This window comes from Croceivirga sp. ABH4_376, assembly GCF_056160685.1.
Genome location: NZ_JBSWXQ010000007.1, coordinates 57,672 through 115,342, shown reverse-complemented (window position 1 = coordinate 115,342; position 57,671 = coordinate 57,672). Strand labels below are relative to the sequence as shown.

Annotated in this window: 54 protein-coding genes and 1 tRNA gene (2 of these 55 cut by a window edge); 31 read left to right on the top strand and 24 right to left on the bottom strand. The window is 36.5% G+C overall.

Annotated elements, in window-relative coordinates; genetic code table 11:
* On the bottom strand, positions 1-724 hold the 5' portion of the coding sequence (locus tag ACXAGS_RS13930; protein ID WP_474907606.1) for an SPFH domain-containing protein. 146 nt of this gene lie to the left of the window's left edge; the window shows 724 of its 870 coding nt (coding positions 1-724); the start codon lies at positions 722-724; the stop codon falls past the left edge of the window.
* 43 nt (positions 725-767) lie between these two features.
* On the bottom strand, positions 768-3,011 hold the full coding sequence (locus tag ACXAGS_RS13925) for a penicillin-binding protein 1A (protein WP_474907605.1): 2,244 nt from the start codon (positions 3,009-3,011) through the stop codon (positions 768-770).
* 92 nt (positions 3,012-3,103) lie between these two features.
* Here ACXAGS_RS13925 and ACXAGS_RS13920 point away from each other — a divergent pair, with 92 nt between their 5' ends.
* A complete protein-coding gene (locus ACXAGS_RS13920) occupies positions 3,104-3,880 on the top strand; it encodes a S1/P1 nuclease (protein ID WP_474907604.1) in 777 nt (258 codons plus the stop codon).
* A 2-nt stretch (positions 3,881-3,882) separates the two neighbouring features.
* Here ACXAGS_RS13920 and ACXAGS_RS13915 read toward each other — a convergent pair whose 3' ends face one another.
* The 3 genes from ACXAGS_RS13915 to ACXAGS_RS13905 are packed head-to-tail and all read right to left on the bottom strand — an operon-like array spanning position 3,883 to position 5,689.
* Positions 3,883-4,161 (bottom strand): TIGR03643 family protein, encoded by a 279-nt coding sequence (locus ACXAGS_RS13915; protein WP_474907602.1) that lies wholly within the window; start codon positions 4,159-4,161, stop codon positions 3,883-3,885.
* Positions 4,162-4,211: 50 nt separating this feature from the next.
* On the bottom strand, positions 4,212-4,805 hold the full coding sequence (locus tag ACXAGS_RS13910) for an alpha-ketoglutarate-dependent dioxygenase AlkB family protein (RefSeq protein ID WP_474907600.1): 594 nt from the start codon (positions 4,803-4,805) through the stop codon (positions 4,212-4,214).
* Positions 4,806-4,807: 2 nt separating this feature from the next.
* The gene (locus ACXAGS_RS13905) at positions 4,808-5,689 is read right to left on the bottom strand and encodes an AraC family transcriptional regulator (RefSeq protein ID WP_474907628.1); all 882 of its coding nucleotides are present in this window, start codon (positions 5,687-5,689) and stop codon (positions 4,808-4,810) included.
* Positions 5,690-5,896: 207 nt separating this feature from the next.
* Here ACXAGS_RS13905 and ACXAGS_RS13900 point away from each other — a divergent pair, with 207 nt between their 5' ends.
* Positions 5,897-6,268, top strand: coding sequence for a hypothetical protein (locus ACXAGS_RS13900; protein WP_474907599.1), 372 nt, complete (start codon positions 5,897-5,899; stop codon positions 6,266-6,268).
* A 79-nt stretch (positions 6,269-6,347) separates the two neighbouring features.
* Here ACXAGS_RS13900 and ACXAGS_RS13895 read toward each other — a convergent pair whose 3' ends face one another.
* From ACXAGS_RS13895 to htpG, 3 genes are all read right to left on the bottom strand, one after another.
* Positions 6,348-6,986 carry an MOSC domain-containing protein gene (locus ACXAGS_RS13895; protein ID WP_474907597.1) on the bottom strand — a complete coding sequence of 213 codons (639 nt, stop codon included), beginning with the start codon at positions 6,984-6,986 and terminating at the stop codon, positions 6,348-6,350.
* Between the two features lie 3 nt (positions 6,987-6,989).
* Entirely contained in the window at positions 6,990-7,346 is a 357-nt protein-coding gene (locus ACXAGS_RS13890; protein WP_474907596.1) for a DoxX family protein, read from the bottom strand.
* Between the two features lie 106 nt (positions 7,347-7,452).
* Positions 7,453-9,342 carry a molecular chaperone HtpG gene (htpG, locus tag ACXAGS_RS13885; protein ID WP_474907594.1) on the bottom strand — a complete coding sequence of 630 codons (1,890 nt, stop codon included), beginning with the start codon at positions 9,340-9,342 and terminating at the stop codon, positions 7,453-7,455.
* A 347-nt stretch (positions 9,343-9,689) separates the two neighbouring features.
* Here htpG and ACXAGS_RS13880 point away from each other — a divergent pair, with 347 nt between their 5' ends.
* Together ACXAGS_RS13880 and ACXAGS_RS13875 are read left to right on the top strand one after the other, a co-directional pair.
* Positions 9,690-10,349: a TetR family transcriptional regulator C-terminal domain-containing protein gene (locus ACXAGS_RS13880; protein ID WP_474907593.1), complete on the top strand. Its 660-nt coding sequence runs from the start codon at positions 9,690-9,692 to the stop codon at positions 10,347-10,349.
* Positions 10,350-10,355: 6 nt separating this feature from the next.
* Complete coding sequence (locus ACXAGS_RS13875) at positions 10,356-11,666, top strand: ABC1 kinase family protein (RefSeq protein WP_474907591.1); 1,311 nt, start codon at positions 10,356-10,358, stop codon at positions 11,664-11,666.
* A gap of 10 nt (positions 11,667-11,676) precedes the next feature.
* Here ACXAGS_RS13875 and ACXAGS_RS13870 read toward each other — a convergent pair whose 3' ends face one another.
* On the bottom strand, positions 11,677-14,091 hold the full coding sequence (locus ACXAGS_RS13870; protein WP_474907589.1) for a S9 family peptidase: 2,415 nt from the start codon (positions 14,089-14,091) through the stop codon (positions 11,677-11,679).
* A gap of 246 nt (positions 14,092-14,337) precedes the next feature.
* Here ACXAGS_RS13870 and ACXAGS_RS13865 point away from each other — a divergent pair, with 246 nt between their 5' ends.
* Entirely contained in the window at positions 14,338-15,345 is a 1,008-nt protein-coding gene (locus tag ACXAGS_RS13865; protein WP_474907587.1) for a 3-oxoacyl-ACP synthase III family protein, read from the top strand.
* A gap of 340 nt (positions 15,346-15,685) precedes the next feature.
* On the top strand, positions 15,686-16,045 hold the full coding sequence (locus ACXAGS_RS13860) for a CoA-binding protein (protein ID WP_474907585.1): 360 nt from the start codon (positions 15,686-15,688) through the stop codon (positions 16,043-16,045).
* Here ACXAGS_RS13860 and ACXAGS_RS13855 read toward each other — a convergent pair.
* Complete coding sequence (locus tag ACXAGS_RS13855) at positions 16,042-17,502, bottom strand: sodium:solute symporter (RefSeq protein WP_474907584.1); 1,461 nt, start codon at positions 17,500-17,502, stop codon at positions 16,042-16,044. The genes ACXAGS_RS13860 and ACXAGS_RS13855 overlap by 4 nt on opposite strands.
* Positions 17,503-17,569: 67 nt before the next feature.
* Here ACXAGS_RS13855 and recR point away from each other — a divergent pair, with 67 nt between their 5' ends.
* The 13 genes from recR (at position 17,570) to ACXAGS_RS13790 (ending at position 27,904) form a co-directional block, all read left to right on the top strand.
* On the top strand, positions 17,570-18,190 hold the full coding sequence (recR, locus tag ACXAGS_RS13850) for a recombination mediator RecR (protein WP_474907583.1): 621 nt from the start codon (positions 17,570-17,572) through the stop codon (positions 18,188-18,190).
* A gap of 79 nt (positions 18,191-18,269) precedes the next feature.
* Entirely contained in the window at positions 18,270-19,619 is a 1,350-nt protein-coding gene (locus ACXAGS_RS13845) for a dihydrolipoamide acetyltransferase family protein (RefSeq protein WP_474907582.1), read from the top strand.
* Positions 19,620-19,665: 46 nt separating this feature from the next.
* Positions 19,666-20,442, top strand: coding sequence for an exonuclease domain-containing protein (locus ACXAGS_RS13840; RefSeq protein ID WP_474907580.1), 777 nt, complete (start codon positions 19,666-19,668; stop codon positions 20,440-20,442).
* Between the two features lie 3 nt (positions 20,443-20,445).
* Positions 20,446-21,360, top strand: coding sequence for a carboxypeptidase-like regulatory domain-containing protein (locus ACXAGS_RS13835; protein WP_474907579.1), 915 nt, complete (start codon positions 20,446-20,448; stop codon positions 21,358-21,360).
* A gap of 2 nt (positions 21,361-21,362) precedes the next feature.
* Positions 21,363-21,974, top strand: a complete 612-nt coding sequence (locus ACXAGS_RS13830; protein WP_474907578.1) for a fumarylacetoacetate hydrolase family protein — start codon at positions 21,363-21,365, stop codon at positions 21,972-21,974.
* Positions 21,975-22,313 (top strand): Hpt domain-containing protein, encoded by a 339-nt coding sequence (locus ACXAGS_RS13825; RefSeq protein ID WP_474907577.1) that lies wholly within the window; start codon positions 21,975-21,977, stop codon positions 22,311-22,313. It abuts the gene before it with no gap.
* A 23-nt stretch (positions 22,314-22,336) separates the two neighbouring features.
* Complete coding sequence (locus ACXAGS_RS13820) at positions 22,337-23,584, top strand: competence/damage-inducible protein A (RefSeq protein WP_474907575.1); 1,248 nt, start codon at positions 22,337-22,339, stop codon at positions 23,582-23,584.
* Between the two features lie 72 nt (positions 23,585-23,656).
* Entirely contained in the window at positions 23,657-23,893 is a 237-nt protein-coding gene (gene rpmB, locus ACXAGS_RS13815) for a 50S ribosomal protein L28 (RefSeq protein ID WP_010519933.1), read from the top strand.
* Between the two features lie 14 nt (positions 23,894-23,907).
* Positions 23,908-24,090, top strand: coding sequence for a 50S ribosomal protein L33 (gene rpmG, locus ACXAGS_RS13810; RefSeq protein ID WP_010519934.1), 183 nt, complete (start codon positions 23,908-23,910; stop codon positions 24,088-24,090).
* 8 nt (positions 24,091-24,098) lie between these two features.
* The gene (locus ACXAGS_RS13805; protein WP_010519935.1) at positions 24,099-24,251 is read left to right on the top strand and encodes a DUF4295 domain-containing protein; all 153 of its coding nucleotides are present in this window, start codon (positions 24,099-24,101) and stop codon (positions 24,249-24,251) included.
* A gap of 157 nt (positions 24,252-24,408) precedes the next feature.
* A complete protein-coding gene (gene ftsY, locus ACXAGS_RS13800; RefSeq protein ID WP_474907573.1) occupies positions 24,409-25,365 on the top strand; it encodes a signal recognition particle-docking protein FtsY in 957 nt (318 codons plus the stop codon).
* A 10-nt stretch (positions 25,366-25,375) separates the two neighbouring features.
* A complete protein-coding gene (locus tag ACXAGS_RS13795; RefSeq protein ID WP_474907571.1) occupies positions 25,376-26,149 on the top strand; it encodes an SOS response-associated peptidase in 774 nt (257 codons plus the stop codon).
* Positions 26,150-26,218: 69 nt separating this feature from the next.
* On the top strand, positions 26,219-27,904 hold the full coding sequence (locus ACXAGS_RS13790) for an amidase family protein (RefSeq protein WP_474907569.1): 1,686 nt from the start codon (positions 26,219-26,221) through the stop codon (positions 27,902-27,904).
* Here the strand turns inward: ACXAGS_RS13790 and ACXAGS_RS13785 are convergent.
* On the bottom strand, positions 27,901-29,004 hold the full coding sequence (locus ACXAGS_RS13785; protein ID WP_474907567.1) for a serine hydrolase domain-containing protein: 1,104 nt from the start codon (positions 29,002-29,004) through the stop codon (positions 27,901-27,903). The two genes, ACXAGS_RS13790 and ACXAGS_RS13785, sit on opposite strands and share 4 nt — an antisense overlap.
* 123 nt (positions 29,005-29,127) lie before the next feature.
* Between ACXAGS_RS13785 and rimO the strand changes: the two genes are divergently transcribed.
* Positions 29,128-30,435, top strand: coding sequence for a 30S ribosomal protein S12 methylthiotransferase RimO (gene rimO / locus ACXAGS_RS13780; protein WP_474907566.1), 1,308 nt, complete (start codon positions 29,128-29,130; stop codon positions 30,433-30,435).
* Here the strand turns inward: rimO and aqpZ are convergent.
* The 4 genes from aqpZ to ACXAGS_RS13760 are packed head-to-tail and all read right to left on the bottom strand — an operon-like array spanning position 30,386 to position 33,040.
* A complete protein-coding gene (aqpZ, locus tag ACXAGS_RS13775) occupies positions 30,386-31,123 on the bottom strand; it encodes an aquaporin Z (protein ID WP_474907564.1) in 738 nt (245 codons plus the stop codon). The two genes, rimO and aqpZ, sit on opposite strands and share 50 nt — an antisense overlap.
* 58 nt (positions 31,124-31,181) lie before the next feature.
* Positions 31,182-32,318, bottom strand: coding sequence for a serine hydrolase (locus tag ACXAGS_RS13770; RefSeq protein ID WP_474907563.1), 1,137 nt, complete (start codon positions 32,316-32,318; stop codon positions 31,182-31,184).
* 8 nt (positions 32,319-32,326) lie between these two features.
* Positions 32,327-32,581: a hypothetical protein gene (locus ACXAGS_RS13765; protein ID WP_474907561.1), complete on the bottom strand. Its 255-nt coding sequence runs from the start codon at positions 32,579-32,581 to the stop codon at positions 32,327-32,329.
* 3 nt (positions 32,582-32,584) lie between these two features.
* A complete protein-coding gene (locus tag ACXAGS_RS13760) occupies positions 32,585-33,040 on the bottom strand; it encodes an SRPBCC family protein (protein ID WP_474907559.1) in 456 nt (151 codons plus the stop codon).
* A gap of 112 nt (positions 33,041-33,152) precedes the next feature.
* Between ACXAGS_RS13760 and ACXAGS_RS13755 the strand changes: the two genes are divergently transcribed.
* The 6 genes from ACXAGS_RS13755 to ACXAGS_RS13730 all read left to right on the top strand — a co-directional run bounded on the left by ACXAGS_RS13755 (position 33,153) and on the right by ACXAGS_RS13730 (position 42,470).
* Positions 33,153-34,034: a peptidyl-prolyl cis-trans isomerase gene (locus tag ACXAGS_RS13755; RefSeq protein ID WP_474907558.1), complete on the top strand. Its 882-nt coding sequence runs from the start codon at positions 33,153-33,155 to the stop codon at positions 34,032-34,034.
* Positions 34,018-35,409, top strand: coding sequence for a peptidylprolyl isomerase (locus ACXAGS_RS13750; protein WP_474907556.1), 1,392 nt, complete (start codon positions 34,018-34,020; stop codon positions 35,407-35,409). The genes ACXAGS_RS13755 and ACXAGS_RS13750 overlap by 17 nt, the downstream gene beginning before the upstream one ends.
* A 4-nt stretch (positions 35,410-35,413) precedes the next feature.
* Positions 35,414-36,370 (top strand): AAA family ATPase, encoded by a 957-nt coding sequence (locus ACXAGS_RS13745; protein WP_474907554.1) that lies wholly within the window; start codon positions 35,414-35,416, stop codon positions 36,368-36,370.
* 170 nt (positions 36,371-36,540) lie between these two features.
* The gene (locus tag ACXAGS_RS13740) at positions 36,541-39,318 is read left to right on the top strand and encodes a bifunctional aconitate hydratase 2/2-methylisocitrate dehydratase (RefSeq protein WP_474907552.1); all 2,778 of its coding nucleotides are present in this window, start codon (positions 36,541-36,543) and stop codon (positions 39,316-39,318) included.
* Positions 39,319-39,553: 235 nt separating this feature from the next.
* Positions 39,554-41,827, top strand: coding sequence for an aconitate hydratase (locus ACXAGS_RS13735; protein WP_474907550.1), 2,274 nt, complete (start codon positions 39,554-39,556; stop codon positions 41,825-41,827).
* An 82-nt stretch (positions 41,828-41,909) separates the two neighbouring features.
* On the top strand, positions 41,910-42,470 hold the full coding sequence (locus ACXAGS_RS13730; RefSeq protein ID WP_474907548.1) for a TlpA family protein disulfide reductase: 561 nt from the start codon (positions 41,910-41,912) through the stop codon (positions 42,468-42,470).
* A gap of 3 nt (positions 42,471-42,473) precedes the next feature.
* Here ACXAGS_RS13730 and ACXAGS_RS13725 read toward each other — a convergent pair whose 3' ends face one another.
* The 9 genes from ACXAGS_RS13725 to ACXAGS_RS13685 form a co-directional block, all read right to left on the bottom strand.
* Positions 42,474-42,923: a sterol desaturase family protein gene (locus tag ACXAGS_RS13725; protein WP_474907546.1), complete on the bottom strand. Its 450-nt coding sequence runs from the start codon at positions 42,921-42,923 to the stop codon at positions 42,474-42,476.
* 1 nt (position 42,924) lies between these two features.
* Positions 42,925-43,764, bottom strand: coding sequence for a phytoene/squalene synthase family protein (locus ACXAGS_RS13720; RefSeq protein WP_474907544.1), 840 nt, complete (start codon positions 43,762-43,764; stop codon positions 42,925-42,927).
* On the bottom strand, positions 43,761-45,224 hold the full coding sequence (locus tag ACXAGS_RS13715) for a phytoene desaturase family protein (protein ID WP_474907541.1): 1,464 nt from the start codon (positions 45,222-45,224) through the stop codon (positions 43,761-43,763). Before ACXAGS_RS13715 ends, ACXAGS_RS13720 begins: the two co-directional genes overlap by 4 nt.
* Positions 45,225-45,236: 12 nt before the next feature.
* Positions 45,237-46,139 (bottom strand): MerR family transcriptional regulator, encoded by a 903-nt coding sequence (locus ACXAGS_RS13710; protein ID WP_474907539.1) that lies wholly within the window; start codon positions 46,137-46,139, stop codon positions 45,237-45,239.
* Positions 46,140-46,262: 123 nt separating this feature from the next.
* Positions 46,263-46,346: transfer RNA gene (locus ACXAGS_RS13705), tRNA-Leu, on the bottom strand.
* A 109-nt stretch (positions 46,347-46,455) separates the two neighbouring features.
* The gene (locus ACXAGS_RS13700; RefSeq protein ID WP_474907537.1) at positions 46,456-47,055 is read right to left on the bottom strand and encodes an SIMPL domain-containing protein; all 600 of its coding nucleotides are present in this window, start codon (positions 47,053-47,055) and stop codon (positions 46,456-46,458) included.
* A gap of 25 nt (positions 47,056-47,080) precedes the next feature.
* A complete protein-coding gene (locus tag ACXAGS_RS13695) occupies positions 47,081-47,506 on the bottom strand; it encodes a hypothetical protein (protein ID WP_474907535.1) in 426 nt (141 codons plus the stop codon).
* Positions 47,507-47,622: 116 nt separating this feature from the next.
* Positions 47,623-48,276, bottom strand: a complete 654-nt coding sequence (locus ACXAGS_RS13690) for a response regulator (RefSeq protein WP_474907534.1) — start codon at positions 48,274-48,276, stop codon at positions 47,623-47,625.
* A gap of 1 nt (position 48,277) precedes the next feature.
* A complete protein-coding gene (locus ACXAGS_RS13685) occupies positions 48,278-50,191 on the bottom strand; it encodes an ATP-binding protein (RefSeq protein WP_474907532.1) in 1,914 nt (637 codons plus the stop codon).
* A gap of 170 nt (positions 50,192-50,361) precedes the next feature.
* Between ACXAGS_RS13685 and ACXAGS_RS13680 the strand changes: the two genes are divergently transcribed.
* From ACXAGS_RS13680 to ACXAGS_RS13660, 5 genes are all read left to right on the top strand, one after another.
* A complete protein-coding gene (locus ACXAGS_RS13680; protein ID WP_474907530.1) occupies positions 50,362-52,053 on the top strand; it encodes a GMC oxidoreductase in 1,692 nt (563 codons plus the stop codon).
* Between the two features lie 223 nt (positions 52,054-52,276).
* Positions 52,277-53,758 (top strand): xylulokinase, encoded by a 1,482-nt coding sequence (locus tag ACXAGS_RS13675; protein ID WP_474907529.1) that lies wholly within the window; start codon positions 52,277-52,279, stop codon positions 53,756-53,758.
* A gap of 7 nt (positions 53,759-53,765) precedes the next feature.
* On the top strand, positions 53,766-55,091 hold the full coding sequence (gene xylA / locus ACXAGS_RS13670) for a xylose isomerase (RefSeq protein ID WP_474907527.1): 1,326 nt from the start codon (positions 53,766-53,768) through the stop codon (positions 55,089-55,091).
* Positions 55,092-55,213: 122 nt separating this feature from the next.
* A complete protein-coding gene (locus tag ACXAGS_RS13665; RefSeq protein ID WP_474907526.1) occupies positions 55,214-56,239 on the top strand; it encodes a LacI family DNA-binding transcriptional regulator in 1,026 nt (341 codons plus the stop codon).
* Positions 56,240-56,317: 78 nt separating this feature from the next.
* Positions 56,318-57,671: the 5' portion of a BNR repeat-containing protein gene (locus tag ACXAGS_RS13660; RefSeq protein ID WP_474907524.1), read on the top strand. The gene runs 53 nt beyond the window's last position; only the first 1,354 of its 1,407 coding nucleotides appear in the window; its start codon is at positions 56,318-56,320; the stop codon falls past the right edge of the window.

The window sequence follows — 57,671 nt, the reverse complement described above, 5'->3', positions numbered from 1 at the left end:
CTACCATACTTACCGCACCTTCTACAATTTTGTGCCTTGCCGCAACTATGGCCGTGGCCTGTTGTCTTTTAAGCATGGCATTGGCAATTTCTTGTGCATAGGCCAAATACCCTATTCTTGCCTCTAAGACTTTTATACCAGCCATTTCTAAACGGTCTTGAATTTCTTTTTCTAATGCCTCACTTACTTCATTAACGCTAGACCTTAAGGTAATGTCTTCTTCAATTCCCTCGTCCGCAAAATTATCATAAGGGTACATACTTGCTAATTTTCTAACGGCGGCATCTGTTTGTACGCGCACAAAATTTTTGTAATCATCAACATCAAAAGCAGCTTTATAAGTGTCCGTAACCTTCCAAACAAGAATAGTGCTAATCATGATTGGGTTACCTAACTTGTCATTTACTTTGAGACGCTCACTATCAAAATTACTGGCACGCAAGGATATTTTTTTCTTGGAATAAAAGGGTAGTACCCAGAAAAGGCCGTTAGACTTTATTGTACCTACATATTTGCCAAAAAGGAGAAGCACCCTTGAGCTGTTTGGGTTTACCAAGACCAAGCCAAAAGCTAGGAATAATCCTATAAAGACAGCTAATGCTAATAGTAGTGAACCGCCATTAAAAAGTAAAAAAGTACCCCCTGCAATAAGTATAACAGCTAAGAACAACATTAAGTACCCGTTTATTGGGGTAGTGGTTTTTTCATTGGTTAATTGATTCATGTTTTATGATATTAAAATGATGTCATAAATATATTAAAATATTTTAATTGTGGAATTTTTTCTTTTTCTTCTTGTTCGGATTGGTAAACAGCCGTTTTAAAAAGCCGTCTCTTTTAACAGGATCACAATTTAGTATATTGATTAAGTCAGTAGATAGTAGTTTAAATTTTGCTTTGGTAATACTATCAAATTCTGGTTTGCCGTTCATGTCTTTATATAGTTTGGCAAAAACAGGTAGGGCCGCATTGGCTCCTTGCCCTATAGTGGTAGAACTAAAACCAATTTGGTGGTGGTCTAGGCCTACCCAAGTAATATGTACCATTTTAGGGGTAACGGCAGCAAACCAAGCATCTTTATTGTTTTGCGTGGTTCCCGTTTTTCCGGCAATATCATTATCCAAACCATAAGTACTCCTAATTCTAGCAGCGGTACCACGGTCTACTACAGATTGCATCATATTTAAAATTATGGCCGCATTTTCTTGAGAAGAGCTTAAGCTTGTAGAACGTTCTTTTTTGTGGGCATACAGTAAACTATCGTTAACTGAGCTTACATTTTGTATAAAATAGGGTTGAGTAACCTTGCCGTAATTGGCTAAAGAACTATAGGCTTTAGCCATTTCTATCAACTTTATTTCTCCGGCACCCAAAGCAATAGCGGGTTCTTTTGGTAATTCTGTGCCTATTCCCATTTTCTTTGCCTGTTCAAGTACCTTGTCAATTCCTGTTTTTTCTAGAATTTTTACCGTTACGGTATTTACGGAATTTGTAAGGGCTTCTTCCATGCTATAATTTAAATAAGCCTCGTCTTTATCTCCTGAGTTGCTTGGAGACCATCCTTTTAAGTTTTCATATTCTACCTCTCTTGCAGAAAAATAATCACAGGGTTGCACCCCTTGCTCCAAGGCAGCTAAATAAACTATAGGTTTAAAGGTAGAGCCTACTTGTCTTTTACTTTGGTTTACATGATCGTACTTAAAATAATTGTAGTTAACTCCACCAATCCAACTTCTAATAGCACCAGTATTGGGGTCCATGCTAAGACTACCTACATTTAAGAATTTTATAAAGTGAGCTATACTATCTAACGTACTTGCGCTTACTTCTTTATTTTCTTTGTAACCAGGTAAATTCATTGGTTTTTTTACACTAAGACTGTCCCAAATCTGATTTTCTTTTAAACCGGCTTTTACCAACTTTTTATACGTGCGGGTTTGTCTGGCAATTTTTTTAATCAAGTTTGGGTTGTTAAGCCATGGTGCATTGCTGCCATATCCCTTTTCAAATTGTTTTTGCAAGCTCTCTAAATGGGTCAACATATTTTTTTCGGCCAACTTCTGTAGCTTATAATTTAACGTAGTGTAAATCTTAAGCCCGTCTGTATAAAGGTTTACTTCATTTTCTTGGCACCACGGTAAAAGTTCTTTTCTTACGGCTTCCCTAAAATATGGTGCTAGGCCATTGTTATGGTCATAATCCCTATAATTCAATTTTAATTTAAGAGCTGTTAAACTGTCTTTTGCTTGTTCAGAAATAAAACCATTACGATACATGTTGTAAAGCACCAAATTTCTTCTTGTGAGGCTTTTTTCTGGAAAAACCCTAGGGTTATAGCCATATGTAGCTTTAAGCATGCCAACCAGAACAGCAGCTTGTTCAGTTTTTAAGGAGTCTGTACTGGTATTAAAAAACTTGCGCGAGGCTGCTTCTATTCCATAGGTATTGTCTCCAAAAGATACGGTGTTTAAGTACAAGGCAAGAATTTGGTCTTTTGTGTAGATAGACTCAATTCTGTTAGCCATAAGCATTTCTTTTACCTTGTTTATTACAAGGTTTTTATTGCTTCGTTCTCTTCTGGGATATAGGTTCTTAGCTAACTGCTGGGTTATGGTACTACCACCACCAGAACTTTCATCGCCCAACAAAATACTTTTAAAAGCAACACGGACCATACTTTTTAAATCGGTTCCAGAATGTTCATAAAAACGCTCGTCCTCTATAGCAATAAGGGCTTCTTTTAGGTTTTTGGGCATATTTTTAAAAGGAATAGGCTGTCTATCGTTTAAGTAGAACTTACCTATTAAGACACTATCTGCCGAATAAATTTCAGAAGCTCGTTGATGTTCAATATTGGCCAATGCTTCTTTACTAGGAAGTTTACCAAAGGCTCCAAATCTTACAAGAAGTATAAATAGTAAGGGTAGTGCAATTAGTATACCTACACTGATAGCTACTATTTTCAGCACCTTTTTTTTATTAAGTTTTTGCAAAAGCGATTTTTTCTCCATTGGGGTAAGATGATAATAAAAGGTTAAAACTATTTGGTATTTAACAATAGGTTTAGATGCAATGCTAAATTTGCCTAAAATTTTTTAAGGTGATGAAGCATTACATTTTTTTTGTAGTTCTATTAGTACATACGGTTGCAAACGCTAATTTGGTTTGGGGTAAGAAAGGACATAGGGTAACCGGCCATATTGCGGAACAGCATTTAACTAAAAAAGCTAGAAAGAAAATTAATAAGTTGCTAGATGGTCACAGCTTAGCGTTTGTATCTACCTATGCAGATGAAATAAAATCCGATAGAAGTTTTTCTGAATATTCTCCTTGGCATTATGTAAATTATCCATTGGGCACTTTATATAAAGATTCCGAAAAAAGTGAACATGGAGATATTGTAGCAGCCATAGCTACCTGCCAAGCCGTAATTAAAGATACCAAAAGCAGTAAAAGCGATAAAATATTTCATCTAAAGTTATTGGTTCATTTAATTGGGGATTTGCACCAACCGTTGCATGTTGGTAGGGGAGAAGATAAGGGAGGAAACGATATACAGGTAAGGTGGTTTAATGATGGTAGTAATCTGCACAGGGTATGGGATACCAATATGATAGAGAGTTACGGAATGAGTTATGAAGAATTGGGCGATGAATTATTACGGAGCACCACAAAACAAGAAAAACAAAAAATACAAGCTGGGCTGGTAATTGATTGGGTTGAGGAATCTCATGTTTTAGCGACTAAGCTTTATGGCTCTGCCAAAGTAGGAGAGAAATTGAGCTACCGTTACAGTTATGAAAATAATCCTTTGTTGTTTGATCAACTAAAAAAAGGAGGCTTGCGTTTGGCCAAGGTATTAAACGAGTTATTTGAGTAAGACTAACGTTTGGCAATTTTATTGTCGCTTATATGTCTTTGTCTAGAACACTTAAAACGGTCTGTACCGTTATCCCGTAATTTTGCATGCTTGGTTTTTCTACCTTGTACCCTTTTACGCCACATTCTAAAGCTACTAGCTTTCATATGTTTGCGCATTATTTCTATAGTTTCTTGCTCAGAAATACCAAACTGAAACGTTATGGCCTCAAAAGGGGTGCGGTCTTCCCAAGCCATTTCTATAATTCGGTCTAATTCTCTTTCCGTAAAAATTTTTTCCATACCGTAAAGGTATAGTAGCCCCGAAGTAAGGTCAATTTTGTTTAATGTTATTACCTTATAGTTCTAAAGGTAAGGTTTATACGCGGGCCAATTGGTTTGGCCGTTTTGGGTATTTGGTGTAGCCAATGATGTTGGGTAGTGCCCTTCATTAACAATAAGCTACCGTTTTCCAAAACCATTTTATGTTTTAAATCTTTGTTTTCCTTGTTTTTAAAATGAAAAGCCCTTGGCGCACCAAAACTTAACGAAGCAATTATTGGGTTTGTACCCAATTCTTTTTCATCGTCTGCGTGCCAACCATTACTATCTTTTCCAAACCGGTACAAGTTTAGCAAACAAGTAGTAAAACGGGTATTGGTTATTTCCTCCGTTTTGGATTTTATCTCTTTTAAAAGATTGGAAAAGATATGCGGTTTCATGGTAATGTTGGAATAGGAATAGGATTTACCGTTGTTGCCGTAAAGTGCCGTTAATCTGGGTTGGTCATACGTCTTACCAAATACGGTAATCTTGTCTTGCTGCCAAGGTGTTTCTTTTTCAAGGCGATTAAAAATGATATTGGCCGTTTCTAAATCATAAAATTTAGGAAAATAAACCACATCTGCCTGTGGTAAATCTAAAACTATGGATTCTGGTTGTGCCAATTTTATTGTAATACAGCTTTTAATTCATTTCTGTATTCTGAAGGATTTTGCCCAGTAAACGCTTTAAACGATTTATTAAAATGGGAAAAGTTGTTAAAACCACTTTCATAACAAACCTCAGTAATACTAATAGGTTGTTCCGCAAGTAGTTTAGAGGCGTGCACCAACCTGTATTCGTTTACAAATTGGGTAAACGTCTTATTTGTTATTTTTTTAAAGTAGCGACAAAAAGAAGGTACCGTCATGCTTACCATGTCTGCAATCTGTTCTAATTTTATCTCTTCTTTAAAATTCATTTTCACAAAATTAAAGACGATGTTGATACGGTCATTATCTTTCACTTCGGACTGCATGGTAAAGCCATCTGCATTTAATACTTTGTATTCGTCGGAACTGCCCAGCTCATTTAAGATGTTTAATATGGAAAGAAGGCGTTGAAAATCGGTCTGGTATTCTAAGATTTCTATTTTTTCGCCAATTTTAGTTTTGGTTTTTCCGTAGAATGCTATACCGCTTTTGCAAATGTCCAACAGGTTTTTGACCCGTTTCATTTCCGGAATATTAAAAAACTCCGTTCCTAAAAAGTTTTTTTTCATTTGAATCACCGTCTCACTTTTGTTTCCGGTAAGCTTGTCCGTAAATCCACAATGCGGAAGGTTACTGCCAATTAGGATTAAATCACCATCCCTAAAATAAGATACATGGCTACCTATTTGTCTTTTTCCTGAGCCACCGTTTATATAGACCAGTTCTAATTCTGGGTGGTAATGCCAAGAAGTGTAATGGTTAAGGTTGTACTCATCGTATTTATTATATGTAAAAGAGTAACCAAAATTTGGTTCTATAGCTTCAAAAGCTGGTTTTTGTTTAAAGGGTTCCATCATCCTATCTATCTTCAATTTAAACGCCTGTTTTACTAATACTGTACAAATTTAACACAAAACTATGGAAAATTACCGTTTACATTAAATTAACATTGTTTGTAGGGTAAAATAGTATAGATATTGGAAAATTCTGTAGTAGAGTGGCATGGGTAAGCCGGCGTATGTTTGCAGTGTAAGTTTTTAATTAATCATAAAAACGAAGTAGTTATGAAAGCAATTTTGAAAAACGCAGTAACAGTAGCCTTATTATTTGTAGCAGTAGCAACAATGGCTAACGGACCTGAAAAGACTTTTGGTAAAAAGGTTAACGAGGTAGAAAAGAACATCATGGCTGTAGAGCTAGACCCTATATTTAAGAAGAAAGGTGATAAATTATTGGTAAGCCTTTTAAACTTGGAGCAGAAAGATGTAATGATTAGAATCTACGATAACGAAGGTAGAGTAGTATATAAAGAAGTTTTGGAAGGTAAATTGGTTATTGAAAAGGCATTCAACTTTGAGAACGCTTTTGAAAACGATTACACTGTAGTTGTAACCGAAAACAAAAAATCTTTCAAGGAAACTGTAGCGGTAAAATAAGTTACAGTTCTACACAGAGCAGTTTAGTTTTTAGTTAATTTATTCAGTTTGTGGAAACCCCGGTAGCAGTACCGGGGTTTTATTTTGCCAATTTATTCTTGTAGAATAATTGTTTTTCAGTTCTTAATCCTTTACTTAAACTGGCCAATTCCATAATGGCTTTACTTTTGGTTTGGTTTGTTGCTAACCTATAATAGTCATATATAGTTAAAGGGATTCTAGCTTCTTCTTTAAGTTCAAAAACATCGCCCACTTTTACGCTCCCTTCCTTTAAAATTCTTAAATAGGTGCCAGAACCAGAATGGGCTAAAAATTCTTTGATAATATTTTGGTCTTTAAATCGTACACCCAGTTTAAAACAGGGCTGTCTTGGCTCTGATATTTGTACTACGGCTTGGCCAACTTCATAGATGTTGCCAATATATGTTTTGGTTTCGTCTAGCTGGGTAACTGTTAAATTTTCTCCAAACATACCCCATTGCCAATTTAAGTTGGGGTATTTTTCTTTCCAAAAAGGATAATGTTCCGTGGAAAATACATAACATGCCTTGTCTGTGCCTCCATGATGTTTACGGTCTATGACGGCATCATTGGCCACATCTGTATTTTCTAATAAAAGTGCCACATGTGTGGGATATTTATAGATACCCGTTTGTATGTTCTTACCGTTCCATTCAACAGTTTTGGCTTCTCCTAAATTTGTGCTAACAATTTCCATGTTTTAAAGGTAATAATAAGCCCAGTACATAAGTCCAAATTGCAATGGTAATCTTAAAATCAACAACCATTTTGGAATGCCAGCAGCTTGTTTTTTACCGGAAAGCATGTAAAAATGAACTAGAAGAAAAATCGCTAGCATAGCAATGATACCATAAACGGCTAAATTTTTGGTAAGCGTAAAACAGAGCATTAAACCTAAAACAACTTCTGCTACACCACTCCAAAATACCAGTGCTTCATGGGCAGGTAGGTACCTTGGCATAATACGTAAGTAAGCTTTAGGTTTTACAAAATGCATAATACCTCCAAAAATATACATGGCCGCCATTAAATAAATATGCCAAGGAGTTGAAAACATATTTGAGTTTTTGCTAAAGATAGAAAATAAAAAAAACCGTTTTGAATTGGTTCAAAACGGTTTTCTACATATATGGATTCCTGTCTTGGCAGGAAGTAGTGTTACACTACTTTATCATTTCATAGCTTCTAGAGATGAATTTGGTCAGTTCTTCTCCTTTTAATAAACCTTTAGATAAACGTGCCAAATCTAAAGACTGATTTATCAATCGTTCTTTTTTCTTAGCCGTTTTGGTGTTTAAGATTTCACCAACCAGTTCATGATTCGTGTTTACGATAAGGTTAAACATATCTGGCATATTACCCATGCCAAACATACCGCCACCACCTGTTTTCTGCATATCTTTCATTCGGCGCATAAACTCCGGCTCTGTTATCATAAAAGGTTGTGCGTTACTGTCCATAGCTTCTAATTGAACGGTATAACTGCTTTTCTCTCCTAATACTTTTTCCAATTCGCCTTTTAATGTTTCTTTTTCATCATCAGACAATTTAGAAATGGTTTCCTCTTCTTTCTTAATTAAATTATCTACATGGTCTGCATCTACACGAGCAAAAGAGATGTTCTCTTTAGATGTTTCTAATTTCTGTAATAGGTGTGCAACAATGGGGGAATCTAATAGTAATACCTCATATCCTTTTGCCTTAGCTGCTTCGGTGTAGCTGTGTTGTTCTTCCGTATTGCTGGCATACAATAAAACAGTCTTATTATCCTTATCGGTTTGATTGTCCTTTACTTTTTCTATCAGCTCTTCAAACGTGTAATAGTTACCATCAACGGTAGGGTATAGCGCAAATTTATCCGCTTTGTCAAAGAATTTATCTTCAGAAAGCATTCCATATTCAATCACCACTTTAATATCGTTCCATTTGCTTTCAAAGTCTTCACGGTTGTTTTTAAACAATGAACTTAACTTATCTGCAACTTTTTTGGTGATGTAAGAAGAAATCTTTTTAACCGCACCATCTGCCTGTAAATAGGAGCGAGAAACGTTTAAAGGAATATCTGGAGAATCTATTACGCCACGGAGCATGGTTAAAAATTCCGGAACAATACCTTCTACATTATCCGTTACAAATACCTGATTTTGGTACAGTTGTATCTTATCTTTTTGAATATTTAAATCATTGGTAAGCTTTGGAAAATAAAGGATACCTGTTAGATTAAATGGATAATCTACGTTTAGGTGAATATGAAACAATGGTTCTTCGAACTGCATTGGATATAATTCCCTATAAAAATTCTTATAATCTTCTGACTCTAAATCGGTAGGTTTTTTAGTCCATGCCGGGTTAGGGTTATTAATAATATCATCTACTTCTTTTGTAGGTGCCGGATCATCTTCTTTTGCATCCTCAGGTTTTGGCAGCGTTTCTGTACGTGTTCCAAACTTAATTGGTATTGGCATAAACTTATTGTACTTGGTCAATAAGGTTCTTATGCGTGCCTCTTCTAAAAATTCTGTAGAATCTTCTGCTACATGCAATATAATTTCAGTACCTCTTTCCGTCTTATCTGCTTCAGAAAGTTCAAATTCTGGAGACCCATCACAAACCCAACGTACCGCAGGCTCATCTTTAAAACTCTTGGTAACAATTTCAACTTTTTCCGCAACCATAAATGCAGAGTAGAAGCCAAGGCCAAAATGTCCGATAATTCCAGTGTCTTTACCAGAATCTTTATACTTATCTAAAAACTCTTCCGCGCCAGAGAAAGCAACTTCGTTAATGTACTTTTTTACCTCTGCCTCGGTCATACCAATACCTTGGTCTATTATGTGTATTTTTTTGTTGTCTTTATCTACCTTAATTTCTATGATAGGATTCCCATATTCTACTTGGGCCTCTCCAATTGCCGTAAGGTGTTTTAATTTTAAAGTAGCATCCGTAGCATTAGATACCAACTCTCTCAAGAAAATTTCATGGTCACTGTAAAGAAACTTCTTTATCAGTGGAAAAATGTTTTCTACAGAAACGTTAATCTTACCTGTTGCCATATTTGTTTTGTTTTATAAAGAGTGCTTAAAAGCGATTAAATAATTGATTTTACTTGCCTTTATGGCAAAAAAAATACCATACCTATAAAACTGACAAACTGACATTAATTTAATTTTAACAAATTTTAATGTTTAATAAATTAGTTGAATAGTTAAACATTATTATATTTGCAGTGTTGTGGTAAAAAATTGCTATGAAAAGTTATTTCTACAACAAGAGTTGTTTATTTATTGGTTAGGTTGTGAGAGTGCACTTTTGCTAGAAAGTGCACTTTCTTTTTTTATTTAGGTACTATTTAACAGCATTGCTGTTTAATAATATGTAATTTTATTTTAAACATTTTATTATGGCTACAAAGACGACAGCATCAAAAGTTACGGAAGACAAGTTGATTACGTTGTACATGGACCATGTTTTGGAGCAAGAAGCATACCCTATGTCCATCTATAAGTTTTGCAAACTATACAAGGTTAAGGAAGAACAGTTCTATGAATTTTTTGGTTCTTTTGAAGCCTTGCAGAAAAGAATTTGGGACAAGTTTTTTGAAAACACCGTGCAGCTACTAAATGCCAATAAAGATTATTCTAGCTTTAGTAACAGGGACAAAATGCTAACATTCTTTTATACGTTTTTTGAAGTTTTAACCTTAAATAGAAGTTATGTATTATTCGCATTGGGTAATTCTAAAAAAATGCCAGATAAATTAGAAGAGTTAAAAGGACTGCGTACTCACGTAAAATCTTTTGCCAAAGATTTGATTAATGATGCCAACGATGAGAAGAAAATAAAGGTATCTAAAAAGAGTCCGCAGGTATTTTCAGAAGGAGCTTGGGTACAATTTTTATTTCTGCTAAAATTTTGGATGAAAGATTCTTCCAAAGGTTTTGAAAAAACAGATGTGGCCATAGAAAAATCCGTAAACACCATTTTTGATGTGTTTGATAGCACTCCCTTAGATAGTTTGTTGGACTTTGGAAAGTTTTTATACAAGGAGAATTTTGCATGATGATATATGAAGACGCTAGATAAAATACCTACCGGAAAATTAGAAAGAGCCGGTAAATTGGTTAAAACAGGGGTTAAAATTGGTGGTAACTATGTAAAATACTATGGCAATAAAATAGTAAATCCAGAGAATGCCAAAGACACTTTGGACCAAGATAATGCCACGGATATTTATGATGGGTTAAAAGACCTAAAGGGAAGTGCGTTAAAGGTAGCTCAAATGCTGAGCATGGAGAAAAATCTATTGCCCAACGCCTATGTAGAAAAGTTTTCCCTATCCCAGTTTTCCGTGCCACCACTTTCTGCACCGTTGGTAAGGAAAACATTTAAAAAATATTTGAACAAGTATCCAGAAGAAGTGTTCGATACTTTTGAAAAAGATTCTATTAATGCCGCAAGCATTGGGCAGGTGCATAAAGCCACCAAAGATGGTAAATCTTTAGCGGTAAAAATACAATACCCAGGCGTTGCAGATAGCATAAGTAGTGATTTAGCACTAGTTAAGCCCATAGCCATACGCATGTTTAACTTGCAGGGTAAAGATTCTGATAAATATTTTAAGGAGGTAGAAAATAAGTTAATTGAAGAGACTAACTATAACCTTGAATTAAAGCAAAGTCAAGAAATAACCTTGGCTTGCAAAGACATTCCAAATTTGTTGTTTCCTAACTACTACCCGGACCTATCCAGTGAAAAAATTATTACTATGGATTGGATGCAGGGAACCCACTTGAGCGAATTTGCCAAAACTGAATTTAATCAAGAAGAAGGTAACAAACTAGGGCAGGCTTTATGGGATTTTTATATGTTTCAAATTCACGGTCTTAAAAAAGTACATGCCGATCCGCATCCAGGTAATTTTTTAGTAAGTGCGGACAATCAGTTAATAGCAATAGATTTTGGCTGCATTAAAATTATACCAGACGATTTTTACAATCCTTATTTCGAATTGGCCGCGGAGCAGAATATTTCTAATGATGAATTTTTTACGGCAAAGTTGTACGAATTGGAAATTTTAACTCAAATGGATTCTGCGGAAGAGTTGAAGTTTTTTACCGCGTTGTTTAAAGAAATGTTGACCATTTTTACCGCGCCTTTTAATAAGGAGACCTTTGATTTTGGGTCCGAAGTGTTCTGGAGTCAAATTGCGGATTTAAGCGAGCGGTACTCAAAAGACCCACAAATTCGTAAAATGAACGGCAACAGAGGTTCTAAACATTTTTTATATATGAATAGAACCTTCTTTGGATTGTATAATCTGTTGCACGATCTTAAAGCTAAAGTTGAGGTAAATAACTTTAGACAATATTTGGATTAGTCCGAAGGGACTAATCCTTTTTATTTTTTACGTATTTATCTAGCCATTGGTCTTGTTCCCAAAGCAGATGTAGAATACTCTCTTTTGCTCTGTAACCATGACTTTCTTTAGGGAACATAACTAAACGTACCGTGGCACCAAGCCCTTTAAGGGCGTTAAAATATCTTTCACTTTGCATCGGGTATGTACCAGAATTATTATCTGCCTTGCCATGTACCAGTAATAGTGGGGTTTTCATTTTTTCTGCATGCATAAACGGAGACATGGTATAGTATACTTCTGGGGCTTCCCAGTAATTTCTTTCCTCACTTTGAAATCCAAAAGGGGTTAAAGTTCTGTTGTAAGCGCCACTACGCGCTATACCCGCTGCAAAAAGGTTTGAATGTGATAATAAATTGGCTACCATAAATGCGCCATAACTATGACCGCCAACCGCAACTCTATTTCGGTCTATATAGCCCAATTTGTCTACCGCATCAATGGCTGCTTTTGCATTGGCTACCAATTGGCTCCTAAACGTATCGTTGGGTTGTTCGTCTGCTTCACCAATAATAGGGAAAGCGGCATCGTCTAAAACAACATATCCTTTGGTTACCCAATAAATAGGCGATCCCCAGTAAGGATAGGTGAACTCATTAGGGTTTTGGGTGTTTTGTGAGGCACTGTTTTTATCTTTAAACTCCCTAGGGTATGCCCATAAAATCATGGGCATTTTTTCTTTGGCATTTTTATCGTACCCAACGGGTAAATATAATGTTCCACTAAGTTGAAGTCCGTCTTCCCTTTTGTAGGTAATAACTTCTTTATGTACGTTTTGTAAACTTTTATAGGGGTTTTCAAAATCTGTAAGCTGTGTGGCTTTCTTTCGTTTTTGTAACTTTTTAAAATAGTAATTAGGGTACTCTTGTGGCGATTCTATCCTTACCAATAATTCGTCTTTTTCTACATTATAATCTAACAAACGTTCTTTCTTGCCTTCCAATTTAGAAGTGTATAAGCGTGTTTTCTTTTGAGTTTCTAAATTCATTTTATCTACAAAGGGAAACTGCCCTTCCTTGGTGTAGCCATCGCCTAACAAAAAACCATTTTTACCGGATAAAGCCAAAGTATAGGTGCCAAACGCTGATTTTTTAGTGGCAAAACTTCCGGGGTCGCTATATACATCTTGGTAGTTTCTATCTGCCAAAATTATAGCCTTTTGGTTGTTGTTAGAAGGGTTAAAAAGATAGGTTTTGGTGTTTCTGGTGTTCCACCAATAATCATAAGCTATGGCTGTATTGTCATTACCCCATAAGATATAACGAAACCTATTTATTGTTTTTAAGATACTTTTGCCTTCAGTGTTAAATGGTGCTTCAACTTGAAATACTTCGTCTCTATATTCAACCTCATTGGCAGGGTCGCCCCCGTCTAATGCTTTTGCATAAATAAGACTTGCCGGTTTATCGCTTCGCCATGAAAGACTACGCATCCCGGTTCTTGTAGCCATAAATCCTTGCGGCAAATCTTCAATTAATGGTACTTCCAAAACGGTGTTTACCAATTTGCCATCTTTATTATAAATGGTAGTTTTAGAAGGGAACCTGCTATAGGTAACCAAGTAGGAAAATGGTTTGTTTATGGAAACTACCATTACATATTCACCATTTGGCGAAAAGCTAATAGAACTATAAAGGTCTGCTGGTAGCCACTGCGTTTTTGTACCGTCCATATTAACTTTAAAAAGAGAAGCTCTTGCCAATTGCTCAAAATTGAACTCATCATTAGGGTTTTTCAATAAATCCTGATAAGTTCTGTTTTGTGCTTTCTTTCCGTCGTTAGAAGAAATGGTTGGGCCAGTTGGTACTGCATCCGCAGTATTTATCAAAGGTTTTCGGTCTTCAGGTAGCATTTTAACCAAAACAGCACTGCCATCCTTAAACCAGTTTATTACATCTCGCATATTGGCATTTACGGTCGCCGCTGTAAGTTGTTTCATTGTGGCTGTTGCTATATCTAACACCCAAACGGCAACGCCAACTTCTGTGGTATTGGTCATGGCTATTTTGGTTTGGTCTGGAGACCAGCTAAAATTGGCCAACCTTGCATTATTGGGTATGCCTTTAACAGTTGTGGTATTACCTTTATCTATACGTTTAAGTTCTACATTGTTGTAATAGTTGGTTCTACTACCAATGTTGGTCTTTGGGTTAATTCTTAGGCCTGCAAGCCTTAACTCTTGTTCAGATAACTCTGCAATACTTTTGTATTGGTTTCTGTAGAGTAAAAGCATGTTTTTGCCATCATCGGTAATTTGTACAGATGGGGCAAGGGGAGCATCTACCAAATCTAGAATTTCATTAGAAGGTTTTTGGTAGTTTAAATTCTCTTGAGCTGTGCTTAGCATACAGGAGCACAGAAAGAGAAACAATAGTAGATTTTTCATTTTAATTGTTTTTTAGTCGATTTTAATTTTACTACGGTTGAGTCTAAAAATACAATAATTAATAAGGTAGGTTTTGGATAACTTTTTGATTTAACAACAATTAAACATTTATGCCTTTTTTAATTTAACCTTGTTTGTGTTAAACAACTAATTCCATTTATTTGCACTTTTTTAGATTTGCACGGTTTATTTTTTATAATTTGAAATTTAAAAGGTGCAATCCTTGTTAATTGTTAAATTGAAAACATGTATAATTCAAAGATTATAGGCTTAGGCTATTATGTTCCGGACAATGTGGTAACCAATGATGATTTGTCCAAAATAATGGATACAAGTGATGAATGGATTCAGGAGCGTACAGGTATTAAAGAGCGCAGGCATGTAGAGCCAGGTAAGGATACAACCACCTCTATGGGGGTAAAGGCTGCTAAACAGGCTATAGAAAGGGCTGGTATAGATAAAGACGATATTGATTTTATTGTTTTTGCCACTTTAAGTCCGGATTATTATTTTCCTGGTCCAGGGGTTTTGGTACAACGAGATTTGGGGATTAAAACCGTAGGGGCTTTAGATGTAAGAAATCAATGTTCTGGGTTTGTGTACGCCATGTCCGTTGCGGATCAGTACATTAAAACAGGAATGTACAAGAATATATTGGTAATAGGGTCAGAATTACATAGTAGGGGCTTAGATATGACAACTCGCGGTCGTTCGGTTTCCGTAATTTTTGGAGATGGGGCTGGTGCCGCTGTTGTAAGTAGGGAAGAAGATACCACTAAAGGTCTTTTATCTAGTCATTTACATTCTGAAGGTCAGCATGCGGAAGAACTATCCTTGATTGCACCGGGTATGGGCAAACGTTGGGTAACGGATATTATTGAGGATGCCGATCAAGATGATACCTCCTATTTCCCGTACATGAACGGACAATTTGTATTTAAAAATGCGGTGGTACGTTTTAGCGAGGTAATTATGGAGGGGCTAAAAAAGAATAAGCTTACCCCAGAAGATATCGATATGTTAATTCCGCACCAGGCCAACTTAAGGATAGCGCAATTTATTCAAAAGAAGTTTGCATTAACAGATGATCAGGTATTTAATAATATCATGAGTTATGGTAATACCACTGCGGCAAGTATACCAATTGCCCTTACAGAGGCCTGGGAACAAGGAAAGGTAAAAGAAGGAGACCTAGTAGTTTTGGCTGCATTTGGTAGTGGATTTACTTGGGGTAGCTTGGTAATTCGCTGGTAAAAAATATACCCTAGCCTTTCTATTTAGAAAAGCTAGGGATTTAGACCTATCGGTTATAATTAACCAACCAAACCATTATATCCAATAGACCATTTAAGAATTTGTTATCTTCTATTTAAAAGACGACCAATAAATACCTTTGTTACACTTTAATTGAAATAATAATAAAGAAGAAGCCCCGATAAAAATCGGGGCTTTGATACATTGATAAGCTATACTAAACACTAACCATTAACTATAAAAAAATACAGTCTTACCAATGAGTCTGTGACTTATATTAAGACGTAAGAATACTTAATTCGTTACGACTAAATTTAAGATTTAACATATATTTATAAATATGCAAAGAACTTTAGTCTTTGGAGCCTCATTAAACCCTTCCCGTTATAGTAACGTGGCCATTAAACGCCTGCAAGAAAAAAACGTTCCAACCGTTGCGTTTGGCCTAAGAGGGGGAAATGTAGGAACTGTGCAAATAAACACCAATTTAAATGAATTACCAAAAATTGACGTTGTAACGTTATATATGAACCCTGAACGGCAAAAGCAATATTATCTGGACATCATTGCCTTGTTGCCCAAAAAAGTAATATTTAATCCAGGTACGGAAAACCCTGACTTTTATAAGTTGTTAAAAGCTAATGGAATAGGTGTTGAAATTGCATGTACTTTGGTTCTGTTGGCAACAAATTCCTACTAATCTTTTTTACGAATTAGATATAGCCCTAGAAAGGTAAGTAGTCCATTCAGTGGTAATAATTCATAACCTAAATTATAACCATTTAAATAGGATGCATCTATATTGGCCAAACTTGTAATTACCACCACGGCCAGGGTACAGACCAGCCAAACATATTGGTCTTTAATTTGATGGTTGGTAAATATACCAAAGGCAAACAAACCTAAAAGCGGACCATAAGTGTAACCGGCAACCGTTAATAGGCTATCTATTACATTGCTGTTTAGTACATATTTAAATAGAATAATAACAACAACCAATACGGCACTCATGTAGATATGGGTGCGTTTACGAATTTTCTTCTGTTTTACTTCTGGTTGTTTATCAATTTTCAAAAAATCTATGCAAAAAGAGGTGGTAAGTGAAGTTAATGCGCTATCCGCACTGCTATAAGCGGCCGCTATTAAACCAAGCATAAAAGTAATAGAAAGTGTAAGGCCTAAACCACTATTTAGTGCAATTTCTGGAAATAATAAATCTGTCTTTGGTTTGCCATCCATTAATGGAATGGTAATATTATTTTGTTTGGCATAAATAAAAAGTAGCGCTCCTAAAAGCATAAATAGAAAGGTAACCACAACTAAAACAATACTAAAGGATACCATGTTTTTTTGGGCATCTTTTAGTGTTTTGCAAGTAAGGTTTTTTTGCATCATGTCTTGGTCTAATCCTGTCATGCAAATGGTAATGAACATACCGCCAAAAAAGGACTTAAAGAAATGATTACGCGCTAAAAAGTCATCAAACTGAAAAATTGTATTATAGTTTTTAAGTTCTTCTGAAGCTAAAAAATCACTAAAACTCCATCCTATTTCCTTGTTAATAAAAACAATTGACAATACCACGGCCAAAATCATGAAGGTGGTTTGTAAAGTATCTGTCCAAACTATAGTTTTTATGCCACCTTTATTGGTATATACCCAAATTAAAACTATAGATAGAATAACGGTTAATTCAAAAGGTATATTAAAGGCATCAAAAACAAATTGTTGTAAAACAATAGCTACTAAGAACAATCTAAAAGCTGCCCCCAATACCCTAGAAACAAAAAAGAAAAACGCCCCGGTCTTATGTGCGTTGGGTCCAAATCTATTTAATAGATATTCATAAATAGAGGTGAGGTTATGGCGATAGTATAATGGTAAAAGCAAGTAGGCTACCACAAAATAACCTACAAAATAGCCTAACACCACTTGTAAATAGGTAAATTGAGAACCGTCTATCCAGCCAGGAACGGAAATAAAGGTTACGCCAGATAGCGAGGCGCCTACCATGCCAAAAGCTACTAGATACCAAGGAGACTGCCTGCCTGCTTTAAAAAAATCGGTATTACTATCGTTCTTTCCTGTAAAATAGGAGATTAGCATTAATACAAAAAAGTACGCTGCTATTAAAAGTAAAATTTGGATGGCAGTCATTAAAAAATCAATTTAAAATGCAAATTACAAAAACATTAAGCAGCGGATAAAATTGTAATTTTGCAAAATGGAATTTTCTTCTAAATTATTAGAAAATGCAGTATACGAGGTGTCTCAATTACCAGGTATAGGTAAAAGAACCGCCTTGCGTTTGGTATTGCATTTATTGAAACAACCAGAGCAACAAACCTACCATTTGGCCAATGCATTGGTAAAGCTAAAAGACGAAATTAATTTCTGTAAAAACTGTCATAATATTTCTGATACTGAGTTATGTGAAATTTGTGCTAATCCAAAACGGGACCGTAGTATTATATGCGTAGTAGAAGACGTTAGGGATGTTATGGCTATAGAGAATACTTCTCAGTTTCAAGGTCATTATCATGTCTTAGGCGGAAAAATATCACCCATGGAAGGTGTGGGGCCGCAAGATTTGACAATACCAGCTTTAGTTGCCAAAGTAAAAAAAGGTGAGGTTAAAGAATTGATTTTCGCTTTAAGTGCATCCATGGAAGGTGATACCACAAATTTTTATATCTATAAGCAGTTAGAAGGTATGCAGGTAACAACTTCTACCATAGCAAGAGGCATAGCTATTGGGGACGAACTTGAGTATGCCGATGAAGTAACGTTAGGAAGAAGTATTCTTCATCGCGTACCTTTTGAAAATTCTTTAAAATCAAATTAATACATAATAATTAATAAAATAGCTTTAAAAATGCTATTTTTGCAAAAATAAGACATAAAACCACATTCTAATTACAGATATGGCAAAATACGAACTTAAATTACCGCAAATGGGAGAAAGTGTGGCAGAAGCTACATTAACCTCTTGGCTTAAAGAAATAGGAGATACCATTGAAATGGACGAAGCTGTTTTTGAGGTGGCTACGGATAAAGTGGATTCTGAAGTGCCATGCGAACATGAGGGTAAGTTGGTAAAGAAGCTATTTGATGTTGATGATGTGGTTAAGGTTGGTGATGTTGTTGCCATTATAGAAACAGATGCCGATGTTATTGACGAACAAGCGGATAGTACAGAAGATGTTGTAGCGGAAGACGTTGTAGACACGGCAAAAGAGCTAGAGGAGCAAATGAGTTCGGTACAGGAAACAGTTGCTGATTCTTCTGAAGATTATTCTGAATCGGACAGGTTTTATTCACCTTTAGTTAAGAATATAGCTAAGGAAGAAGGCGTGAGTTTAGAAGAGTTAGATGCCATATCTGGAACAGGGAAAGAGGGTCGTGTTACTAAGAACGATATTCTTGAATATGTAGAGGCAAAGAAAAAACAACCTTCACAGCCCGTAATTACGTCAAAAACAACCGCCAAAGAAAAAGTGGTTACAGAGGAGGTTGCTACATCTACAAAATCGGCATCAACACAAACACCTGTAGCAATAAAAGATGGCGATGAGATCATACCGTTAAGCAGAATGGGAAAATTAATCGCAAAACACATGACGGATAGCGTTGCTACATCGGCCCATGTACAAAGTTTTATTGAGGTAGATGTTACCAATGTAGTAGCATGGCGTAATAAGGTTAAAGATGCTTTTCAGAAAAGGGAAGGAGAGAAATTAACCTTTACGCCGATATTTATGGAGGCGGTAGCCATGGCTATAAAAAAATATCCGCTTATCAACATTAGTGTAGATGGAGATGCGGTAGTTAAAAAGAAAAACATCAACCTAGGTATGGCAGCAGCCTTGCCAGATGGTAATCTTATAGTTCCGGTTATTAAAAATGCAGACCAGTTAAATTTGGTAGGTATGGCAAAAACCGTAAATGATTTGGCAAACCGCGCTAGGGCCAATCAACTTAAACCAGATGAGATAAAAGATGGTACCTATACGGTTACTAATATTGGTAGTTTTGGTAGTGTTTTTGGAACGCCAATTATCAATCAACCTCAGGTAGGGATCTTGGCCTTGGGGGCAATTAGAAAAATTCCTTCGGTGATTGAAACTCCAGAAGGCGATTTAATTGGTATACGTAGTAAAATGTACTTAAGTCATAGCTATGACCATAGAGTGGTAAATGGTGCTTTAGGGGGTATGTTTGTAAAAGCGGTTGCAGATTATTTAGAATCTTGGGACCTAAATAGGGAGATTTAATAGTCCCACAAATCCCATTATCTTTGTGGCATTAAACGCACTTTAGATGGAATTGAATTTGACCAAGCCCATTTGTTTCTTTGATTTGGAAACAACTGGCACAAACGTTGCCAAAGATCGTATTGTAGAAATATCCATATTAAAAGTATATCCAAACGGTAATAAGGAAAGCAAAACATGGCTGGTAAATCCTGAAATGGAAATTCCGGCAGAGGTGGTGGCCGTTCATGGTATTTCTAATGAAAAGGTAGCTAACGAGCCCACCTTTAAAATGCTTTCAAAGGATATATATGCCATGATTAGGGATAGTGATTTGGGTGGATTTAATTCGGATCGTTTTGATATTCCATTACTTGCAGAGGAAATGTTAAGGGCAGAAGTAGATTTTGATATGAAATATATGGTCAGTGTTGATGTACAGACCATATTTCATAAAATGGAAAAGCGAACACTAGGTGCGGCCTACAAGTTTTATTGTGATAAAAATTTAGAAGATGCACATTCTGCGGAAGCCGATACCATGGCTACCTATGAAGTGCTATTGGCACAGCTAGACCGTTATCCAGAATTGGAAAATAACGTTAAGAAATTATCTGAATTTACCACCCGAAAACAAGCCTTGGATTTTGCGGGCTTTATTGCAAAGGACAAAAAAGGAGAACCCATTTTTTCTTTTGGTAAGCATAAAGGAAAAAAGGTGGCAGAAGTGTTAGAGAAAGAACCAGGTTATTATGGTTGGATCATGAATGCCGACTTTCCCTTGTATACCAAAAAAGTTTTAACCAAGCTTAAATTAAGTGCTTTTAACAATAAGCTTGCTTAATAGATGCGGCTTTTTATTTTCTTTCTAATAGGTCTTTCTTGTACGGCACAAGAGATAGATTTTGAAGGTTCTGTAATAGATGTGGTCACAAAAGACCCAATACCCTATGTTAACATTAGTTTTCTAAATACGCTTGTAGGTACTTCTACAGATGAAAATGGGGGCTTTAGTATTACCATTCCAAGAGAACTGCTATCAAAGAAGGTGCATATATCCTCTCTGGGGTATCAAGATACCACGCTTTTAGGAAAAATGGTTTACCAGAACAAAAAGGTAGAGTTAACGGAGACCACCATGAAACTGGATGAAGTAATCTTGTCTGGTAATTTTGGTGATTCAAAAACATATAACCCAATAAGTAGTTATGCCATAAAAAGCGGTTTTGATGCTTCTTCTACACCTTGGATTCTAGCTTTGTATTTTCCTAATATTGGGGCGGCCAAAAAGTATTTAGAGTCCGTAACCGTTTTTTTTAGGGAGCGACAAGAATTTACTCGAGAACGCGCAAAATTTAGATTGCGGTTTTTTACCGTGGATCCCGTGACGAAAACTCCAAAAGAAGATTTGCTTCGTAAAAGCATCTTGTTAGAAGCTATAAAAGGTAAGGAATATACTACCATAAATATTTCAGATTTAAAGTTGAAAATGCCAACAGAAGGTGTTTTTGTTGGCTTGGAGTGGCTATTTATCCCTTATAACTGGTATAAAAAGGACGAGAAGGATAACCTAACGAATAAACCAAGAATAGAGGATCGTTTTGCGCCAACTTTTGGCGGGGTATACAGTAAAAACAGTAATTTTAAGTTGTATGTTTATGGTATGGGCGAATGGCGCCCTTTTAAAGTACAGTCAAAAGAAAATAATCAATTTTTAATTCCTGCGTTGAGTTTAAAAGTGAATCAAAAACTTAAAAAGTAAACATGAAACTAATTTGTATTGGTAGAAATTATACGGACCATATTGCAGAATTGAATAATGAGCGCCCAAAAGACCCGGTAATATTTATTAAACCTGATTCTGCTGTTCTACCAAAAGAACAAGATTTTTACATCCCAGAATTCTCTAATAACGTGCATTATGAAGTAGAGATTTTGGTAAAAATAAAAAAGGTAGGTAAGCATATTTCACCACAGTTTGCCCACAAATATTATGATGAGGTTGGTCTGGGTATAGATTTTACGGCTAGGGATTTGCAATCGCAATTAAAGGAAAAAGGATTGCCTTGGGAAAAAGCAAAAGGTTTTGATGGAGCTGCAGTAATTGGTAAATGGTTACCTAAAAAAGATTTTAACAATTTAAACGACCTTAAATTTTCATTACTCAAGAATGGAGATTTGGTGCAAGATGGCCACACGGCTTTGATGTTGTGGAAGATAGATGAGTTAATTGCTTATGTGTCTACTTTTTTCATGTTAAAGAAAGGGGATGTTCTTTTTACCGGTACACCTGCCGGTGTTGGAAAAGTGGCGCCTAATGATTATCTTGAAGGTTTTATTGAACAAGAAAAAATATTTGCAATCAACGTTAAATAGATGATATACAGTCTGGATAAGATTAATGAGATGGCGGATGGGGACAATGACTTCATCGTTTCTGTAGTAACGGTATTTTTAGAAGAAGTACCACAGGATTTGGCTGCGTTAGAAGCAGCAATTGAGCGTCAGGATTTTGAGCAAATTAGAAAAATGGCCCATAAGATAAAACCCAATGTAGATTTGTTGGGAATGGAGCCAACAAGAGCTAATGCATTGGATTTAGAAACACTGGGTAAAAACCAAGGTAGCATAGAGGAAATTAGAACTAAATTTCCACTACTTAAGCAAGATGTGGAGCAAGTGGTGGTAGAGCTAAAAACAGACTTTTCAATATAATCTGCCTTTAAAGCCTAGATTCCATGCAAGCAGAAATCATTACCATTGGTGATGAAATATTAATAGGTCAAATTGTAGACACCAATTCGGTTTACCTGAGTAAGGCACTCAATAAAATAGGCATATCTGTATATCAAATAACGTCCATACAAGATACTAAAGAACACATTCTAGAGGCTTTTGAAAATGCCAATAAACGTGCTCAGGTGGTGCTTGTTACTGGTGGTTTAGGGCCAACAAAGGACGATGTTACCAAACATGCTATTTGCGACTATTTTAAGGATACATTGGTTCAAGATAATCAGGTCTTAAAACACGTAGAAGCCTTATTTAAAAAATACATTTCCACACCTATAAGTGATATGAACCGGCAGCAAGCCATGGTGCCATCCAAGGCAAAAGTGCTCAAAAACACCTACGGTACGGCTCCTGGATTATGGTTAGAAAAGAATGGCTCCGTCTTTGTTTCCATGCCCGGTGTCCCTTTTGAAATGAAAGGAATTATGGAGGAGGAAGTACTGCCTAGATTGGTGCGTTCTTTTAAAAGGCCTTACATTGCCCATAGAACCATAAATACCTATGGTTTGGGAGAGAGTGCCATAGCAGAACGTATAGCTGAATGGGAAAACAAACTCCCTTCTGATATTAAACTGGCCTACTTACCTAGTTTGGGTAAAGTTAGGTTGCGTTTAAGCAGTGTTGGTAATGATGAGACTAAATTACATGCCAATCTTCAGAAACAAGTAGAGAAGCTCTATCGTTTAATTGGAGATATTATTCAAGGAGAAGAAGAGGATGGTGTAATTGAAGCTAAAATAGGAAGCCAGCTAAAAGCAAAAGGATTTACACTTTCTACGGCAGAGAGTTTTACAGGGGGTAGATTGGCCGAGTTGATTACAGCCATACCTGGAGCTTCTAATTATTTTAAAGGTAGTGTGGTTAGTTACGCTACTGAGACTAAAATTAAAGTATTGGGCGTAGCTGCTGAAGTAATAGAAAAACATTCCGTGGTCAGCGAGGCTGTCGCCATTGCCATGGCAAAGCAGGTAAAAGAGCTAATTGGGACAGATTTTAGTATTGCTACAACTGGAAATGCAGGACCCGCTAAAGGCGATTCTGATGAAGAGGTAGGTACCGTTTTTATAGCTATAGGTAGCCCAAATGGCGTTAGTGCCCATAAATTTAACTTTGGGAGCCCAAGGGAGAGAGTAGTGGAGAAGGCTGTAGGTAAGGCTTTTCAGCTTTTGCAAAAAGAAATTTTAAATTTCTGAGTTAGAATTTTGTACGTCTAAAAGAAATATCTAAATTTGCAGCCTCAATAAAATCAAGCAAAATTTAAGGAGATGTCCAAAATTTGTGAAGTTACAGGAAAAAAGGTGATGTTTGGAAACAACGTGTCCTTCTCTATCAATAAAACGAAAAGAAGATTTGACGCTAATATTTTCAAAAAGAAATTCTACATCCCTGAAGAAGATAAATGGGTAACATTGAACGTTTCTTCAAAAGGTATCAAGATTATTAACAAGAAAGGTATCTCCGCTGTTATTAAAGACATGAGAGCCAACGGAATTGTTAAGTAAAAAACGGGTAAGAGATGGCAAAGAAAGGAAATAGAATTCAGGTTATATTGGAGTGCACGGAGCATAAAACTTCTGGGCAGCCAGGTACCTCTAGGTACATTACTACCAAGAATAAGAAAAACACGCCAGACAGGTTAGAGATTAAAAAATTTAATCCTATCCTTAAGCGTATGACTGTACACAAAGAAATTAAATAATTTAGGCCATGGCTAAGAAGACGGTAGCATCACTACAAAGTAGTTCAAAAAGATTAACAAAAGCTATTAAAATGGTAAAGTCTCCTAAAACAGGAGCTTACACTTTTGTTGAGTCTGTAATGGCACCAGAATTGGTGAACGACTGGTTAAACAGTAAATAGGACACAAACTTCTATATATAGTACCGCCTACGTATTTTACGTAGGCGGTTTTTTTATGCGTAATAGGTAAAGTTTACCAAACCATTTACGGTATGCTAAGTAAAAACATAATTTTATGGGCTTACTTTCCTATATTTGAGCATCTTTTGAAACATCTATGAGTTTATTTAAAAATATCTTTTCTAAAGACAAGAAAGAGACCTTGGATAAAGGTCTTGAAAAAAGTAAGAGTAGCTTTTTAGGAAAACTGTCTAAGGCCGTAGCGGGTAAATCTAAGGTAGATGACGAAGTTTTAGATAACCTAGAAGAGGTTTTGGTAACCTCGGATGTTGGCGTAAATACTACGTTAAAAATTATAGAGCGCATAGAAGCGCGCGTTGCAAAAGATAAGTACCTTGGTACAGAAGAACTCAATAAAATTTTAAGGGAAGAAATTGCTGGTCTTTTATCAGAGACCAATAGTGGTGAGGCTAAAGATTTTGGTATACCTACAATTAAAAAACCACATGTAATTATGGTGGTTGGTGTAAACGGTGTAGGTAAAACAACAACCATTGGTAAATTGGCCTATCAATTTAAAAAGCAAGGTAAAAAAGTGGTGTTAGGTGCAGCCGATACCTTTAGGGCAGCCGCTATAGATCAATTAGAGGTTTGGGCAGAACGTGTGGATGTGCCTATTATTAAGCAAAAAATGGGTAGTGACCCGGCTTCTGTTGCTTTTGATACATTAAATTCTGCTGTAGCAGAAAACGCAGATGTGGTTCTGGTAGATACCGCTGGTCGTTTGCATAATAAAATAAACTTGATGAATGAGCTATCCAAAGTTAAGCGTGTTATGCAAAAAGTTGTACCAGACGCACCACATGACGTATTATTGGTATTGGACGGTTCTACAGGGCAAAATGCATTTGAACAAGCAAAACAATTTACTAAGGCTACGGAAGTTAGCAGCTTGGCGGTTACCAAATTGGACGGTACCGCAAAGGGAGGTGTAGTAATAGGTATTTCTGACCAATTTAAAATTCCTGTTAAGTACATTGGTGTAGGAGAGGGGATAGAAGATTTACAGGTTTTTAATAAGTATGAGTTTGTAGACTCTTTCTTTAAAATATAGCTGGTTAGGTATGTGTTATGATGTTAAAGCGCAATTAAAAACCCAGTTAAAGCGCGCTAAACGTCATGGCGATGATAAGGCATTATTAGAAATTGAAGAAAAACTTGCACCGTTAACAGATTTGCCACTGTACCATGCTTCTGGGTTTCAACATCCAAAAATGTTAATTTATCCGTCCCAAACACCCAGCATGCCTATTGTAGCTACCTGGGGTTTGGTTCCACAATGGGTTACAAATTTAGCGCAACAAACAAGTATTTGGAATAAAACAATAAACGCAAGAGCCGAGACCTTATTGGAAAAAGCTTCGTTTAGAGAACCTACGTTGAGTAATCGTTGCTTAGTTTATGTAGACGGTTTTTACGAACACCATCACTTAAATAAGCAAGCTTATCCTTTTTACATCAGTTTAAAAAGTGAACAACCCATGTGTTTTGCGGGTATTTTTGATGTTTGGTTGCATCCAGAATCTAGAAAGAAATGGGTAACATTTGCAATAGTAACCACCAAGGGAAATAATTTGTTGCAACGTATTCACAACAACCCAAGGCTAAACGGCCCTAGAATGCCCTTAATTTTAAATGAAAGTGAAGCTAATGATTGGTTACAAATTGAAGATGAGCATGTTATATCCGAAAAAATAGCCCGCCTTTTAAAACCAAAACCAGAAGAAGAATTTGTTTACCGTTCCGTAGCTAAATTAAGAGGTGCGGCATACGCCGGAAATATACCTTCCATTTCAGACGCGGTTGAATATCCAGAGCTGGCACTTGCATTCTTATAAAATTCAATTTCTGTCCCTTAATTAGGAATGCCTTATCTTGGTATAGACTAATTTAATTAACCGAACGTAATGAAATATGCTACAAGTTGCAGTGTGGTACTGGCTGCATTTTTTTTCTCCTTTTTACTGTCCTGTAACCAAAATAAGTCAACTAACAATTCGGCGAAAGTTACGCTATGGCAACCTTATGATGATTCAATCGAAGTTGCAGCTAATGCAGCGCACGAGAATCCACGAATGCGCTATAAATTGATTCAATCTAAAGTATTGGATAAGAATGATGTTTTTAATCCGCTATACGAAGAAGTGAACAACCTATCTGCCGCTAAGTATGAAGCTTTGAAGCCAATGATTTTGGAACAAGACATTCCAAGTATACAAGCTTCCATAAAAGAAGGGAAATTCTCTTATGAAGAATTGGTACTATTTTATTTGTATCGCATCTACAAATTTGAACTGGATAATAGTACTACCCTAAATACGGTCATTGCACTTAATAAAGAGGTTTTGGAGCAGGCTAGAAATCTAAAACCAAATGCAGATGGGGAACACCCTATATATGGAATGCCAATTTTATTAAAAGATAACATTGGTTTTACAGGTTTGCCTACTACGGCTGGTGCAATAGCTTTAAAAGAAAATTATGCGGAAGATGCTTTTATTGTTAAGCAATTAAAGGAAAAAGGCGCCCTTATTTTAGGTAAGGTAAACCTTAGCGAGTGGGCTTATTTTTTCTGCGATGGTTGCCCTGTTGGGTATAGTGCAATTGGTGGGCAAACCCTGAATCCATATGGTAGAAGAATTTTTGAAACAGGTGGTTCAAGTGCTGGTAGTGGAACCGCTGTTGCTGCTGGTTATGCCATTGCTGCAGTGGGTACGGAAACATCTGGTTCTATATTGTCTCCAAGTAGTCAAAACTCAGTGGTAGGTTTAAAACCTACAATAGGGGTGCTAAGCCGAACGGGAATAGTGCCTATTTCTAGTACCTTGGATACCCCTGGACCTATGACGCGAAACGTTACTGATAATAGTATTTTATTATCGGCGATGATGGGTTATGACACCAAAGATTCAAAAGCAAAACAACATGTATTCTCTGGTAAGCAATTATTAGAAACAGAAGTTACTTCATTACAAAACTTGAGAATTGGGGCAATAGCTGCATTAATTGATCAAGATAGTATTTATGCGGAACGCATAGCACAATTAAAGGCAGCCGGCGCTAAAATTATACAGATTACACCACCAGAAGTTCAACTTAATGGTTTTTTAAGTATTCTAAATTTAGATATGAAAAACGACCTGCCGGCCTATATTAAGGCTGAAGTGCGTTCAAAAGATGCCGTAACTATTAAAAACGTAGAAGATGTAGTGGCATTTAATCGTAAAGATTCTGCGGTAAGAATGCCATATGGACAGGCCCGTTTAGAAGGTATTTTAGTAGATAGTACAACTATTGAGGATTTAGAAGAAATTAAATTGAACTTGCAAGAAGAAGCCAGGCGTTACTTTGATACATCTTTGGATGGGCAAGAATTAGATGCCATCCTGTCTATCAATAATTATCATGCAGGTTATGCTGCTGTGGCAAAATATCCAGCGTTAACCTTGCCAATGGGGTATAAAAACTCTGGGGAGCCAATTGGCTTAACTTTAATAGGGCAACCTTTAGCTGAGCCCCAATTACTAATTATAGCAAAAAGTTTGGAAGATTTTATGCAGGCCAGATTACTACCGAAAGCGTACAGGGATTAATCTAAATCCATATAGTTAGAAAGTAGTTGCCACAAATCCGTATCAAAGGTCGAAAGTGCGAAATTTTCGGCATTTGCTGCTTCTCCAAGACGTATTACTACTAGATTTTCACTGGGTACAACATAAATTTTTTGGTCGTTTTTTCCTAAAGCGGCAATAAGATCGTTTGGGGCAGTAGTAATAAGTGATCCATTAAATACCTCTTGGCTAGATGGTAACATAGAAGTGCTTTTACCATTTAACCACCACAAATAGCCATAGGCTGGATTTAGGTTTTGAGAGCTTGTGGTCATGGCTTCGAAAAAAGTAGGGTCTTCAAGTATAGAATCTTCTGCCCATGTACCTTTATTTAAGATTAAAAGACCAAAACGAGCCATACTTCTAGCCGTACTAAAATATACGTTATTGGTTGCATCTGTATTTAGCCAAAAACCGTCCATTCCTATTTTGGTTTTTAGTTCCGTATTAAAGAAAGAAGTATAATTGGTTGCAACTGCGTTTGCCACAACATCTTGTAGCAGGGTGTAAGGACCATTATGATAGGCCCATCTTGTTCCTGCGTCTGCAATATAGGTTAGGCAGTCTGGGGTAACACAAGTAAATTCATCTTCATCCATACCAGAGGTCATGGTAAGTTGATGGTCAATAGTAATTTTATCTTCTTGTTCCTTGGTTAAAGAAGTCCATCCTGTGCCTAGGTAATCACTGCTTTTATCAGCCAAAGCTAAATAGCCTTTTGCTTGGGCTATGCCAACGGTAAAGGCGGTTAGTGTTTTACCTGCAGAGGCCCAGTACCAAGAATCGTCTGCTTTAAAATTATTAAAATACCATTCGTTTACAATTTTACCATTTTTAAGAATTATAAAGGCTTTGGTGTTTTGTTGTTCTAAATAAGTTTGTAATTCCGTGCCTGCGTTGGTGTCCCAATTTAATTCCGTTTCACTAACGGTTTCCCAATCTTCACTTGTGATAGATGGAAAATAAAGCTCGGTTGCTGTTGTAGTTTCATCCGGATTGTTTTCGGAAACGGTATCCATTCCATCTGTGGAGCAAGAAATTAAGGTCACCAAACTCAGAAGTACTAACAAATGCTTTATCATGAATTATTTTTTTATTAGACAGCGGTTATCTGCTATGGTTTAACGAGTAATTCAAAGAATTATGGTGCAAAAACCCTCAATTGTAAGCTTCTGTTGTATTTTTGCCCTCCATTTAAAGAAATTATGCGTACAAAGTCTCTTAAAAAGAACAAGATTAATGTAGTTACCTTAGGTTGTAGTAAAAATGTCTATGACTCTGAGGTTTTAATGGGGCAATTAAAGGCCAACAATAAAGAGGTGGTTCATGAAGAAGAAGGTAATGTAGTTGTGATCAATACTTGCGGATTTATTGGTAGTGCCAAGGAAGAGAGCGTAAATACTATATTGGAATATGTTCAAAAGAAGGAAGAGGGTGCTGTAGATAAGGTGTTTGTAACCGGTTGTTTAAGTGAGCGGTACAAGCCAGACTTGGAAAAAGAAATACCAGATGTAGACCAATATTTTGGAACAAGTGATTTACCTGTTCTTTTAAAAGCTTTGGGTGCAGATTATAAGCATGAATTAATTGGAGAACGCTTAACCACCACACCTAAAAATTATGCCTATTTAAAAATAGCGGAAGGTTGTGATAGGCCATGTTCATTTTGTGCAATACCCTTAATGCGTGGTAAGCATAAAAGTACACCAATTGAAGATTTGGTGGAAGAAGCTGAAAAGCTTGCCGCTAAAGGGGTAAAAGAACTGATATTGATAGCCCAAGATCTTACCTACTATGGCTTAGACCTATACAAAAAACGAAATCTAGCGGAGCTATTAGAAGCATTGGTAAAGGTAGAAGGAATAGAATGGATTCGGTTACATTATGCTTTTCCTACTGGCTTTCCTATGGATGTTTTACAAGTAATGAAACGCGAGCCAAAAGTTTGCAATTATATAGATATACCGCTGCAACATATTGCAGACCCAATTTTGAAAAGTATGCGCAGGGGTACCACCAAGGCAAAGACCACAAAATTGTTGCAAGATTTTAGGAATGCTGTGCCAGATATGACCATACGTACTACTTTAATTGTAGGCTACCCGGGAGAAACACAAGAAGATTTTGAAATTTTGAGAGATTGGGTAAAGGAAATGCGTTTTGAAAGATTGGGTTGTTTTACTTACAGTCATGAAGAAAATACACATGCATACTCTTTGGAAGATGATGTGCCGGAGGCTATTAAACAAGAGCGAGCCAATGAAATAATGGAAATACAATCTCAGATTTCTTGGGAACTTAATCAAGAAAAAGTAGGTAAGACTTTTAGATGTATCATTGATCGTAAAGAAGGTAATTTCTTTGTGGGTAGAACTGAATTTGATTCCCCAGACGTGGATAACGAGGTGTTAATAGATGCTAGAGACCATTATGTAAAAATTGGAGACTATACGCAAATTACCATTACCGAAGCTGCGGATTTTGACCTTTATGGGAAACCTTGTACGATTTAATTGGGTCATAATTAAATAAGAATTGATAAAAAGCACCGGCCAAAAGGGCTCCTAAAATTGGTGCAACCCAAAATAACCACAATTGCGGTAAAGCCCAATTTCCTTCTGCAAATAAAGCTTGGCTTAAGCTTCTGGCAGGGTTTACTGAGGTATTTGTTATAGGCATGCTAACCAAATGAATTAAAGTAAGGCCTAGCCCAATGGCTATACCACTAAATGCCTTATGTGCTTTTTCATATGTGGCACCTAGTATTATAAATAGGAAAATAAAGGTCATGACCAACTCTGTAATAAAGGCAGAAATTATGGAATAACCTTCTGGTGAGTTTTCTTCGTATCCGTTGGCGGCAAAAGTCCCTATTTGGTATCCAACCTTGCCCAGCACAACTAGGTATATAAGCGCAGCTCCGGTTATAGCCCCAAAGACTTGGGCCAATATGTAGGTTGGTACGTGTTTAGGATTAAATTTTCCTGCAGCCGCTAACCCTAAAGTAACCGCTGGGTTTAAATGGCAACCAGATAAATGGCCAATGCTGTAGAACATGGTTATAAGGCTTAAACCAAATGCTATAGCAATACCTATTTTGCCAATACCCATATCTGGATTAGAAGCGGCAAATATTGCGGTTCCACAACCACCAACAATTAACCAAAAAGTTCCTATAAATTCTGCAACTAGCTTTTTCATGCTTCTTAAATATCTATCTTTTATATTCTTAGAAACACTTGTAAGAAATTGGTCACATTTATTTTCTGTTGTTTAGTTCTAACTCATAAATTTCCCTACCCAATTGTGCTAGAAAAGGTATGCCTACGGTTTCGTATTCGTAGGTATCGTCATTAAATATTGCATTGCTATTAACCAAGATGGTCGCGTTCAAAATAAATTCTATATTGTTTTTTAAGTCCACTATGTAGGCGCAGTCTGTTAAGGTGCCATAGGCATACCCAACCTTGTTGTGTATTTTAATGGTTTCTGGTATAGGTTCTTTTGAATCGCCAAATAGAAAAAACTTTACATAACTATCGTAATAAATACTCCTATCATAACCTTGTTGAAATGGAAATAGCCTCATGGCATCAATTAAAAAATCTCGTTGCCGGTCTGTTAGCTGTAATTGTTGTTCTGGGCTATAAGCGTTAGGAAAAAAAACTCTTTTAATCAGTTCATTTTGAGAGGCTATTGGAAAATGATTTTTCAATGAAAAATCAAAAGACTCTGCAAAAAGCTCGTTTTCAACCATATAACCTTTACCCTTTTTTATTCCTTTCAATTCTAGCGCCTTTGGCCTATTGCTTATTAAAGGTTTAGTAATATGTAATAGACTGTCCGATGTCAAAACTATTAAAGGTTTGGTAGTTGGATTATCTGCATCTGTTGTAGCTAATCTGTGAGAAATCCTAAAGGGCTGTATTCCTCTATCCTTTATCTGTTTATTAATTGCATCAAAGCCTACAAATTCTATTAATCTGTTATTAGCAGCGTTATCGCTTATTGCAAACAATTGATTTATGGCTGTTCTAAAGGATGTTATGGTGGTATCTCCCTCAATAAAAAAAGTTGAATCCAGATTTAGGGTGTCAATCTGGTTTAATTTTTCAAGAGCTGTTACTGCTACTGGAAATTTAATGGTACTAGCGGGATAGAAGTAAAAGGTACTATCTACGTTAAAATCAAAATCTTTGAAAGAAATAGAATCTTTTTCACGATTAATTCTGGTATATCTAATCTGAATTTCATGGGCATCTATATGTTCTACCACTTTTTTTATTGCCGCATGCTCGCTTTTAAGCGCTATGTCCAAGAAATTTTCTTCTGGGGTTTTCTGTTTGCAACCAAAACAGACTATAAGACCTAAAACCCATATAAGGATGCTACGCATAAGAACAATTAAAGTTGGTAAAGTTGTCCCCTGTGAGGCTTAAGGCTATCCCTTACTTGTGGCATTTCAAACTCAGCCACTACTAAATAAACCAAGCTATGCGTATCACTTACATGTTCAACATTATAAATATTATATTTTAGTTCTTCTTGGTCTATGTATTCTTTTAGGTGGATAAGGTAATGCTCTGCGGTTTTTGCGGCTGCCGGACCTTTAAAATCCCAAATTAATTTAATAGTTCTGTCAAGTAGGTTTGCACTCATATATTACTCCTTATCTAAAACCGAAATCCCTTTTTCTGCAAAGTTTTTAAAATCGTCAGCATATTGTCTGCTTTGTTTTTTAAAAAGCCCAGGCATTAAAAAGGCCATAGTTTTCATCATAAAAGAATCAAATTTAAATTCACTTTTAGAAGACCAGACGGTTTTACCGTTTTTTTCTTCAAAATAATTCTTTTGTACGTTATGAACACCTTTTGAATCATAGGCAACAAAAAATTCTTCTGGGAAATTTAGCTTTAAAATTGTTTCGACCATATCCATTTCTCGTTTTCCCATTTTAAATTTGAAGGCGGTTCTGGCTCCTTCTGTATTGGGATTGGTAGATAACCGTTCGTAAGAAACCAGGCCGCGCATCCAATGTTTCATGTTTTCTTCATTGGTTAAAATTGCTAAAAATTGGTCTCGAGGTAGGTTAATTTCCACTGTAGTTGTGTACTCCATTTTAGTCATGTTAGGTTCTTCTACTAAGATATGATTTTAAAGTGCACCCCAAAAATCTGTTAATGAAACGTATTGCTCTTGCACCACTTTAAGGAATTGTTATTTTTGCCAAATGCCATTTAATCAAAAAAATATTGGTTTTTGGGGAGTACTAGCTACTACTTTGTTGTTATGCTCATGCAATTCGCTCTTTAAAAAAGATAAGGAGGAAAACGCCATTGCGCGTGTGGGTGATGTTTATTTGTACAAGGCAGACGTTGCCGATTTAGTTACTAAAGACATGAGCCCCCAAGATAGTGCGGCATTAATAAATAGTTATATCCAGAATTGGGCAACTAAACAGTTGTTTATGGATAGGTCTAAAATTAATTTACCTGAAAATCAAATAGCAGAATACGATAGATTGGTAGAGGAATACCGTGCAGACCTATATACCCGGGCCTATTTGGAAGCATTGGTGCAAAAAGAGATGGATACAACGGTAACCAATGCACAATTAGCAAAATTTTACGAGGAGCAAAAAGACAATTTCAAGTTAGACGAAAAATTGGTACAACTTAGATTTGTTGTTTTAAATGCTCAATTTTTAAATAAAGAAGAGGTAGAAAAACGGCTCAAGAACTTTAATGTTGAGGATAAGCAGTTTTTAGATTCTATAGGGGTACAATTTAAAAAAGCCCATTTTAACGATTCTATTTGGGTTAGTGCTACAAGACTAATCTCAGAAATTGCACCCTTAGACTCAGAAAATCAGGATAAACATCTAAAGAATTCACAATTCTTTGAACTAGAAGATTCCTTAGCGGTATATTTGGGAAAAGTGAATAAGGTGCTCATGGTTAATGATATAGCACCGTTATCTTATATTAAACCAAACATTAAGCAAATAATTCTGAACAGGAGAAGGCTTGCGCTTAAGAAAAAATTAGAAACCGAAATATTGGACCAAGCGGTCAAAAACAAAGATTTTCAAACATATGAACCAGAAGAATAGCATTTTAGGCTTAGTAATGGGATTGATGATGGGGGTGGCCTTAGCCCAAGAAACTGCTTCTGCAGATTCGGTAACTGCGCCAAAAAATTATAAAAAATTAGACGGTATTGCCGCTGTAATTGGCGACTATGTAATTCTTGATTCCGATGTAGAAAAAACCCTTATCGATTTAAAAAGTCAAGGGGCTGCTACAGAAGACATAACCCATTGTCAACTATTGGGTAAATTAATGGAAGATCGTCTATATGCCCATCAAGCCGTACAAGATAGTTTGTTGGTATCAGATGATCAGGTAAATGCCAATAGTGATAGGCAAATACAACAATTATCACAACAAATAGGTAGTGTAGAAAAAATGCTGCGCTATTATAACAAGCCCGATTTAAAATCTTTTAAAGACGAGCTATTCGAAATAAACAAGCTTAGAATGTTATCTGAAAAGATGCAGACTAAGATTGTTGAAGAAATAGAGGTAACACCAGAAGAGGTTAGGCAATTCTTTTACAAGATTCCAGAAGACGAAAGACCTGTTTTTGGTGCAGAGTTAGAAATTTCTCAAATTGTAAAGGCGCCAGAGGCAAGTAAGGAAGAGCAGCAAACGGTAATTAATCGTCTAAAAGAAATAAAACAGGATGTTGAAGAAAACGGAGCCAGTTTTAGCGTAAAGGCAATTCTATACTCCCAAGATCCAGGTTCTAAGACCAAAGGCGGTTTTTACACTATGACAAGGGAAACAGGGTTTGTTAAAGAATTTAAAGATGTGGCTTTTAGTTTGCAAGAAGGAGAAATATCTGATCCCTTTAAGACTATTTTTGGTTACCATATAATTTATATTGAAAAGATTAGAGGTCAAGAAAGAGATTTACGCCACATACTAATGGTGCCAGAAGTATCTGATGCGGAAAAAAAGAAGGCCATGGCAGAATTAGATACCATAAGAAAGCAAATTTTAGAAGGTAAATATACCTTTGCGGAGGCTGCAAGAAATTTTTCTGATGAAAAAGAAACCAAATTTGATGGTGGTTTGCTACGTAACCCAATTAATTACGATTCTAAGTTTGAGCTTACAAACATGGATCCAACTTTATATAACCAAGTGCGTAATTTAAAGGATGGTGAAATTTCATATCCTATTAAAGAAGATGATCCTAGAGGAGGGCCTCCAACTTTTAAAATATTACAGATTACCAATAGGTATGATGAGCACAAGGCAGATTTTGCCAAAGATTATATGAAAATTCAAGAATTGGCGTTAAGAGAAAAGCAATTAAAGGCAATTAAAAAGTGGATGACAGAAAAGATTGAAGATACCTACATACATGTAGATGATGGAAATCAAAACTGTGATTTTGCCAATAATTGGCTTAAAAAGTAACTAAATGTCAGACGTAGAAGCGGTAAAGAATCTAGTACACAAACACCAACAATTAAAAGCAGAAATAGGGAAGGTTATTATTGGCCAGACCGATGTTGTTGAGCAAATTTTACTTTCTATATATACCGGTGGTCACTCCCTATTAATTGGGGTGCCAGGCTTGGCAAAAACCTTAATGGTTAATACGATAGCGCAAACCTTGGGGTTGGATTTTAAGAGAATTCAGTTTACTCCAGATTTAATGCCTAGTGATATATTGGGTAGTGAAGTCCTGGATAATAACCGCAACTTCAAGTTTATTAAAGGGCCTGTTTTTGGTAATATCATATTAGCAGACGAAATAAACAGAACACCTCCAAAAACCCAAGCAGCTTTATTAGAAGCCATGCAAGAAAGAGCGGTAACCGTTGCCGGTAAACGTTATGCTTTGGATTTACCTTATTTTGTTTTGGCTACTCAAAATCCTATAGAACAAGAAGGTACCTATCCACTTCCTGAGGCGCAATTAGACCGTTTTATGTTCGCCATAGAACTTAAATACCCAAGTGTAGAAGAAGAAATTGCAGTGGTTAAATCTACAACCGGAGCAAGCAATAATGTGGTCAATGCCATTTTTTCTGCTCAAGAAATTATAGCCGTACAAAATTTGATACGAAAAATCCCAATTGCCGACAATGTAATTGATTATACCGTACGCTTAGTAAATAGTACAAGAGCCAATTTAGACGGAGCGGCTACAATTGTAAAAGAGTACGTAGATTGGGGAGCTGGTCCTAGGGCTTCACAAAATTTAGTTCTGGCCGCAAAGGCACATGCTGCAATTCATGGCAAATTTTCTCCAGATATAGAAAATGTTAAGGCTGTGGCACATGGTATATTAAGGCATAGAATCCTTAAAAATTACAAAGCCGAAGCAGAAGGTATTACCGAAGATTATATCATCACAACTTTATTGGGCTAGAATGGTTCTAAATTAAATTTATCACAAAATACTACTGTATAGTATGTGATGGGTTTTAGTATTTTTGTAGCTAGTGTTTTTTAGATAAACCAAACTGCTTAAATATGCCTTTCTTCCAGTAAAATAAGGCTTTTTTAAGCCAAATTAACTAAGCATATTAATAAAAATCAATGAGTATTTATCAAGATTATCTTAATGAAATAAAAGAACGTAAAGCTCAAGGTTTGCATCCAAAACCAATAGATGGTGCTGAACTTTTGAGTGCCATTATTGAGCAAATCAAAGATTTGAACAATGAGCATAGAGAGGACTCTCTTAAATTCTTTATTTACAATACCCTTCCAGGTACTACCAGTGCTGCTAGCGTAAAAGCAGATTTTCTAAAAGAAATTATACTTGGTAATGAGGTAGTAGCAGAAATTACCGCAGATTTTGCCTTTGAACAATTGAGTCATATGAAGGGTGGTCCTTCTATTCAAGTGCTATTGGATTTGGCATTGGGTAATGATGAGTCAATAGCCAATGCTGCGGCTAAGGTTTTAAAAACACAGGTATTCTTGTATGAAGCGGACACAGAACGTTTAGAAGATGCGTACAAAGCTGGAAATACCATTGCCAAAGAATTATTGGAAAGCTACGCACAGGCAGAGTTTTTTACCAAACTACCAGAAGTAGAAGAAGAAATACAAGTGGTAACCTACATTGCTGGTGTGGGGGATATTTCCACCGATTTACTATCTCCTGGCGCAGATGCCCACTCTAGATCAGATAGAGAATTGCATGGTCAATGTATTTTTGAGCACAACAAAGACATGCAAAAAGAGGTGTTAGCGCTTAAAGAACAGCATCCAGACAAACGTGTAATGCTAATTGCAGAGAAAGGAACCATGGGTGTGGGTTCTTCTAGAATGTCTGGGGTAAATAATGTGGCTTTATGGACAGGTATACCTTCTAGCCCATACGTACCATTTATCAACATTGCACCGGTAATCGCAGGTACTAATGGTATTGCGCCCATATTCTTAACCACTGTTGGCGTAACAGGTGGTATTGGTATAGACCTTAAGAATTGGGTAAAGCAGAAAGATGAAAATGGAAATACCGTTGTAGATGCAGATGGGGAACCTATTTTAAAAGAAGTATACTCGGTAAAAACGGGAACCGTCCTTACCATTAATACAAAAACTAAAAAGCTATATAACGGCGATACAGAATTAAAGGAAATTTCTACGGCATTAACGCCACAAAAAATGGAATTTATCAAAGCCGGTGGATCATACGCCGTGGTATTTGGTAAAAAACTTCAAACAATTGCCTGTTCTATTTTAGGGATGGAAACCCCTCAGGTATATGCGCCTTCTAAAGAAATTTCTATCGAAGGTCAAGGTTTAACCGCGGTAGAGAAGATTTTTAATAAGAATGCCGTAGGTAACACCCCAGGTAAAACATTGCATACGGGTTCTAACGTAAGGGTAGAGGTTAACATTGTAGGTTCTCAGGATACTACAGGTTTAATGACCTCACAAGAGTTAGAAATGATGGCGGCTAAAGTTATTAGCCCAATCGTAGATGCGGGGTACCAATCAGGTTGCCACACGGCTTCTGTATGGGACGATAAATCCAAAGCTAACATTCCAAGGTTAATGAAGTTCATGAACGACTTTGGTTTAATTACAGGTCGTGACCCAAAAGGAAAATACCACGCCATGACGGATGTTATCCACAAGGTGTTGAATGATATTACGGTTAGTGATTGGGATATCATAATAGGTGGGGATTCACATACGCGTATGTCCAAAGGCGTAGCATTTGGTGCAGATTCAGGCACGGTTGCTTTGGCTTTGGCTACGGGAGAAGCTACTATGCCAATTCCAGACTCCGTAAAGGTTACTTTTAAAGGTAACATGCGTAGTTATATGGATTTCCGTGATGTGGTACATGCTACCCAACAACAAATGTTAAAGCAGTTTGATGGTGAAAATGTTTTTCAGGGTAGGGTTATAGAAGTACACATTGGTACTTTAACATCTGACCAAGCGTTTACATTTACAGATTGGACGGCAGAGATGAAGGCAAAAGCTTCTATCTGTATCTCAGAAGACGAGACTTTGATTGAGTCTTTGGAAATTGCTAAAAACCGTATCCAAATCATGATAGATAAGGGTATGGATAATGAAAAGCAAGTGCTTAAAGGTCTTGTAGAAAAAGCTGAGGCTAGAATTACAGAGGTTAAAACTGGGATCAAGCCAGCGCTTAAACCAGACGCAAATGCTAAATATTATGCTGAGGTGGTTATTGATTTGGATGAGATTGCAGAACCAATGATTGCTGATCCAGATGTAAATAACGACGATGTGTCTAAGAGATATACTCACGATACTATTAGGCCATTATCTTTCTATGGTGGTACTAAAAAAGTAGATTTAGGGTTTGTTGGTTCTTGTATGGTACACAAAGGCGATATGAAAATTTTAGCACAAATGCTAAAAAACATAGAAGCACAACAAGGTAAAGTAGAATTTAATGCACCATTAGTGGTAGCACCACCTACTTACAATATTGTAGACGAATTAAAAGCAGAAGGCGATTGGGAAGTACTACAACGCTATTCTGGTTTTGAGTTTGATGATAATGCACCTAAAGGATTAGCTAGAACCAAGTACGAAAACATGTTGTATTTAGAGCGACCTGGTTGTAACCTATGTATGGGTAATCAAGAAAAAGCAGAGCCAGGAGATACCGTTATGGCTACTTCTACAAGATTGTTCCAAGGTAGGGTTGTTAAAGATTCCACTGAGAAAAAAGGGGAATCCTTACTTTCTTCTACTCCAGTGGTAGTACTTTCTTGTATTTTAGGAAGAACACCAACAATGGAGGAGTATGAAGCTGCAGTAGAAGGTATTGTATTAACTAAATTTAAACCATCGCAAAAGCAGCTTGTAATTTGATTATAATACTTTTTAAAAATATAGAAGCCCAAGTGTATAACTTGGGCTTTTTTAGTTTTTGAGATAAGGTTTTATCTAATGCCGAACATACTAGTCTATGCAGTTCATTAGATTACGGGTGGTGCTATAATAAGTTTAGATAGCGGTATAAAGCATATCTAGTTTATTTGTAGTGCAACTTTTAAGAATTATGATTAATTTGTAGAACCAAAAAAAGAAAATAAATAAACAATTTATGGCATTTGATATTGATATGATCAAGGGAGTTTACTCCCAAATGGCCGAACGTGTAGATAAAGCTCGAGAAATCACTGGGAAACCAATGACTTTGGCCGAAAAAATATTGTACTCTCATCTATGGGATGGCTCACCAACGACGGAATTTAGAAGAGGTAAAGATTACGTGGATTTTGCTCCGGATAGGGTGGCTTGCCAAGATGCGACTGCACAGATGGCGTTGCTGCAATTTATGCAAGCTGGTAAGGCAAAAGTAGCTGTACCTACCACGGTGCATTGTGATCACTTAATACAGGCTAAAATTGGGGCTGACAAAGATTTGCAAAATGCAATTAATCAATCTTCGGAGGTTTTTAATTTTCTAGAGTCTGTATCTAACAAGTATGGTATTGGATTTTGGAAACCGGGTGCTGGTATTATTCACCAAGTGGTGTTAGAAAACTACGCTTTTCCTGGCGGAATGATGATAGGTACTGATTCACACACCGTAAATGCTGGCGGTCTTGGCATGGTAGCTATTGGTGTTGGCGGTGCAGATGCTGTAGACGTAATGGCCGGTATGGCCTGGGAATTAAAATTTCCTAAGTTGATAGGTGTTAAATTAACTGGTAAACTATCTGGTTGGTCCGCTCCAAAAGATGTCATATTAAAAGTAGCGGAGATACTAACTGTTAAGGGGGGTACTGGTGCTATTGTAGAATATTTTGGTGAAGGTGCCACCTCCATGTCTTGTACTGGTAAAGGAACCATCTGTAACATGGGTGCAGAAGTTGGGGCAACTACTTCCACTTTCGGATATGATGAGTCTATGGCGCGCTACCTAAAATCTACCGGTAGGGAAGATGTGGCAGAAGCTGCAGATGAGATTAAAGAGTATCTTACAGGTGATGATGAGGTATATGCCAACCCAGAGCAATATTTTGATCAGGTTATTGAAATCAATTTAGATACGTTAAAGCCTCATTTAAACGGTCCTTTTACTCCAGATTTGGCTACAGTTGCTGGTCCTGAAATGACAGAAAAGGCTAAAAAGAACGATTGGCCAATGAAGGTAGAATGGGGGCTTATTGGTTCTTGTACCAACTCATCTTACGAAGATTTATCTAGGGCGGCAAGTGTTGCAAAGCAGGCTGTTGAATTAGGATTAAAGCCAAAAGCAGATTTTGGTATCAATCCAGGATCTGAACAAGTACGCTATACGGCAGAACGAGACGGTCTGTTAGATATCTTTGAGCAATTGGGTGCCAAAATATTTACAAATGCATGTGGTCCTTGTATAGGACAATGGGGACGATATGAAGATCCTAAGAATGCACCAAAAAATACAATAGTGCATTCATTCAATAGAAACTTTGCCAAACGTGCGGATGGTAATCCAAACACACACGCTTTTGTGGCGTCTCCTGAATTGGTGGCGGCATTGGCTATCTCCGGAAAGCTAGATTTTAACCCGGAAACAGATACTTTACTGAATGATGATGGACAAGAAGTGAAATTAAAAGAACCAACAGGTTTTGAGCTACCTCCAAAAGGTTTTGATGTAGAGGACCCTGGTTACCAAGCACCAAGAGCAGATGGTTCTGATGTAGAAGTGGTAGTTAAAGAAGGTTCTGAACGTTTACAGTTGTTAGACCCATTTATGCCAATTACCAAAGAAGATTTGCAGGGTATGAAGCTTCTTATCAAAGCGTACGGTAAGTGTACTACGGATCATATTTCAATGGCAGGTCCTTGGTTACGTTTTAGAGGGCATTTAGATAATATTGCCAATAATACTTTAATTGGTGCTGTAAACGCTTATAATGAGAAAACAAACTTTGTAAAGAACCAATTAACCGGTGAGTATGGGCCTGTACCGGATACTCAAAGAGATTACAAGGCAAAAGGAATTAAATCTATTGTTGTGGGTGATCATAATTATGGTGAAGGGTCTTCTAGAGAGCATGCCGCAATGCAGCCAAGACATTTAGGGGTAGCGGCAGTTCTAGTAAAGTCTTTTGCTAGAATTCATGAGACCAATCTTAAAAAGCAAGGTATGTTGGCGTTAACTTTTGCAGATGAGGCAGATTATGACTTAATTCAAGAAGACGATACATTTAATTTCCTAGATATAGATAGTTTTGCACCAGACACGCCTTTAACTATTGAAGTAGTACATGTAGACGGAAGCAAGGATACAATTAAGGTTAACCATACATACAATAACGCTCAGATTGGGTGGTTTAAAGAAGGTTCTGCTTTGAATGTTATTAAAAAAGAAAATGTTGCCTAGACAGCTTCTCTAATTTATAAATGAATAAAAACTCCTGAATTATCAGGAGTTTTTTAGTTTTGTGCAAATCTGAATACCTTTCATGAAGAATAAAAAGAAGACCTTTTTTAATTTACTAGTAATACTATTTATTGCAGCTTTCTTTGTTACGCCTCTTGGTCATTATGGTAAATTGTTCTTAAACAGGTTGTTTGCTACTTCTCCAACAGAAATTCCTGTTGCAGAACAGCAAAAAATTACAGACTACGATTGGAAACTAAAAGATGCGGATTGGAACTTTTTCAATTTTGAAATATCTAAAAATAGGGTAGTCGTTATCAATTTTTGGTCTAGTTGGCGTTTGCCCTCAGAAGCAGAATTGGCTAGTATGCAAAAATTATATGATGAGTATAAGGGAAAAGTGGATTTTTATATTATCACGGATGAATTACAGGCTCCCGTAGAAGAATTTATGGAAAAGCATGAGTTTTCCTTTCCTGTAACATATCAAATTATAGGTGAAAAGTCACCGTTTCCCATTCCTACACCACCGCACGGTTTTGTTATTAGTAAAAGTGGTGCAATTGTGGTTGATGAGGAAGGCATTTCCGATTGGAACACTACAGAAGTTAGGGCTTTGCTTGACCGTTTGTTGAGCGAGTAATCCTTACTTTTTAAAATATTTAAAAGGAACAACCAGCATTCCAAAATTTTCGCTTTCTTCTTTACCTAAATGTTTATGGTGAACTTTATGGGCCCTACGCACGCCTTTTGCGTACCAATTATTTGCATTTCTAAACATTTTAAAGCGTTGGTGTATAAATATGTCATGCACCACAAAATAGGCTATACCATAGGCTAAAATTCCAAATCCAAGTGGCCAACCATACCAAAAAGTGGTTTCCGCGCCTAGATAAAAAAGGGTCATACTCACAATGGCATAGAAGATAAAAAAGGCATCATTACGCTCAAACCATGAATCATGGTCTTTATGATGATGGTCTCTATGTAAACTCCACAGAAAACCATGCATAACATACTTGTGTGTAAACCAAGCCATAAACTCCATAAAACAGAAGGTAGCTAGGAATATAAATAGGCCAATTAAAATTTTCATATTAAACCAATTGTAATTTATAATTTACATATGAGTGTGCCAAAAGACCAAACTTTTGATAATTTGGAACACGTATACGGGCATTCTTTATTTCTAGAGGAGGTGTATTCTTTAATTTTGAAAGCAGTTTAGCGTAATAACGATAAGCTGTGTAAACACCAAACTTAGCAGTTGCCGGTAAATTTTTAATACCTGCATAACCTTTTGCAAAGTCTGCTTCTATTTCTTCAACAATACTTCGCTTAGATGCTTCATCCAAGGCAGAAAGATTGGTGTTGGGGAAATAAGAACGTTCTAACTGTTCAAAATCCGCTTTTAAATCCCTTAAGAAATTAACTTTCTGAAAAGCGGAACCCAAAGCCATTGCAGCATCTTTAAGACTGTTGTATTGCTCCTTGTCTCCGTCTACAAAAACACAAAGGCACATTAAGCCAACCACATCTGCTGAACCGTAAATGTATTCTTTGAACTCTTCTACGGTTACGTAATCTTTCTTATTTAAATCCATGCGCATACTTTTCATAAATGCATCTACTAGATGCATAGGAATGTCATACTTATGAAAGGTATATTGAAAACTATTTAGAATAGGATTAAGACTTATTTTATGTTCAATAGCATCTTTTAAATCTTTTTCAAAGGCAGCGAACAAAGTAGGTTTATCATAATCATGGAACGTATCTACTATTTCATCCGCAAATCGAACAAAACCATAAATGTTATATATATCGCCCCTAATACTTGGCGCTAACATTTTTGTAGCTAAAGAAAAAGACGTGCTGTAAGATTCTGTAACTAGCTTACTGCAACCGTACGAAACATGGTCAAAAATAGATTTCATTTTTTGCGGTGTTTTTTAATCGTTAAATCGGAAACAAGTTTACCAGAAATTAATGCCGGTGGTACCCCTGGACCGGGTACGGTAAGCTGTCCTGTAAAAAACAAGTTTTCGACTTTGCTGCTTTTTAGGCTAGGTCTTAAAAATGCAGTTTGTGTTAAGGTATTGGCCATGCCATAGGCATTTCCTTTGAAAGAATTGTAGGTTTCTACAAAATCTTTAACACAAAAGCTTTCTTTAAATATAATGTTTTTTGAAACGTCTTGCTGGGTTAATTGCTCAAATCTGTTTAGGATTAAATCAAAATATTGGTCTCTTAAAGCCTCTGTATCCTCTAGACCTGGGGCTATAGGAATTAAGAAAAAACCTGCCTCTTTACCATCTGGAGCCATACTATTATCCGTTACAGACGGAAAGTTGGCGTAAAATAGAGGGTCTGTGGGCCATTTTGGTTCATCATAAATTTCTTGAGCATGAACTTCAAAATCCGTGTCAAAAAATAAGTTATGGTGGTTAACGTTTTTTATTTTTTTATCAAAGCCAACATAGAACAATAAGGAAGAAGGGGCATAGGTTTTCTTATTCCAATAAGCTTCTGTATACTGTCTATAATTTGGGTCTAAAAGAGTTTCGGAATGGTGGTAATCTGCGCCGCTAATTACGTAGTCTGCTTCTAACAATTCACCATTTGTTATTACTCCGGTTACTTTACCTTTATTAACTTCAATTTTTTCTGCAGGTGTATTTACTTTAAGCGTTACGCCCAAGGATAGCGCCAAACTTTGCATGGCCTCTATAATTTTATACATACCTCCTTTGGGATGCCATGTACCAAGACCAAAATCTGCAAAGTTCATAAAACTGTAAAAAGACGGTGTATTCTGTGGTTTTGCACCTAAAAACAAGACCGGGAACTCTAAGGTTGAAATAAGTTTTGGGTTGTTAAATCGTTTCCTTACTTCTTGGCTTATGGTCTTGAAAAATTGGTCTACTCTTAAAATAGTGTCTTTTGTAACCAATTCTAGTGGAGACAAACCTGGTTTTAAAACTATTTTATTTATAGCTATGTCGTAGTTTTCTTGTGCTTTGGCTATAAAACTTTTTAAAGCAGGACTGCTGCCTGGTTCTATCCTTTCAAACTCTTCACAGATTTTATCCATGTGGTCACCTACCGTTATTTTTTCATCCTTAAAAAAGATACTGTAGGCTGGGCTCAACTTATCTAATTCATAGAAGTCTGATGTTTTTTTGCCAAAATCATTGAAGAATTTTTCAAAAATATCTGGCATCCAATACCAACTGGGGCCCATATCAAAAGTAAACCCATCTCTTTTTAATTGTCTTGCTCTGCCACCAACCGTACTGTTTTTTTCTAAAACGGTAACGGTAAAGCCTTCTTTGGCCAAATAACAAGCCGCAGATAGCGAAGAAAAGCCTGAGCCTATAACAATTACTTTTTTCATGTTTAAGTAAGGTTAAGACAATTTACTGATAAAGCGTTCTAGCGAATTAAAAGTGCTAACGCTTTCTGGTAAATTATCTTGGTCTAAATGTTGGGTTTGGTTACCTAATATCCAAAGTTTACAATTGCCTACTTGGTTTATTGTAGTTTCAAACTTTTCTATGTATTTATCAATTTGGTCCTGAGAAGGACTTACGGTAAAGTACGATACAAAATGGATGTAGCTATGATATTTTAATAAATCTTGAAGGTTTTCTATTGGCATTGTTTGCCCCAAGTAGATAGACTTGTACCCCTTAAGATTAATTTCATAATTCAAATAAAGTAAACCCAGTTCATGTATTTCATTTTCCGGCAAGAACAGCACAAATACCTTTTCTTTTCTTGTGGGTTCTATTATCTGGAGTTTCTCTGTATTGATGTAAATTTTTTGTTTTATCAGGTTAGTGATAAAATGCTCGTGGGCCGGACTAATGGTGTCTGTTTGCCATAGCAATCCCAATTCGTTCAATAAGGGAAGAAAAACCTCAGAAAATATTTCCCTGAAACTTCTTTCGGCCAACAAACTGTTGTAGGTGTTGAAAAACAAGCTTTGGTCAAAATTAATCATTGCTAATTTAAACGCATTGGTAGAATGGCTACGTTCACTGTTTTTAGCAACAATTTCCCTGACTATGACTGGAATTTCGCTCTCTGGTATTTTGGCTATTTTAGAAATTTTATAGCCATTGTGGTATAATAAAGTAATGTTTAAGAGCTTTTGTAAACTTCTTAAACTATAGGTTCTTATATTGGTAGACGTCCTTTCTGGTTCAAATAAATTGTAACGTTTTTCCCAAATACGTATCGTATGGGCCTTTATTCCAGAAAGGTTCTCCATATCCCTGATACTAAATGATTTTTTTACGTTGTTCATTATTTTGTAAAAATGATTAAACAAATTTACAAATAAATAGGTATCATTCTCCCAAGCAAGCGTTAAATTTTATCAATAGGATATGAACAATAAAAAAAGCCCTTTGTAATACAAAGAGCTTTGTGCCCACGACTGGATTCGAACCAGCACGTTCTTAAGAACACTACCCCCTCAAGGTAGCGTGTCTACCAATTTCACCACGTGGGCAAATGGTTGGCAAAAATAGAATAAATTATACTAGTGGCTAACTTAAAATAAAAAAACCGGCCTAAAGCTATTTGTGCTAAAGACCGGAAACCAAGTTAACCAACTAATTTTATTCTAAAAAGTAAGAAACAGATACGGTTAGGAACTCTTCGTAATCGTTGTTGTAGGAATTCCATATTTCTGGTTTAAAATAGGTTTCTGATATGGACTGGATGTCGCCAACCTTTTTATTGGCTACACTGGCTAAACGTGTAGCATTCTTTTTGGCATTGGCCAAAGCAGTTTTCAATAGCTTGTTATAAGTGCTTTCTTCTACTTCTGCTTTAACTTGTATATAAACGGTTATACCGTTTATTCTATTAAAGGAAAGTGTTTTAATGTCTTGTGCGTTTGTTGTTTCATAAAAGTAAACGGTTCCTTCCTTCTGGTAACCATAGGTTAAATAAGAAAGTTCATCTTCTTTAAATTTACTCGTATCAAAACCTTTAGACTGTAACATGTTAAAATAGGCGTTTTTTAAATCGTCTAGGGTTTTGTATTCTGGATTACTATAGAGCACTTGATCCATGTTTAAAAGGATTTTGGCTTTATATTGGGTTACCTTGCGTTCTATTTTTACGCTTCCACTCACAGATATGGTGTTAGGGGTGTTTTGTGCCTTTGTTGCTAAACAAACAAACAATAAGACCAGTTGTACTAGTTGTTTCATAAGTATTGGTTTTTAAAATTAATTATTAAGCTACTGTAAAAAGAAAAGATGCAACAATCATCCATATGCCCACAATAATACCTAATACGCCTAATTTACCCTGTTTGGGTGCAATTTTTGCACGTAATTCTGCAGCTTTTACTTGAGCACTCTCATTTTTACCGATGATAATTTTGTTGATGACGGTAAAACCTAACATAAAGCCTAAGGTTGCTTCTACAATACTGCCGGCAAGTAAGGTTGCCCACCAAATAGGAGCGCTGGTCATCCATCCAATGTTTAAAATGCTGGTTATAATGCCCCATACACCCCAAATACAAAATACTAAACCTATCCATCCTTGGTAAGGCTCTACTTTTGCCAATAATTCTTTTGCATTTGGTTTTTTAGAAAGAATTAGAGATGGCACTGCTATAATGCTCAATAAAACTAATGTAATCCCGTAAATCATAATTTTAATTTTTATTTGTTACAGGACAAATTTCTAGTAATATGGGAGGCTATACAGCCCTATTTACCGTAGAAATGACATCCCTGTTTTCAGGGGTATCCATTTCTTTTTTGGGCTTATTCATCTTCTAAAAGTCCTAGTTTAATAGCATATTTGGTTAGACCGGCTAAGTTTCTTACCTCTAATTTAGAGATAAGATTTTTTCTATAACTTTCTATGGTATGTTTGCTTAAAAAGAGCTGGTCTGCAATTTCTTGTGTAGTAAATTCTTGTGCAATTAGTTTTAGTACTTCTTTTTCTCTTTTAGATAAGGAGTCTTCTAATTTATCTTCTTTGGAAAACATTCCTTTTAAGTACACATCCTTAATAGATTGCGAAAAATATTTGTCGCCATTTAAAATTGTTTCAATTGCGGTGAGTAATTCTTCCTTTTCTGCATTTTTTGGAACATAACCATCCACATTATCTTGTGTAAGGGTTTGTACGGTAGTAGTATCATGCAACATACTAACTACAAGGGTTTTGGTTCTGGGATGGTTATTTTTTATGTGTTTGTTAAGTTCTATACCACTGTAGTCTGGCATGCTTACATCTGTAATTACTAAATCTATGGGTTCCGTAGCATTGTTAATATCTAGGTACTTGGCAACCTTGTGTCCCCGGTCTGCTGTTAATATAATATTATAGGCTTCATTATTACCCAAAATGCTTATAAGACCATCTAAAAACATTTTATGGTCGTCTGCTATAATAATATTGTAAGTGTTCATTTTAGTTAGCGTTTACAGGAATGTTTATAGTTATGGCCGTACCTCTATTTAGCGCACTGTCTAATAGCATAGATGCCTTTAAATGTTGCAATCTAAGATTTAAATTTTTTAAACCGATACCCGATTTTTGTTTTTCAGCATCAAAGCCTACCCCATCGTCTTCGAACAAAAGTTGTAACTCATTTTGGTGTAAATTTAGGTGGACTTCCAAATTTTTGGCCTTAGCATGTTTTAAAACGTTAGTGGTCAATTCTTGTATTATTTGGTAAACTTCTACCTTTATTTTTTCTGGCAAACTATTTATTTTGGCGTTGGGATGAGCAGAAAATGAAATAGTTAAGCTGCTATTTTTTGCGATATTTTCTAGGTAAACCCTTATTAAGCTTACATAGTCTGAATTGATAAACTTCTTTGGGGTTAAATCGTGCGAAATATCCCTTACAAGCTCATAGGTATCGTTAACTTGTTTTAGCAATTCTGAGTTATTCTTGGAAGTTGAAACTAAATTGGATAGTTGCAATTTAATACCTGCAAGATTACCTCCTATACTATCATGTAATTGCTTGGCAATTCTGGAACGCTCTTCGGTCTGTGCATCTAAACTGGCCTCTGCTAGCTGCAATTGTTGTTCTTGTTCTAGGGTTTTTAACTTTTGTTCGTTCAGTTCTTGTTGTCTTTGTGCTAATTGACTTTGGGTTTGTAGTTTTTGGTAGTAAACCACTAACAAGGCAACTATTGGAATTAATAGAATAAGAAAACCATATAAAATGGCCATTTTTATTGTCTTTTGCCGTTTAAGTTCGTTTTGTTTGGCAACTTGCTCTTCTTTTAGCTGATAGATTTGATTCTCTTTCTGTAAGGTTTCATATTTAATCTCCAATTCTTTTAAGTCTCGGGTATTTTGTTTTTGAAGAATTTGATTGTTAACGGATAAATATTGCGTCATCAAATTATAAGCGTTTTCAAAATCTTCTTTTTGTTGGTAGGTGTAAACCAATTGCTGAATAATCTTTTTCTGTAATTCTAAATTATTCCATTGTATGGAGTTGGTGTAAGCAATGGAGAGTATTAGTTCTGCAGTCTCATGATTTTCATTGTTGTTCATTAACCTTCCATAACTGGTAACCGCTTCTGTATAAATATCATAAAAGCGTTCTTCAAGAGCTTTTTGCATAACCGCTTCAAAACCACTATAAGCTTTACTTGTATTTTTTTCTTCCCCGTTTATATTGGCCAACATGAGTTTGGCTGCTAAGGATAGCTTTGTATGCTGCTCGTTTTTACTCACCAATGTAAATAGCTTTTTAGCCTTTTTAAAATCGTCTCGGGTTGCAGCTATGTTGCCCAGATAGTAATTGATATAAGAAAGCAATTCACCTTCTTTTAATTGGTTTTGCAAGGGCAATAATATTTCGCTGGCTTTTTCTATTTCTCCCTTATGATAATACACTTTTGCCAATCCAATTTTAAGATTGTATACAAAACTGTTATCCTTATACGTTTCGGACTTATTAAGGCCTTTTATGTAAGATACCAAAGCTTCATCTAACAAACCATTTTTTAGATTCCCTTCGCCATAAAGCCATTGCGCCATTATTTCATATGTTCTTGCCGTATTGGTTTCGTCATGCGCATCAACGGTTTCCTTGGCCAAAATAGACGCATAATGTAGAATTGAATCTGTATTGCCTTGGGTTACGTGTTGCTTACCTATGGCAAACAACAAACGCCATCTTTCCGCTGCTTGTGTTGCGGTTTCTAATTGGTGGTATAGTTCTGGACTAATACTGTTTGGTGTGTGGCCAAAAGCTTTAAACCAGACCTTGTCTTGATCCTGGGCAATTGCCATGTTTGCAAAAAACAAACCAATTAAGGCGTTACATAGCAAAAACCTAAGACCTATTCTTTTCGGCATACAATTAAATTTATGGTAAAGATAAAATTATGGTTAGAACGGTTACTGCCACTCACTGTTTTCAGTGTTTTTGGCAATTTAAACTAATCTGAATACTTTTATAAATGTGTGTGTAAACCATAAAGACACAATTTTCCTATTAAATACATCAACCAAACAACAATTTAATTATGGCTCAGTATGCTTCGTCTCCAAATTTTAATTATGGATATCCCTCCCCAGGTCCGCAATCGCCTACAGGACAAAACGTTATGGACCATGTTTTTTTTGTGTCCAATTCAGAATGGAAGCATATACGGGAAGAGCAGCAGTTTGATTTTGTTGTAATTGGTACGGGCTTTTGTGCGTTGGCATTTATAGAGCGTGCCTTAAAAAATAATCCGTTCGCAAGAATTTTGGTATTGGAAAGAGGTCCGTTTTTTCTACCAGAACATTTTCAAGATTTACCCGGTCCGTACAAGAAAACCTTGGGCGGGTTGAGTGAAACTTACCCTTGGACGTTATCTGCCAAAACTACTCAAGGTAAATACGTAAAGTGGCAACACGGTATGATACCTTTTTTTGGGGGTAGGTCTACCTTATGGAGCGGTTGGTGCCCTAGACCAACAGATGCTGAGTTGGTAAACTGGCCCAAACCGGTAGTAGCGGTTTTAAAAGATTATTTTTTAGATGCAGAGGAATTGATGAACGTGGTACCTGCAGATAAAATAAAATCTACCAGCGACGAAAAACCAATCTTTGCCAGTCTACAAAAGGAAATACAAAAGCTACTTACGGAAAAAGGACCTGAGGTAGCTAACTTTACGCGTATAATACCAGCACCTTTAGCGGTTAAAACAGCAAAGGAAAACGATGTTGATTTTTCTAAGTTTTCTACACCAAATAGAATACTGGAATTAATTGAAAAACAAGAACGCTTGCATGGTGCAGGAAAAGGTAGTAGGTTAAAAGTGGTAACTAATTGCACGGTATCTAAAATACTGCAGCAAGATAAAACGGCAACAGCATTAGAAACTACTAGAGGTATATTGGCGTTAGGTGCTGCCAAACTTATATTGGCAATGGGAACCTTACCGCCAACTACGCTGCTACAAAATTCTTTTCCACATTTAGAAAAAGCGGGTACCCGTTTTACATCTCACTTTGTCAGTGCCATTGTGGCTAGGGTACCCAGAAAAGACTATAAGTTTGCATCTAAATTAGCAAACCTGGAATTAGGCGCGTATTATGTTGCAGGGGTAGAGCCAAACCTGGACCATGAAGGCCAGTTTCATATACAATTAACAGCACTGTCTGATAAAAACCCTAAAGAAAACGCAGAAGCTGCTCTTAGAAATATGCCAGATGTGGTGGCTTCGGCCACAGAAGAACAATTACTTACCTCTAAAGACCACGTTATTTTTGTTAGCGCGGTTTTAGGTGAAATCGACTTTAGGAACCCAAAAAACACATTTTTAATGAATTCTGATACTGATTCTACCATAAACAGCACTTTAAATGTGGAATTAAATAAAAATGATGGGTTGGTTTGGGATGCTATGGACCAAATGACGTTTAACGTAATAGAAAATGTACTTTCACCAAATGGCGCGTCTAAAGTAGAGTACTGGAATTACGAAACAGGTAATTGGCAAAAGGAGCATCCTAAAACAGAAAGCTTTAGAGTACCGGGCTTGGTACATGAAGCATCCACTTTGTGGATAGGAGAAGGAGATGGGGTCGTAGACCTAGATTATCGTCCGCAGGGAGTGTCTAATGTATACGTTACCGGTGGGGCTTTGTGGCCTACTGGCGCTTCTTGGAATCCTACTTTGGCAATGGTAGCTTTGAGTCAGCATTTAGCGGATAAGTTATCCAAATAGTTATTGTTTGTAGTAGAACTTTTTGGATTTAACGAAAAGCCTTTCGAAAAACTTTCGATACTTATATCGAATATATAAATGTCTGTTTTTTAGTGTGTTTAAAGTGTTTTTGTTTGGAAACTCCATCGATATATTTTAATCCATAAATTACATTGCAAACTATTTAAAAATAATTTTCGAATGGTTTTATAAGTACATTTGGTACAAACGATAAAACTGCAATATGTACTTCTTAGGACTGGATGTAGGGAGTTCTTCCCTTAAAATTGCCTTAATTGAATCTAGCTCCGGTAAAAGTGTTACCGTAGTACAAGAACCTAAGGAAGAAATGTCCATGTATGCTGCCCAAGCAGGTTGGGCAGAGCAAGATCCCAATGTTTGGTGGCAACATGCCTGTAACGGAATTAAGCGAATTATTAAAGAACACTCCATAGCAGCAGATTTGATAAAAGGGATAGGAATATCGTATCAGATGCATGGACTGGTTTTGGTAGACAAGCAAGGAGAACCTCTAAGAAAATCCATTATTTGGTGTGATTCTAGGGCGGTAGCCATAGGTAATAACGCCTATGAAAGTTTGGGAGTCGATTTTTGTAATACCCATTTATTAAACAGTCCGGCGAACTTTACGGCATCTAAATTAAAATGGGTAAAGGAGCAGGAGCCCACCATTTTTAAAGACATTGATAAATTTATGCTGCCAGGAGATTTTATTTCCTACAAACTAAGCGGTACCATAAACACTACCTTATCCGGCTTATCTGAAGGTATTTTTTGGGATTTTGAAAAAGATGCACTCTCAGAGGAATTGCTAGATTTTTATGGATTGCAAAAAGAATTGGTTCCAGAAATAGTACCAACTTTTGGCAAACAAGCCTTTGTAAACGAGTTAGGAGCCAGCCAAACAGGTTTAGCTATTGGAACACCTATCCTATATAGGGCAGGAGACCAACCCAATAATGCACTTTCTTTAAACGTGTTTAACCCAGGTGAGGTTGCTGCCACAGGTGGTACTTCTGGGGTAATGTATGCGGTTACGGATAATTTATCTGTTAAAGAGTGCGACAAGGTTAACAATTTTGCTCATGTTAATTATGAAAAAGGGCAAAAGCAGCGTATAGGCAAGTTATTGTGTATAAACGGTGCAGGTATACAATACCGTTGGTTAATGAACAACCTAAGTGTTTCTTCCTACGATGAAATGAATGAATTGGCCGGCGCCATTCCAGTAGGAGCAGATGGCGTAACAGTAATTCCATTTGGTAACGGAGCAGAACGTATGTTACAGAACAAAGATGTAGGCACACGTATTGTACATTTAAACCTTAACCGGCACAATAAGGCCCATTTATGTAGGGCCGCCTTAGAGGGTATAGCTTTTTCTTTTGTTTATGGCTTTGAGATTATGCAACAAGATGGTATTGTGCCTAACGTAATTAGAGCAGGCAACGACAATCTATTTAGATCGGAGATTTTCTCAAATACCATTGCCACATTGCTAGGCCAAGAAATAGAAATTTACAATACCACCGGTGCTATAGGGGCTGCAAGGGCTTGTGCTTTGCAAGACGGTGATTATAGTGCGTTTAACGCATATATGAAAAACGACCATGTAATGACATACATGCCGCTAAAAGATAAAACAGCCTACCAAACAGCTTACAATAATTGGAAAAAAGAATTGAATTTAATTTTAAATAAATAATCAACAAATGGCATTAATAGGAGATAAGGAATACTTTAAAGGAATTGGTGAAATTAAATATGAGGGCAGGGAATCTGATAATCCGCTAGCGTTCAAATTTTATAATCCAGAACAAGTGGTTGCTGGTAAAACCATGAGAGAGCATTTTAAATTTGCCATGGCTTATTGGCATACCTTGTGCGGAACCGGCGGAGACCCTTTTGGTCCTGGTACCAAAGTGTTTCCTTGGAGTACTGCTGCAGACCCAGTAGTCGCGGCAAAAGAAAAGGCAGATGCAGCGTTCGAGTTTGCAACAAAAATGGGGTTTGATTACTATTGTTTTCATGATTTTGATTTGGTAGATGAGGCGAGCACCCTTGCAGAATCTGAAAAACGAGTACAGCAAACCGTGGCCTATCTTAAAGAAAAAATGAACGCTTCTGGGGTAAAATTACTTTGGGGAACCGCCAATTTATTCTCTAATCCTAGATACATGAACGGTGCGGCATCTAACCCTAATTTTGATGTTGTGGCACATGCAGGTGCACAAGTAAAAATTGCCTTGGATGCAACATTGGAACTTGGTGGGGAAAACTACGTTTTCTGGGGAGGTAGAGAGGGGTATATGTCCTTGTTGAACACCAACATGAAATTAGAGCAAGATAACATTGGTCGTTTTATGCGTATGGCAAGAGACTATGCCAGAAAAAATGGGTTCAAAGGTAATTTCTTTATAGAACCAAAGCCAATGGAACCTTCTAAGCATCAATATGATTTTGATTCTGCCACATCTATCAACTTTATAAGAGAACAAGGCTTAGAGAACGATTTTAAATTGAATATAGAAGTAAACCATGCAACTTTGGCCCAGCACACGTTTCAGCATGAACTACAAGTGGCGGCAGACGCAGGTATGTTGGGAAGTATAGATGCAAACCGTGGAGATTATCAAAATGGATGGGATACAGACCAATTTCCAAATAACTTTTTAGAAACAGCAGAAGCTATGTTGGTGTTCTTAAAAGCAGGCGGTTTACAAGGTGGAGGTGTAAATTTTGATGCTAAAACCAGAAGAAATTCAACAGATTTGGAAGATATATTCTTAGCACATATTGGTGGGGCAGATACTTTTGCGCGCGGATTACTCATTGCAGATGCCGTTATGCAAAAATCTCCGTACGAAGATTTACTTTCTAAGCGCTATGCCAGCTTTACAACCGGTAAAGGAGCAGATTTTGTTAATAACAAACTAGATTTGGAGGCGTTGGCCAAAATTGGAATGGAAAAAGGCGAACCACAGACTATTAGTGGAAAACAAGAATTGTTCGAAAATATATTGAACCAGTATATATAAGTTAGTTTTAGTTATAAAACCGGTAATTTAAATATAGATTACCGGTTTTTTGGGCTTTAATAAGCACCGGCACAAGCAACCAGGAATAAATTACTTTTAGGTTATCTTTGGGTAACACGATTATGAAAAAATTTACTTTAAAAGATATTGCCACCCATTTTAAAGTTTCGGTATCTACCGCTTCCAAGGCTATTAACGATAGTCATGAAATTAGCGAGGACCTTAAGGCGAAAATTCAACAATATGCCAAGGATAACCATTACCGTCCTAACCGCATTGCTTTAAGTCTTTTACGCAAGAATACCAAGACTATTGGTGTTGTAGTACCCAATATCCTAAACTACTTCTTTGTTCAGGTTTTCTACGGTATCGAAAAAAATGCTAACGCAAGGGGTTATAACATTATCAGTTGTACATCAGACGAATCTTATTTAAAAGAGCTAAAAACGGTTGAGTTGTTGAGCGCTGGCACTGTAGACGGTTTAATTATTTCATTATCAGAAGAAACACAGTCCAAAGCGGTTTATGATCATTTAAAAAATTACAGTAACGGTCAAATACCTTTGGTAATGATTGATCGGGTTACAGACGAAGTAGATTGTGATAAGGTTATTGTAGATGATTTTGAAGCCGGATATAAAACCACTAATTATTTATTTGAGACAGGGTGTAAAAATGTAGCGGTAGTATCCACCATTTTTGATTCTAGTGTTGGTAAACTAAGAATTCAAGGTTACCAAAAAGCGCTGGAGGAGAAAGGAATTGCATACGATAAAAACTTGAACGTAAAGGTGGGTAAAAAAGACGATTTAGAAATTTTAATGACCCTTCTTTTAAATTATAAGCCTGTAGACGCTATCATTGCTTTAGATGAAATGACAGCTGTTGATGTTTTAAATATTTGTAAACAAAAAAAGGTAAGGGTGCCAGAAGAAGTTTCTATTGTTGGTTTTACAAATGGTAGGTTATCCAAGTATGTTTCGCCGTCTTTAAGTATGGTAAGCCAGCATGGTAAATTTATTGGTGAAACCGCCGCCAACATGATAATTGATCGTATAGAAAAAGCAGAAGCGGAGACCTTACCCTATACTACCAAGGTGGTTAAGACAAGTCTTATTGTTAGGGAATCTTCCAGAAAGACACCTTAATTTAATCGTGTTTTAATTACACTTTTAAATTTTTATCTCCATATTTGTGTTGTAAGCCTAATATCTTAAAACGCAATTATGCATAGCAACCTAAAATACTACACCTTATTACTACTTCTAATCTGCGTGCTTTCTTGTAAAAAGGAGGTAAAAGAAAACAATTTGGTACTAGACGAAAGTGGTAAAGTATCAACAATAGTAAATACTATAACCATAGATAGTGTTTGGTCTGGCCATCCAGCCAATTTTTCTATATACACCAAAGGCAACCATCAGTTTGTTGCGTACTACAATGCAAATAGAAATATTGTAGTTGCACAGCGCAAATTAGATTCTTTAGGTTTTAAAAAGTATCAGTTGCCGGCTACAACAAGAGAAACGGCCAATGGTACCAGTACCGTTCTAGGTTGGGATAGTCATAATTATTTAGAATTGATGGTAGATTCACAAGGGTATATCCACCTATCTGGTAACATGCACAACAATCCTATTACCTATTTCAAAAGTGATAAACCGTATGATGTTACCTCGCTTAGACAACATTTTGAGCTAATAGGTAGTAATGAAGAACGTTGTACTTATCCTAGATTTACAACTACCAAAGAAGGAGATATTGTATTTCAATACCGAGACGGTGGTAGCGGAGATGGTAATGAGATTTATAATTTATATGATGTAAAGAGTCAAGAATGGTCTCGTTTGTTAGACAAACCGCTAACAGACGGTATGGGTAAAATGAATGCTTACCAAAGTAAACCCATACTCTTAGAAGATGGTTGGTACCATGTGTATTGGGTTTGGAGAGACACACCGGATTGTGCCACTAATCATGATTTAAGCTACATGAAAAGTCCGGACTTAAAAAATTGGTTCACCGCAGAAGGGGAGCAGGTAGATTTGCCGGCAACATTGACTACCAACGGACTAATTGTAGATCCTATACCAGTTAATGGTGGAATCATAAATTTAGCAGCTAAGTTGGTATTGGATAAAGATAACAAACCGGTATTTGTATATCATAAATACGATCAGGCTGGTAATTTACAGTTGTATGTGGCTTACTTAGAAGAGGGAAATTGGAAAAATCATACGATTACCAATTGGGAATATCGTTGGGAATTCTCTGGTTTTGGTAGTATAGATTTTGAGGTGCTGTTAAAAGAATTCAATAGGCGTGCGGACGGTAGGTTCGAGGTAGGTTACTACCACAAAGCGTATGGGGAAGGCACTATTTTATTGGATAAAAATTTAAAAGCCATAGGTTCTGTAATTAAACCAGAATCTTTAGCAAACCAATTAGATGTGGAGGGCAATTTTCCAGGGCTTATGGTGCAAACGCTAAACGATAAGAGTAAACAAGCTTCGGGTAGCTTACAGTTTCTACTTAAATGGGAAACTTTAAATAACAATAGGGATTTACCAAGGGAAAAAC

Excerpts from the sequence above, each read along its gene's own strand:
- ACXAGS_RS13845 (WP_474907582.1), top strand. The coding sequence starts at position 18,270 with ATGGCAAAATACGAACTTAAATTACCGCAAATGGGAGAAAGTGTGGCA.
- ACXAGS_RS13915 (WP_474907602.1), bottom strand. The coding sequence starts at position 4,161 with ATGGAAAAAATTTTTACGGAAAGAGAATTAGACCGAATTATAGAAATG.
- ACXAGS_RS13710 (WP_474907539.1), bottom strand. The coding sequence starts at position 46,139 with ATGAACAACGTAAAAAAATCATTTAGTATCAGGGATATGGAGAACCTT.
- ACXAGS_RS13765 (WP_474907561.1), bottom strand. The coding sequence starts at position 32,581 with ATGAGTGCAAACCTACTTGACAGAACTATTAAATTAATTTGGGATTTT.
- ACXAGS_RS13790 (WP_474907569.1), top strand. The coding sequence starts at position 26,219 with ATGAAATATGCTACAAGTTGCAGTGTGGTACTGGCTGCATTTTTTTTC.
- ACXAGS_RS13875 (WP_474907591.1), top strand. The coding sequence starts at position 10,356 with ATGAAGACGCTAGATAAAATACCTACCGGAAAATTAGAAAGAGCCGGT.
- ACXAGS_RS13880 (WP_474907593.1), top strand. The coding sequence starts at position 9,690 with ATGGCTACAAAGACGACAGCATCAAAAGTTACGGAAGACAAGTTGATT.
- ACXAGS_RS13695 (WP_474907535.1), bottom strand. The coding sequence starts at position 47,506 with ATGATTTACGGGATTACATTAGTTTTATTGAGCATTATAGCAGTGCCA.
- htpG (WP_474907594.1), bottom strand. The coding sequence starts at position 9,342 with ATGGCAACAGGTAAGATTAACGTTTCTGTAGAAAACATTTTTCCACTG.
- ACXAGS_RS13820 (WP_474907575.1), top strand. The coding sequence starts at position 22,337 with ATGCAAGCAGAAATCATTACCATTGGTGATGAAATATTAATAGGTCAA.
- ACXAGS_RS13870 (WP_474907589.1), bottom strand. The coding sequence starts at position 14,091 with ATGAAAAATCTACTATTGTTTCTCTTTCTGTGCTCCTGTATGCTAAGC.
- ACXAGS_RS13690 (WP_474907534.1), bottom strand. The coding sequence starts at position 48,276 with ATGAACACTTACAATATTATTATAGCAGACGACCATAAAATGTTTTTA.
- ACXAGS_RS13740 (WP_474907552.1), top strand. The coding sequence starts at position 36,541 with ATGAGTATTTATCAAGATTATCTTAATGAAATAAAAGAACGTAAAGCT.
- ACXAGS_RS13865 (WP_474907587.1), top strand. The coding sequence starts at position 14,338 with ATGTATAATTCAAAGATTATAGGCTTAGGCTATTATGTTCCGGACAAT.
- ACXAGS_RS13675 (WP_474907529.1), top strand. The coding sequence starts at position 52,277 with ATGTACTTCTTAGGACTGGATGTAGGGAGTTCTTCCCTTAAAATTGCC.
- ACXAGS_RS13700 (WP_474907537.1), bottom strand. The coding sequence starts at position 47,055 with ATGAAACAACTAGTACAACTGGTCTTATTGTTTGTTTGTTTAGCAACA.
- ACXAGS_RS13830 (WP_474907578.1), top strand. The coding sequence starts at position 21,363 with ATGAAACTAATTTGTATTGGTAGAAATTATACGGACCATATTGCAGAA.
- ACXAGS_RS13860 (WP_474907585.1), top strand. The coding sequence starts at position 15,686 with ATGCAAAGAACTTTAGTCTTTGGAGCCTCATTAAACCCTTCCCGTTAT.
- ACXAGS_RS13920 (WP_474907604.1), top strand. The coding sequence starts at position 3,104 with ATGAAGCATTACATTTTTTTTGTAGTTCTATTAGTACATACGGTTGCA.
- ACXAGS_RS13840 (WP_474907580.1), top strand. The coding sequence starts at position 19,666 with ATGGAATTGAATTTGACCAAGCCCATTTGTTTCTTTGATTTGGAAACA.
- ACXAGS_RS13805 (WP_010519935.1), top strand. The coding sequence starts at position 24,099 with ATGGCTAAGAAGACGGTAGCATCACTACAAAGTAGTTCAAAAAGATTA.
- ACXAGS_RS13890 (WP_474907596.1), bottom strand. The coding sequence starts at position 7,346 with ATGTTTTCAACTCCTTGGCATATTTATTTAATGGCGGCCATGTATATT.
- ACXAGS_RS13925 (WP_474907605.1), bottom strand. The coding sequence starts at position 3,011 with ATGGAGAAAAAATCGCTTTTGCAAAAACTTAATAAAAAAAAGGTGCTG.
- ACXAGS_RS13835 (WP_474907579.1), top strand. The coding sequence starts at position 20,446 with ATGCGGCTTTTTATTTTCTTTCTAATAGGTCTTTCTTGTACGGCACAA.
- ACXAGS_RS13760 (WP_474907559.1), bottom strand. The coding sequence starts at position 33,040 with ATGGAGTACACAACTACAGTGGAAATTAACCTACCTCGAGACCAATTT.
- ACXAGS_RS13685 (WP_474907532.1), bottom strand. The coding sequence starts at position 50,191 with ATGCCGAAAAGAATAGGTCTTAGGTTTTTGCTATGTAACGCCTTAATT.
- ACXAGS_RS13745 (WP_474907554.1), top strand. The coding sequence starts at position 35,414 with ATGTCAGACGTAGAAGCGGTAAAGAATCTAGTACACAAACACCAACAA.
- recR (WP_474907583.1), top strand. The coding sequence starts at position 17,570 with ATGGAATTTTCTTCTAAATTATTAGAAAATGCAGTATACGAGGTGTCT.
- ACXAGS_RS13900 (WP_474907599.1), top strand. The coding sequence starts at position 5,897 with ATGAAAGCAATTTTGAAAAACGCAGTAACAGTAGCCTTATTATTTGTA.
- ACXAGS_RS13770 (WP_474907563.1), bottom strand. The coding sequence starts at position 32,318 with ATGCGTAGCATCCTTATATGGGTTTTAGGTCTTATAGTCTGTTTTGGT.
- ACXAGS_RS13720 (WP_474907544.1), bottom strand. The coding sequence starts at position 43,764 with ATGAAATCTATTTTTGACCATGTTTCGTACGGTTGCAGTAAGCTAGTT.
- ACXAGS_RS13895 (WP_474907597.1), bottom strand. The coding sequence starts at position 6,986 with ATGGAAATTGTTAGCACAAATTTAGGAGAAGCCAAAACTGTTGAATGG.
- ACXAGS_RS13785 (WP_474907567.1), bottom strand. The coding sequence starts at position 29,004 with ATGATAAAGCATTTGTTAGTACTTCTGAGTTTGGTGACCTTAATTTCT.
- ACXAGS_RS13855 (WP_474907584.1), bottom strand. The coding sequence starts at position 17,502 with ATGACTGCCATCCAAATTTTACTTTTAATAGCAGCGTACTTTTTTGTA.
- ACXAGS_RS13665 (WP_474907526.1), top strand. The coding sequence starts at position 55,214 with ATGAAAAAATTTACTTTAAAAGATATTGCCACCCATTTTAAAGTTTCG.
- ACXAGS_RS13750 (WP_474907556.1), top strand. The coding sequence starts at position 34,018 with ATGAACCAGAAGAATAGCATTTTAGGCTTAGTAATGGGATTGATGATG.
- rpmG (WP_010519934.1), top strand. The coding sequence starts at position 23,908 with ATGGCAAAGAAAGGAAATAGAATTCAGGTTATATTGGAGTGCACGGAG.
- ACXAGS_RS13825 (WP_474907577.1), top strand. The coding sequence starts at position 21,975 with ATGATATACAGTCTGGATAAGATTAATGAGATGGCGGATGGGGACAAT.
- ACXAGS_RS13795 (WP_474907571.1), top strand. The coding sequence starts at position 25,376 with ATGTGTTATGATGTTAAAGCGCAATTAAAAACCCAGTTAAAGCGCGCT.
- xylA (WP_474907527.1), top strand. The coding sequence starts at position 53,766 with ATGGCATTAATAGGAGATAAGGAATACTTTAAAGGAATTGGTGAAATT.
- ACXAGS_RS13725 (WP_474907546.1), bottom strand. The coding sequence starts at position 42,923 with ATGAAAATTTTAATTGGCCTATTTATATTCCTAGCTACCTTCTGTTTT.
- ACXAGS_RS13730 (WP_474907548.1), top strand. The coding sequence starts at position 41,910 with ATGAAGAATAAAAAGAAGACCTTTTTTAATTTACTAGTAATACTATTT.
- ACXAGS_RS13715 (WP_474907541.1), bottom strand. The coding sequence starts at position 45,224 with ATGAAAAAAGTAATTGTTATAGGCTCAGGCTTTTCTTCGCTATCTGCG.
- ACXAGS_RS13905 (WP_474907628.1), bottom strand. The coding sequence starts at position 5,689 with ATGATGGAACCCTTTAAACAAAAACCAGCTTTTGAAGCTATAGAACCA.
- rimO (WP_474907566.1), top strand. The coding sequence starts at position 29,128 with ATGCGTACAAAGTCTCTTAAAAAGAACAAGATTAATGTAGTTACCTTA.
- ACXAGS_RS13680 (WP_474907530.1), top strand. The coding sequence starts at position 50,362 with ATGGCTCAGTATGCTTCGTCTCCAAATTTTAATTATGGATATCCCTCC.
- ftsY (WP_474907573.1), top strand. The coding sequence starts at position 24,409 with ATGAGTTTATTTAAAAATATCTTTTCTAAAGACAAGAAAGAGACCTTG.
- aqpZ (WP_474907564.1), bottom strand. The coding sequence starts at position 31,123 with ATGAAAAAGCTAGTTGCAGAATTTATAGGAACTTTTTGGTTAATTGTT.
- ACXAGS_RS13735 (WP_474907550.1), top strand. The coding sequence starts at position 39,554 with ATGGCATTTGATATTGATATGATCAAGGGAGTTTACTCCCAAATGGCC.
- ACXAGS_RS13755 (WP_474907558.1), top strand. The coding sequence starts at position 33,153 with ATGCCATTTAATCAAAAAAATATTGGTTTTTGGGGAGTACTAGCTACT.
- rpmB (WP_010519933.1), top strand. The coding sequence starts at position 23,657 with ATGTCCAAAATTTGTGAAGTTACAGGAAAAAAGGTGATGTTTGGAAAC.